Origin of the sequence: Desulfovibrio piger, assembly GCF_012843875.1 — a bacterium.
Taxonomy (GTDB): domain Bacteria; phylum Desulfobacterota; class Desulfovibrionia; order Desulfovibrionales; family Desulfovibrionaceae; genus Desulfovibrio.
Genome location: NZ_JABAFY010000019.1, coordinates 1 through 46197, shown reverse-complemented (window position 1 = coordinate 46197; position 46197 = coordinate 1). Strand labels below are relative to the sequence as shown.

Here is a 46197-nt window from a genome sequence, read left to right as displayed (position 1 = left end):
TTGTTACCTCGTCAATTTTATGGGACTACTTTACCTTGCTTTGGCCTGTATCCTTTGGAGAAAACTGGTATAGCAAGGTGTATGCCGGACATTCTCTTAAAACAGCGACAGGTGCTCCCGCACGGCCTTGGTGTGGCGGGCCAGGGTGCTCTGGCGGCAGAAGTTGCGCACCAGCGGCAGGAAGCTGGAGGGTTCCAGCTCTAGTTCCCGGCCGAAGAGGCGGCGCCCGGCGCTGTGGCTCACATACAGGGCGCGGGCGGCACGGGTCAGGCCCACATAGAACAGGCGGCGCTCTTCTTCCAGGCGGGCGGCCTGCGCGGCGGGGGACATGTCGTCGTCCGGGTTCTCCAGCAGCAGGTCCCGGCGCATGGGCAGCAGGCCCTCTTCCAGTCCGGGCAGGAACACGGCCTGGAATTCCAGACCCTTGGAGGCGTGCAGGGTCAGGATCTGCACCTGTTCCGAGCGGGCGCGGATGAGTTCCGCCTCATGTTGCAGGCCCAGCTGCTGCACAAGGGCCTCCCACTGGCCGCAGTCCTGCCATGCACGGCAAAGCTGCTTCCATGCCGTGCCCTGCCAGAGCGGGGCGGGCAGGCGGCTGTGCCCGGAAAGGCGGGCCTGCAGGGCCTGGGGATCGGGCAGGGGCGCGTCCGGGGCCAGATCCAGCGCCTGTTCCAGCAGGGGCAGCAGGTCGTCGCTCTCGGCGTCGTCGCTGACAGGGACAGGGGCCTCGCCCTGGCCGCGGGCGATGACCAGACGCAGCACGGCGGCGCAGAGGGGATCTTGCCAGCAGTCCTCCTGCGCGGGCGCGGCGCAGGGGATGCCCTCCTGCTCCAGCGCGCGGCGGATGACCGGTATCTGGGCCTTGAGGCGCACCAGCACGGCCACGTCGCCCGGAGAAAGGGTCCCGGCCAGCTCGTCTTCCTGCGCGATCTGGTCCATGAGCGTATGGGCCGTGGCCCCCAGCAGCTGGCGGATGCGGCCCGCGATCCAGCGGGCCTCGGCCTGCTGGTCGGGGGCGGAGAAAAGATGCAGGCGGGCCTGTTCCCGGCGCATGGCCTGCAGGGCGCCGCAGTGCCCGCGGCCCTGCAGCAGGCTCTGGGCCATGTCCAGCACGCCCTGGCTGGCGCGGTAGCTCTGGCCCAGACGGCAGACGCGCAGGGAGGGCCAGAGGGCGCGCAGGCTGTCCTCGCTCTGGCCGCTGGCGCCACGGAAGCCGTAGATGGCCTGGTCAGGGTCGCCGATGCCGAAAAAGCCGTTGCCGTCCTCGGGCAACAGGGCGCGGATCAGGCGCAGCTGCACCGGGGAAAGGTCCTGCACCTCGTCCACCAGCACATGCCGCCAGGGCAGGGCCGAAGCCCGGCGGGAGGGCGCAGGAACCGGGGCGGGGGCTGCCGTGGCGGCCACCATGCCCAGCAGGGACATCTGGCGCGGCACGGCGTGGCCTTTGTGCGGGGCTTCATGATGTTCGGGCGTCGTGTCCGGCCCGGCGGAAGTCGTGGGAGAGGGGGCAGGCGTCTGGGCCGGATGGTGCCGTTCCGTCACGGCGGCAGCCAGCAGGGCCCGGCAGGCGGGCGGCAGCAGGCTGTGCTCCAGGTCGGGCCGGATGTCCTCGCCCTGACGGGCACGTAGATGGAAAAGGAAGAATTCCAGCAGGTCGGCGTAATCCAGCAGCGGGCTCTGGCTGCGCACGGTACGGGCGGCCTGCCAGTCGGCCACGGCGGCGCGCAGGTCGTCGGGGAGCTCGTCGGCGGACAGCCCCTGTTCACGAGACCACTGCAAACGCTCCCAAAGGCGACGCAGGGTCTTGCGTTCTTCGCGGCTCTCCGGGTGCCCGGCATCCACGAACAGGGCCTTGGCCGCGTCTTCGGGCAGGAGCAGCGCCGAGGGCAGCTCGCGCTGCACCACGCTCCAGGCCAGGGCATGCAGGGTATCGCAGCGGGGCAGGGCCGCGGGGACAGCGCCGTCTCCGGCCGGGGCCTGCAGGCGTTGCCGCATCTCCTGCGCGGCGCGTCGGGTGAAGGTCACGGCCAGCAGCTGCGAGGCCGGTACGTCATGGGCCAGCAGATATTGCAGACGGCCCACCAGCACGCGCGTCTTGCCCGCACCGGGCCCGGCCAGCACCAGCACGGGCGTGCCCGTCTCCAGTCCGGCGGTCAGGGCCTCGGCCTGTGCCGGGGAAAAGCCGCCCAGCGTGCGCCCGTCGGGCGTGGCGGGCTCGGGTTCGCTTTCGGCAGGCGCGGCGCTGTCCTTCTTGCGGCGCACCCGGATGGCCGCCACCGTGGCGGCGGTCTCCTGCTCCGGGGCCTGCGGGGCGGGGTCCGCCACCTTTTTGGGCCGTCCGCGCTTGCGGGGCGCGGCACCGTCCAGCAGGCTGCGGCTGCGGGTCGACCCCTGCCATTCCGCGGCTTCTTCGGGGCTGAAGACGCGCACCACGCCGTATTCGCCGTCATAGCCGCCCTTGCGGATGACCTGGCCCCGGCGCATGCGGGCCACGGCCTCGCCCAGCGGCTCCCAGTGGCGGCGCACCTGCTCCTCGTCCATGCGGCAGAGGATGTCCAGATCGGGCCCCAGCTCGCGCAGCAGGGCCGCGTACCTGTCCTGCACCTTGCGCGAGCCGCTGCCCACGCCCAGGATCTCGCCCACCAGTTCGGGCAGGGGGATCAGGGGCCGGGCCTCCGGCTCATGGAGCAGGCTGGCGGGCGTTTCGCGGTCGGCCAGCTCGCAGACGCGGTGCAGCACGCCGATGGTCAGGGGCTTGCCGCAGACCGGGCAGATGTTGTCCAGGGCCAGGGCCTCGCGCGGTTCCAGCACCACGCCGCAGGCCCGGTGGCCGTCCAGATGGTATTTGCCCTCTTCGGGGTAGAATTCCATGGTACCCAGGAAGCGGCAGTCCTGGGGCTGCTGTTCGGGCGGCAGGCGGCGGGCCGCGGCCCGCAGGGCGGCGAAGATGCCGTCATAGGAGGGCGCGCCCGCAAAGAAGTTGGCCTCGCGGCCCAGATTGGCCCCGGAGTGGGCGTCGGAATTGGAGATGAGCGCGTAACCGTCCAGCTGGCTGACCATGCGGTTCATGCCCGGGTCCGAGGAAAGGCCCGTCTCCAGCGCGAAGATGTGGGAGGAAAGGTCGTCGAAGCAGTCCTCCAGCCGGTCGAAACCGGACTTGGAGCCGAACAGGGCGAACCACGGCGTCCAGACATGGGCCGGGATGAGCACGGCCTCGGGGCAGACATCCAGCGTCATCTCCAGCAGGTCGCGGGAGTCCAGGCCCAGGATGGGACGGCCGTCGGAATGCAGGTTGCCCACCAGCTCCAGCCGCTGCGAAAGGCGGTCGGCATCGTCCAGCGTGGGCACGAAGATCAGGTTGTGGACTTTGCGCACCTTGCCCTGACGCTTGTAGATGGAGCTGATCTCGGTCTGGAGCAGGAAGAGCGGCCCGTCGGCATCCGGCGGTGTCTTTCCCTGCAAAAAGTCCAGCTCCTCCGCCGGGCCGGACAGGCGGTACAGGCCGCTGGCCTCGTCGCGCACCAGCTGCTGGCGCAGCTCGTCCCGCCATTGCGGGTGGGTGAAGTCGCCGGTGCCCAGCACGTTGATGCCCTTGCAGCGGGCCCAGGCAGCCAGATGCCGGGGCGAGAGCTGTTTGCTGGTGGCACGGGAAAAGCGGGAATGGATGTGCAGGTCGGCGATGAAATTCATGGACAGGCTCCGCGATGTCAGGATGAGTAAACCGATATTGTTATGGAAAGCCGGTCGCAAGGCAAGGGCGGTGCATTCTCGCGACCGCACCTGTCACCTGCGGTGAGGGGCTCGGACCGTCTTCGGGGATAGAGGCACTTCCGGGTGGCTGCCATTGCGACACCGGGCCGCTGGCCGTCGTGGCTCCCTGTTTTCAGGGATGGGAGGGCGCTATCTTTTTTCCTCATGGCCCGCGCCCAGCCAGGGGCAGAAGGCAAGGGCCCCGCGGCTCCAGGCCTGTCCGTCGTGCAGGGGCAGGGGAGCTTCCAGCCGGCATTGGGCGGCAGCGTCCTTGCGCGCCAGCACCAGCACCCGTTTGGCGGCTTCTCCGGCGCGGGGGCAGAGGGGCAGGATGCGGCGGCAGCCCAGACGCTCCCGCTCCAGTGTGGAGAGCAGGCGGGACAGGTCCTCCGCCGGGAAGATGCAGCAGAACAGACCGTGATGGCGCAGCAGGCGCCGGGCCGCATGGCAGAACACGGCCAGCGGATCAGACACGCCATTGGGGCCGGGCCGCCGCTGGCGGGCATGCGGGCCGTCGTGCAGAGAGGCGGGGCCGCGCAGGGCGGCGTCGCGCCGGGCACTGGCCGAGGGGCGGCCGCTGCTCGTCAGCGCATAGGGCGGGTTGGCCAGGACGAGATGGAAGGCATTTTCGCCGCAGTCCCGCAAAAAATGCGTGTCGGCAAGGTCGCCCTGCCGGAAGCGGCACACATCTTCCAGCCCCAGAAGGCGGGCGTTTGCCGTGGCCGCAGCGCATAAGGCCGTGTCCTGCTCCAGCCCCAGAGCGTGCAGGTGAGGGGCGTTGTGTCCTCCGCGGCCTTCTCCCGTCGGCTGTCCGCCAGCGGCAGCGGATGGTGCTTCTGAAGGCTGCGTGCAGGGGCATTGGCGGGGCAGCGCGTCTGCCTGATGACAGTGCTCCGGCATCTCCGCCGTGCCGGACGAGAGATACAGGCACAGGCCCAGCAGGGCCGCACCGCAGCCGCTGCCAAGCTCCGCCACCTTCCGGGGGGCCGTTCCCGGCAGGGAGGCAAGGCTTTCCGCCGCGAAGGCCGCCAGCAGCAGGGCGTCCGCGCCGAAACGGTAGCTGTCCTGCGGCTGGTGCAGGCCCCGGGGGAAGAGGGCACGGGCGGTCGTGATGGCGGTATCGTTCATGGGCGTACGGTGGTGATGGCGGCTTGCTGGAGGGGAGGAGGGCGCTGTGGGCGATGCCGCGGTTCGTCCTGTTGCAACGGACATGGCGTTCGCGGGCTGCCTTCCGGTGACTTTCCGCGAAACATGGAAAAGCTTCCCCACCTGAAAGGGCGGTTACATGAAAAAACAGGGCCATGCCTGCGGCATGGCCCTGTGATGCTTTACGGTTGCGCGGGAGACAGTACCGGAAAACGTGCCGGAGCCATTTCCTTTGGGCACAGACGGTATCCCCGTGGGCAATACCGTTTGTCTTTCCTGTGTGCGGGTTTTGGGGAAGAAGGGGGGTACGGAGGGAACCCCTTTTTGCCGCCAGCAGCGACCGAAGGCGGCCGCAGGCCGTGCCCGTTGGCGCATAGGCACCTTACGGCATCGATAGCAAGGATTAAGGGGCTCCCTCCCCTGTTTTCCGTTTATTTTGATATGTTACAGCAAGGCACCGTCCCAGTTGAACAGGCCTTGGCGCCGCATCTCGGGCAGACTGGAGGGCGGGTTCTCTTCCAGACGGGCGAAGAAGCTGTAGCCTGCCTGCTGGAGCTCCTGCCGCTTGGCGGTGAGATCCAGGGGCCAGCCGGGATAGAGCCAGACATTGCCGCCGTACTGGCGGGCCCAGAAGACCTCGCCCTTGGGGCTCATGAACGGCTCGTTGGGCTTGATGCCCAGCAGGCCGAAGCGGCTGATGCCCACGGGCCAGAAGCCGCCCAGCACCATGCCCAGCGGCAGCGGGCTCTGGCGAGGCAGGGCCAGGATGTCGTCGGCAGGCAGTTCGGGGCTGATGTACGCGCCCTTGAAGCCCATGTCGGCCAGCACGCCCAGCGCGGCGGCATTGGCCACGTTGCAGAAGGGCCCGGCCAGCAGGTCGAGGGCATCGCTGTGCTTGGGATCCTCGGGCTCGTCGTTCATGCGGGCCAGCAGTTCCGCCGGGAACAGGTCACGCTGCCAGGGGGCGTTGCAGACGAAGTGGCGCGCGCCTTCGCGGGTCAAGTGGGCCAGACGGCGGCGGATGGCCTCTTCCTCTTCGGGCCAGATGACGGGCGGCAGCCACCAGCAGATGCGCGGAGCGATGGTACGCGAGATCTCGGCCGTGCGCGGCGAGAGCCACAGGCCGGTGTTCTGGCTGCGGCAGCCGCGGGTCTCGCGGCCCTGCGGCATGCTGGCGCGCACCACCATCTCGGGCCGGGGCGCGGGCCTGACGGGCCGGGGCAGACGGGGCTCGCTCTCCACGGCCTTGCTGGGCCGGGTGGGCATGCGGTCGAGCCGGGCCTGCCACTCCCTGAGGATCTGCATCAGTTCGGGCTCGCGGCGGTCGATGAGGAAGACCGGCGTGCCTGCCTTGGGCGTCTTGTGCTTGGGCAGGCGCAGCATCAGGGTGCCCGCCTTGGGCGTGCGGCGCGTCACGGGCAGGGTGGCGTGCCAGCGTTCGTCTTCCACGCCCACGCGCAGATAGTCCTGCGGTAGCAGCTCGAAATGGGGCTTGAGCAGCACCTGGCCTTCGGGCGTCACATTGATCTTGCCCGCCAGCAGGCCGGAGCTGGTCTGCCCCGACGGATCGGTGGGGATGAGGTTGTCCTTGTGCGGCAGGAAGCGGGCACGGCTGCCGGGACGGCCCAGCGCCATCTCGAGGATGGCCTCGGCGTCCTTGCGGGCCTGCGGGTCGCCGGGATTGTCGCGCAGCATGCGATAGGCCGTGACCACGTGATAGACGTAGTGCGGGCCCTTCTTGCGGCCTTCGATCTTCCACGAGACCAGATGCGGGATGTGCAGCAGGGTCTTGGCCAGCACGTCCAGCGAAAGGTCCAGACAGGAGAAGAAGCGTCCGTCGCGTCCCTTGCCGGGGTTGCTGCGCTGGGGACGGGGACGGCGCATGTCGCGGCCGCCGTCACGTCCGTTGCGGCCCTGTTCGCGGGCCTGCTGTTCGGCCTGTTTGGCCATGGCCGCGGCAGCGGCGCCGCCCTGACGGTAGACGCGGCGGCAGGGCTGCACGCAGCGGCCGCGCAGGCCGCTCTTGCCGCCCATGTAGCTGGACCAGTAGCAGCGGCCCGACACGCAGTAGCACAGCGCGCCGTGGACGAAGCATTCCAGATCCAGCCCTTCGGGGCAGGCCTCGCCCATGGCGCGGATCTCGTCGATGGAGAGCTCACGCGGCAGGATGACGCGGCTGGCGCCCAGGTCCTTGGCGGTCTGCAGGCCCTGCGGGTGCGTGATGTTGGCCAGGGTGGAGAGGTTGATCTCGCCCTCGAAACCGGCCTGCCGCGCCAGATCCAGCATGGCCAGATCCTGCACGATGATGCCGTCGGGGCGCACCTGCCGGGCCAGACGATGGATGAGACGGTAGGCCGCCGCGGTCTCCTGCGGCTTGACCAGCACGTTCATGGCCACATAGACGCGGGCCTGTTCCTCGTGGGCCAGGTCGGTGAGGCGCGAAAGGTCGGTAAGGCCGAAGTTCTCGGCCTGCATACGGGCCGAGAAGTGCTTCAGGCCCAGGTATACGGCGTCGGCACCGGCGGCCAGGGCCGCGGTGAAGCACTGGGCGTCACCGGCCGGGGCCAGGATCTCCGGGCGTTCCGGGGTAGGGGCGGGCAGGATGATGTCACTCATGCGTAATAATATTCCTTGAACCAGGCCACAAAGCGCTCGATGCCGGTCTTGAGGGGCGTCACGGGCGCAAAGCCCGTGGCCTGCGACAGAGCGTCGATGTTGGCCCAGGTGGCTTCCACATCGCCGGGCTGCATGGGCAGCAGGTCACGGATGGCCTTCTTGCCCAGCACCTCTTCGAGGGCGGCGATGAAATCGTTGAGTTCCACGGTCTGGTTGTTGCCGATATTGTAGATGCGCCACGGCGCGGAACTGGTGGCCGGGTCGGGGGTGGCGGCATCCCACTGCGGGTCGGGCTTGGGCGCCAGGGGCAGCAGGCGCACCACGCCTTCCACGATGTCGTCGATATAGGTGAAGTCGCGGCGCATGCGGCCGCCGTTGAACACCTTGATGGGCTCGTCCTTCATGATGGCGTGGGCAAAGAGCTGCAGGGCCATGTCCGGGCGGCCCCAGGGGCCGTAGACCGTGAAGAAGCGCAGGCCCGTGCAGGGCAGGCCGTACAGGTGGCTGTAGGAGTGGGCCATGAGCTCGTTGCTCTTCTTGGTGGCCGCATACAGGCTCACGGGATGGTCCACGTTGTTGTGTTCCGAGAAGGGCTGGCTGGTGTTGAGCCCGTAGACCGACGAGGAGGACGCGAAGACGAAGTGCTGCACGCCGTTGTGGCGGCAGCCTTCCAGCAGGTTGGCAAAGCCCACCAGGTTGGAATCCACATAGGCCATGGGATTGATGAGGCTGTAACGCACACCGGCCTGGGCCGCCATGTTGATGACATGGGTGAACTTTTCGGCCGCGAACAGGGCGCCCATGGCCTCGCGTTCGGCCATGTCCTGCAGTACGAAGCGGAAACCGGGACGGCCTTCCAGCTGAGCCAGACGGTCTTTCTTGAGCTGGACGTCGTAGTAGTCGTTGAGGTTGTCCAGGCCCACCACGGTGTGGCCCTGGGCCAGCAGACGGTCACAGAGATGATAGCCGATGAAGCCCGCGGCTCCGGTAACGAGAATATGCATGCTGTCCTCCTGTTGGCGCAGACTAAGCCAGAAGCGCTTCCGGGGCAAGGGTTTGCTCTTGCCTCCGCTGCCCCGCCCGGCTATGTTCGGGAACATGAAAAATAACGAATCCACCTTTGCGTCCAGCAACGCTTCCGAAATGCGCAACAGCGCCGCCGGGACCGGCAAGAAAGCCGCCGGTGCCGCCGCTGGCAAGACCGGAGCCGCTGCCGACGCCGGCAGGGACGAGGCCATCCGTCACTGGTACAAGGGCGAGAATCGCGACACCATCATCTATCTGCTCATCGCGATCTTCTTCCTTGAGCTGATCATCGGCGGTATCGCCTTCTTTTATGGTATCATGCACGCCAAGCCGTCGCTGGCCGGGGGCCCGCCCGAAGCCCAGTTCCCCATCCTGGGCTGGGCCATCGGCGCTGTGGCCGCTCCGGTGGCGCTGCTGCTCATCGTGCATCTTTCCGGCCTCTGGGTCTCCAACACCCTGGAGCGGGAGCGCCAGCCCGGCAAGCCCGGCTCGGAACGCATGGTGCCCAAGCGGCTGCGCTATTTCTACGCCTGTGTGCAACACGCGCCCACTGTGGTCATCCTGCTGGGCATATTGCTGCTGGCCGCGGCCCTGGTCTTCGTGGACGGCATGTTCTCGGCCGTGGTGGCCTTTGGTGCCGCACTCAAGCCCTACATCCCGTGGATCGCGGGCAGCATCGCGGCCCTGCTGGCGGCCTGTTATCTGGGGCGCCTGCTGCTCATCTACCGCCACCGCCGCATGGAGCAGGAATACGCCTACCGGCGCGAGGTGCTGGAAAAGACCGGCATCGTGCTGGTGAGCAAGGGCAGCATCCCCCTCAACCGGGGCATCGAACCCTTGCAGGCCGTGGATGGTGGCGGCTATGCCCTGCCGCCCGGCCCCGCCTACACGCCTGAGGAAGCCGCCGCCGATGCCGCGGCCCTCGAAGCCGGGGAAAAGAAGGGCGACGCGCCTGCCGAGGACATCGTGGACGTGGACCCCGAAGACCTGGGCGAAGCGCCCAAGAATACGGCCGCGCCCCGCAAGGACGACGTGACCGACGCCGATGTGGTCGTGGAGGATGGCAAGCCCAGGGCCTAAGCAACACGGGCTGAGGCACCGGCATTTTTGAGCGAAGGAGTTCCTCCTCCCTCAAAGGCGGCTGCTCCCGCTGCCGTGATCGCTTCCATCGCAACGGGGAGCGTGCGGGCGGCATCCGGTCGGCCCCGTCCCTTCCCGGCGCGTTTTATTTCAAAAAGGAGAGGCTCCTTGAGGAGCCTCTCCTTTTTTATTTTTGCTTGTCGTCCGTGTCCCGGTGCGAGGCCCGGGCAAAGACGACGGCCCGCTGCGGCCTAGTAGCGGTAGTGGTCGGGCTTGTAGGGGCCTTCGACCTTCACGCCGATGTAGTCGGCCTGTTCCTGGGTCAGGGTGGTCAGCTTGACGCCCAGACGGGCCAGGTGCAGGCGGGCCACTTCTTCGTCCAGTTCCTTGGGCAGGGTGTAGACCTTCTTTTCCAGGTCGCCCTTGGCCAGCTTGATCTGGGCCAGGGTCTGGTTGGTGAAGCTGTTGGACATGACGAAGCTGGCGTGGCCGGTGGCGCAGCCCAGGTTCACCAGGCGGCCTTCGGCCAGCACGATGATGCTGCGGCCGGACTTGAGGGTCCACTTGTCCACCTGGGGCTTGATGTTCAGCTTGGTGATGCCGGGGGTGGACTCCAGGTAGTGCATGTCGATCTCGTTGTCGAAGTGACCGATGTTGCAGACGATGGCTTCGTCCTTCATGCCTTCCATGTGTTCGCCGGTGATGACGCGCAGGTTGCCGGTGCAGGTGACGTAGATGTCGCCTTCGGCCAGGGCGTCTTCCATGGTGGTGACTTCAAAGCCTTCCATGGCGGCCTGCAGGGCGCAGATGGGGTCGATCTCGGTCACCAGCACGCGGGCGCCGAAGCCGCGCATGGACTGGGCGCAGCCCTTGCCCACGTCGCCGTAGCCCACCACGACCACGACCTTGCCGGCCACCATGACGTCGGTGGCGCGCTTGATGCCGTCGGCCAGGGACTCGCGGCAGCCGTAGAGGTTGTCGAACTTGGACTTGGTCACGGAGTCGTTGACGTTGATGGCCGGGAAGAGCAGCTTGCCTTCGGCTTCCAGCTGGTAGAGGCGGTGCACGCCGGTGGTGGTCTCTTCGGAGACGCCCTTCACCTTGGCGGCCACTTCATGCCAGTGGTTGGGATCTTCCTTGTAGCGCAGGGCCAGACGATCCATGATGATCTGGAATTCCTTGTTGTCGTAGGTCTTTTCCAGCAGGGAGGGATCGTTTTCCACTTCCACGCCCTTGTGGATCATCAGGGTGGCGTCGCCGCCGTCGTCCACGATCAGGTCGGGGCCCTTGCCGTCAGGCCAGGTCAGGGCCATTTCGGTGCACCACCAGTAATCTTCCAGGCTCTCGCCCTTCCAGGCGAAGACCTTGGCCATGCCCTGCTCGGCGATGGCGGCAGCGGCGTGGTCCTGGGTGGAGAAGATGTTGCACGAGGCCCAGCGGATGTCCGCGCCCAGGGCGTGCAGGGTCTTGATGAGCATGGCGGTCTGGATGGTCATGTGCAGGGAGCCGGTCACGCGCAGGCCCTTGAGGGGCTTCTGGTCACCGTACTTGCGGATGCACTCCATGAGGCCGGGCATCTCGCGCTCGGAGAGCTGCATTTCCTTCTTGCCGAAATCGGCCAGGGCCATGTCGGCCACTTTGTAGGCCAGGGAAAGGTCCAGGGCTTTGGTCATCGTTCCATTCTCCTTGAGGAAGTATGTTGGGCCGCTCCACAAAAGGGCGGTCTGCGGCATGGTCGTTGTCCCCTGTGCGGGGATGGTGCACAGCCTTCGGTAAGGCCGCGCGGGAAATCTTGTGTGCCTTTTCCGGGCCATATCCCCCGGGACAGGTGCGCCGCTCCCCATCGGGGGCAGGCTTTCCTGAATGGAGCACGTTTGGGGGAAGATGGGGCACGGGGGGCCTTCCCCCCGAAAATATCCCTAACAGGCGCGTGCCTGCACCAGCAGCAGAAACAGGCCGCGGCCCACGGCCTGCCGCGTACAGGACAGGACTTCGAAACCGGCCTGGCGCAGGCGTTCCTGCAGGCGCTCTTCGTCGAAGCCCAGCCAGCGGTCGCCGTAGCGGCTGCGCATGGTCTCGTCGTGGTGCTGGAGGAAATCGGCCACGAACAGGTGCCCGCCCGTGGTCAGGCTGCGGCGGATCTCGCGCAGGCCCTCGCCGGGGTCGGACAGGTGGTGCAGGACAAGGTTGATGCAGGCGAAGTCCGCTTCCTGGTCACGCAGGGGCAGGTGATCCAGCTCGCCGATGCGCAGGGAGATGCGGTTCTCGTTGGCCAGATCCACGGGGTTGAAGCGGCGGCGGCACATCTCCAGCATGCGGGCCGAGCCGTCCACGCCGATGAGGCTCCGGCTGGCGGGCAGCAGGCGCTCCAGCACCGCGCCGGTGCCGCAGCCCAGGTCCACGGCCACGCGGCAGCCCGCGGGCACGGCGGCCAGCACGGCGGCGGGCAGGTCGAAATCTTCCAGCACTTCGCGGTTGAGCTCGTCCCAGTCCTCGGCGATGGCGTTGAAGAACTGGCGCGTCTTGAGGGCGCGTTCCTCCAGGATCTGGGCCGCCATGGCCAGATCCTCGCGCATGGCCGTGTCCGTATGCAAAAAGGGCCCCATGGCCTGCAAAAAGTCGCTGGCCTCGCCGCAGCGCGTGGCGGCATAGAAGACCCACAGGCCGTCCCGGCGCGAGGTCAGCAGGCCCGCTTCGGTCAGGATCTTGAGGTGGCGCGAGACGCGGGACTGCCCCATGCCGAGGATGCGCACCAGCTCGTTGACCGAGAGTTCGTAATGCAGCAAGATATGCACCAGTCGCAGACGGGTCTCGTCTGAAAGTGCCTTGAAATATACCAGTGCCATGCGTGCCCCTGTACGGCGCGCCGGGCGCGCCTGCGATCTATGTATCAAATTTGCTTGATGCAAATATCAGCCTATCTGGATATAGTCAAGGAGTTCCATGTCCTCGCCTTCCGATGCTGCCCCCGACCGGTCTTCCGCTGCCGGGGAGGAGACAAAAAGACGGTTGTCGCGCAAGCGGGTGACCGTTATCACGGCCACGGCCCTCTCGTTGCTGGAGGCCTGTGGTCTTGAGCCGTCTCCGGCGCGCTCGGAAAAGACGGCCGGGAAGGGGAAAAAGGCGACGCAGGGAGAACCGCCGGCCGAAAAGGCATCGGCGGATGGCCTTGAGGAACGGCAGGCGGCAGGCTCGGCGTCTTCCCGCGAGCGGAACGGCGGGCGGAAAAAGAGATCTGCGCCGGACAGGGCTCCCCGGGAAGCGGCGGACGCCGTCCCACAGGAAGATGCATCGCAGGGCGTTGCCGCCACCAAAGCCGCGCTCCCGGAAATCCCTCCGGTGATCCCGCCCGCCGACACGGCCGCGGCCACGGTACCGCCGGGACCTGCCACTCCTCCGAAAAAGACGACTGCCCGGCGTCGTCGTGCGAGCGGCACGAAGGCCGCGCCGGTGACCGATACCGGGGCAGTTTCCGCTACCGAGCCGGCTCCCGCGTTCGGGTCTGTCGCACAGGAGGCCTCATCACCGGTAGTGAAGCCTTCTGTTGGCCAGTCCGCTGTGGAGGCGGCAGCATCCGTACCGGGAGAGGATCAGCCTCACTCCGGCGCACGGCGGAGAGCCGTCTCCCGTGCCGGGCGTGCCCCCACTTCCGGTGGGCGCGGCCGCAAGAAGGCTGCTGCGACCGCTCCCGCATCCGCGGGGGAAGCCGGTCCGACCACAGCGCCGGTACCGGAACAACAGCCTGCGGAACGTTCCATGGATGCGGCGGCACTGGCTGCCGAAGCGGATCGTCTGGCTGCGGAATACGGCCTGTCGTCATCGGGCGGCGGTCTGGTGGTGCTGCCCGGGGACGATGACTGGGATGATTTTTCTCTTCCTCCGGATAGGGAAGCGTCGTCCGCCCGGACGGGGGCTCACGTTACGGAGACGGTCCCGGCCGTTGCTTTTCCTGAATCCGTACCGGCAGCGGCGCCCTTCGCTGCGGCGTCTTCTGTTGCTCCCGTCCCCGAAGCCACACCTGCGGAGGCAAAAAGCTCACCCAAACGTCGTCGTGCGGGCAGTCCGAAGGCTGCACCTGTGGCCGAGGACGGGCCGGTTCCCGTGGCCGAGGCTGTCGCACAGATGGCCCCACCGTCAGAGGGATCTTTCGCTGTTCGGCATGCAGCTGATGCGGAGGCCGCTGTGTCTGATGCGGGGTTGCCCCAGCCTGCCGCAGGGCGGAGAGCCGTTTCCCGCGCGGGGCATCCAGCCGCATCCGGCGGGCGCGGCCGCAAGAAGGCTGTTGCAACCACTCCCGCATCCGCGGGGGAAGCCGGTCCGACCACAGCGCCGGTACCGGAGCGACAGCCTGCGGAACGTCCTATGGATGCGGCGGCACTGGCTGCCGAAGCGGATCGTCTGGCTGCGGAATACGGCCTGTCGTCATCGGGCGGCGGTCTGGTGGTGCTGCCCGGGGACGATGACTGGGATGATTTTCCCGCTCCTCCGGATAGGGAAGCGTCGTCCGCCCGGACGGCGGCCCGTGGTACGGAGACGGTCCCGGCCGCTTCTTTTCCTGAGCCCGTACCGGCAGCGGCCCCCTTTGCTGCGGCGGCTCCTGTTGCCCCCGTCCCCGAAGCCACACCTGCAGAGGGCAAAAGCTCACCCATGCGTCGCCGTGGGGGCGGCACGACAGCAGCGCCGGTAGCCGGCAGCGGGAACGCTTCCGTACCGCTGGCCGGAGAGAAGGGAGGAGCGTCACCAGCCGTACCCGGCGATGCGCGCATACCGGAGGGAAGCCCTGCTCCCGTACAGGGAGCTGTTTCTTCCGCATCTGCCGGACACCGCGCAGAAGGGGAGGCAAACGGGACTGCCCGGCCCGCAGCGTCCCCTGTGGCCGGGGCCCCTTGTCCTGCACCGTCTTCCGGGACAGGCATGGGGCGGCGCGAGGCCGCGTTCCGGCAGTGGGCCGCGGACATGCAGGCCCGTTTCGATGCCGGGCTGGAAGCGGAGGAAGACCGGGCGGCACGGCGCAAAGACTCGCTGGTCGTGCTGCCGCCGCCGACGGATACGGGCGGGAGGAAACGCAGGACAGCAAAGAAGGCACAGGCCGACGCAGCGGAGGCCCCGCGCCCGCGGACGTGGATCACGCGGCGGCGCAGCACCGAACCCGGGCACGAGGCCCGCTTCGAGGAATGGCACGGCCCGGCACGGACAGGGAGCGTGCTGAAAAAGGTCTTCATCTCTCTGGGCGCGTCCCCGGAGCAGGCGAAGCTGAGCCGCTTGTGGCGCAGCTGGGATGCCGTGCTGGGGCCGGATCTGGCGCCATTGGCCCGTCCGCTGGGCCACCATGACGACAAGCTGCTCATCGGCGCCGAAGACGCCGTGCTGCTGCAGGAGCTCTATTATATGGGGCCGGAGATCGTGCGCCGGGTCAATGAGTTCCTGCAGGAGGATTTCTTCACGGCGGTGAAGGTCTCCCTGATGCTGGACCATCAGGATCTGGATGCGCCCAGCCCGGTGCTGGAGCGCTCCGCCGGGCGTCCGAAGGAAGAGGTCCCCGCGCCTTCCGGGGCCAGTCTGGGGCTCATGGATCCCGAATCGGCCGTGGCCCGCTGCTATGCCCGCTTCCTGGGCATGGAGCTGCCCGATCCCCGCAAATGACGGGCTGGAGCCGCCGGGAGGCGGGATTGACAAAGCTTTTCTTGCGATGCTAGGGTCAGCCGGTGTCGTGCTGGCCTTGCTGCTTTGTCGCTGTGGCTGCCGTCACGCTGCAGCTCAAGGGGAGGGTGCCATGCAGGATACGCTGGAAAATATCAGCCTCAAGCACGATAATGGCGAGGATATGCGCTTTCGTGGAAGCCTTTCCTCCGAGTGTTCCTGGTATGACGAGGAGCATGGCGTGCTGTGTCGCCAGAAGCTGTATGTGACGGAGAACAAGGACCAGATCTACTACATCATGCGCACCGGGGCGGAAGAACACAGCCGCCGGGCTTATCGCCTGAAGGTGCAGGACCAGACCTGCATCATCCATAACGGCAAAGCTGAAGTGCGCATGCCCATTACCCTGCTGATGCTGGCTGTGCGCGGTCTGTGCGGCATGGATGCCCGGAACGCGACCAGCCTTGCCATGGTGGAAGAAATGCTCAAGGCTGCCAACGCCTAGCCGCCGTCCGTTTTTTCCCCGAAAAGAGAGGAAAGGGATGCTTCTTCGGAAGCATCCCTTTTCGTTTTTGCGGCCTCTGTTTCTGTACCGGTCATACAAACCAAAAGAGCCACCCCTGCGGGTGGCTCTTTTGGTTTTCAGCTCTCATGGCGAGCCCCGGCAAGTCCAAGAGGTTCGCCGGGCAGATGCCCATGCCCAGGGGGGAGGCCGGAGCCTGTTCCTCCCGGGCCTTTGAAGGCGCAGCCTTTTCAAGAGCGGCAGTGCCCCTGCCGGAAGCGCATCATCGCGACTGCTCCCGGCGGGGCGACGTCAGGCGCTGTCGATGGCCTCAGCGGCGGGCGCTGAAATGCTTTTCCGCGCTCTCGATGTCCTCAAAGCCGTACTGCTGCACCTGATGGAGCAGGTTCTGTTCGGCTTCGCTTTCGCCCTTGCGCAGACGTTCCATGGTGGCCCGATGATAGAGGGCGATGGTCTTGGGGGAATAGGTGCGCAGTTCCGCGCGCAGGTAGGTCTCCATGGAGACCCAGCCCGGACGGTCGTCACGGCTGCGCAGGGGGCGGCCCCTGTCGGCCAGCGAGGGGAAGCGGCTGTCGAGGTCTTCCTTCCAGGGCACATGGGCGGCCACGATGTCGTCCACCTGGGCCATGGCTTCGGGGTCCAGCGGCGGCAGGCTGTCGGCCAGCTGGGCGTACTCCTCGGGGAAGGTGGATTCCATCATGCGGGCGTATTTTTCCGTGACCAGGTTACGCCCTTCCAGACGGGCGTTCAGCAGGTCTTCCAGATAGCTGCCCAGCAGTTCGTCGTCCCAGTTGTCCATCTGGCTGGAACGCATGATGCGGAAGGTCTTGGGATCCATCTGGCAGGAGGCCTTGCCGCCCACGTTCTGCACGTTGCTGAACATTTCCCATTCGGCTGTGACCACAGCATCTACAAGGGTCTTGTGTTCCATAGCGTCTCCTTGGCCGGGAAGGGTCGCGGGCACCGCGGCCGTCCGGCCATCTTCGGCAAGAAAGTTTTCCCGGCATGGCCGGGAGATATGAAAAAAGGGCGCCCTGCCGGAAGCAGAACGCCCTTGTGTCAGCACGTGGCGGGGGAGGGAGCCAATTGTATCACTCAATATATTGAAATAATTGGATTACACTTCCCCGGAAAAAGCTGCTGTACCACCGCTGGTACCACCGGACTTCCTATCACGATTTTCTTGTCACAGAAGGGCTTTCGCGCTTTTGGGATTCGCCCGACACCGCCAGACGTTCCCTGCGCTTTTGAAGTATCTCTTTGAAGGGGAAAGGCGTCAAGGTCTGTCTCGTGCCTTTCCTCTGCTTTAGGTTGCTTATTGCCGTTCCGACATGGCCCCACGAAGGATCGTCAGGGCGGCAAGAACGATATCTACGATCACGACAGGGTTCATACTCTGCTCCTTTGCATTTACAAGGTTAAGGTGAGCAGGCCGAATAAGGCCTTCGGTAGTTCTTCGACAGTGCGGATGACGGCTGACTTTGAGAACAGGTTCGTCACGGCGCGGGCGTCGATACCAATACCGCAGACCTCAATACCGAGCCGTTCTGCAGTGTCGATAACGTCCATTGCCGTCCTGAAATCGTCAGGGCTGCCGTCGGTGAGAACGATAAGCAATTTACGGCGTTCCCTCTGTCTGAGCAGCTCGCGCAAGGCGTAGAGCATGGCCTCCGCCATGGGTGTACTACCGTGGGCGGTCACAAGACAGGCATCGGAGGTACGCTCTCCGGGACGAAACACAGGGCACACGGACGTATTGTCATCTGTGGCAGGGAAGGCGGTAAGGGCTACCCGGACGCCCTGGATACGCGACAGGGCAGAGGCTACGACATAGCATGACGCACAGGCTGTCTTGAGCTTATGTGCCATGGAACAGGAGCAGTCCAGCAGGATATGGACAGTCGTATCCAGTCCCCTGATTTCAGCCTGCTGCCTGAATACCTGTGCGCTATCTGTCACCAGACGATGCAGCAGGTGGCCGTCGAGCCTTCCGCTACGGCTTGCCCGACTACGACGCAACACTCTGGTTTGCAGCCGGGCTCCCAAGCGTGTCTGGAGAGCATTGCTCACCCGTTTACAGGCTGCCAGCTGTGCAGGATCCAATCTGTGGAGAGGGCAGCGCTGTTCTACGAGCATAGCCGTGTGCGGACGGCAATTCTTCGATTGCTTCAGGCAGGCTTCGAGTTGTTTTGCGATGCGTTCTCCTTCATCAGCGGGCAAGCCTGTGCTTTCTCCGTCCAGAGCTTCCGCCAGCGCCTCCTGTGGCGTGGGAGATGCTTTGCTGTGACCGGAAACTTCGCTTTTTTGATTCTCGCCAGCCGGTTGATCTTTATCTTCTTGCAGTGCCCCCTCTGCTTGTCGCTGTTTTTCCCGCTTGTTCCTTTTGGGGGATGTCGGCTGCCCGGACTGCGCGGGAGCAGTAATAGCGGCCGAGTTCGTCTGCGACGGGAGTGGGGCGTTTGTTTCAGGTGGTTCCTCCTGTTGTGTGGGGGAGTGCAAATAGCCGCGCAAAAGGATTGCCGCCTCCCTGGCAAGGGAAAGACAGTCGCGGGTGCTCCGGCAGTCCGTGACTCTGCTGATGAGCGAGGTGAACCTGCCCAGCAGGTTGGGATAATGGTTTTCGACGATCTGTCCCAACAGACAGACTGATCCCCGCAAGACGGGTAGGGAGAGAGCCCTGACAGAGTACAGGACATAGTCCAGCAAGGCGGCCAGTGGTTGTGCCGCATAGTTCTCCAGCTCCTCCCGAGAGAAGGGAGTCGCGAACAGATTCCGTATCAGCCAGAGAAAGTCCTGGCGACAGCCGGGATAACGTTCTGCCATGCGCTGCTCGACCCGGTAATCTTCAAAATAGTTGAAGAGACGCTGTTCCAGTGCTGTGAGTGCTTCTGCCCGCAGGTCGACAAAATCCGTGTACCGGATATGCCCGGCCTCATGGCTGATGTACCCCCGCACAAGCCCCAGCTCTGTTTCATCGCCTTCAACACTGAGTTTGGGCAGGAATATGGAAGTTCCATCCGTCCAGGCTGTGCTGTGTTCACCGATGCTGACTTTCACGCCCAGTGAATCCCCCAGTATGGAGGCCACAACCGGCAGGGCCGACATGATATGTTTGGTTTCTGCTTGCATGGTGTCACCACAGGCCGCCGGAATTGAGGCACGCGGGTGTGACCGGTACCACTGTTTGCTTGTTCGGGGAGAAGGCGGAAACAATAGAGTTCAAGGTTCGCTGTGCATTGGACGTATTTTGCATGGCCTCTGCCTGCTTGAGCAGCGCTTGCTTGTCCTTGAGCAGGCAGACAAGGCCTTGCAGGTTCAGCAGCGATTGGCCTGCAATGTACTTGCCCTTGTCCGGCACGCCTTCCATTACCGTATCCATGATTCTGATCACGGGCATGGCGTGGGGAGAAACGAAACTCAGCCCCTTGAGTTTGTCCCGCAGCGTCAACAGCGGAGACAGGGCTTTGTGCGTAACCTCCATCTTTCCTTCGTAGACCCGACTCCAGATGTCGGCCGCATCTTTGGCGATTTCGGAGAAGAGCTTGTTTCCCAGGTCGGAGAGACTTTCGTCCAGCGTCGAATCCACCTCAGACGATTTGACACGGAAGAGCTGCCAGGAAAACGTGAGCCTTTGAGCGACATAGTCTGCGGAGACCGTGCTGCTGGCGAGAAATTCCCGCCATACCTCATACTTGCTTATCCACTCCGCGATGAGGCGGTCATAGTTTTGCAGGAACAGGGGCTTTTCGGTATAAAATTCATCTTTGATGGCCTTCAAACCGTCGAGGATGCCGTCAACCTTGGTTGAAGGCACGGCCCAGCCACCGAGAAAGCGGACAGCATGCCTGTCAAGAAGAGAAACGGCTCTGGCCTTGAGCCTGCTGAACACAGCCATATGGGCAGGATCACAGATTTTCTTGAAGCCCAGACTGGCAAGGGCGGAAGGCGGCAGCTGGTTTTCACTGTCAAAATCGGAGGCCGTGAGTTTGCGGCAAGCAGACCAGATGGTCGTGTCGAGGTTGAGGACATACAGCTTGTCGAGGGCGTCAGGGGGTGTGAGGGTTATGATGTCGTTGGGCATGGAATATGACCTTATGGTTGCTGGTTAGTGAGATGCAGGGAAATATTTTCGTGCGAGTTCGTGCAGTACGGCTTTGTCAGATGCGGAGGCGCGGGAGGCCAGGGCCCTGTCCAATGCATGTATGATAGGGCTGATGCCCTGCGCCGAAAGCGGGTGGTACGCCAGAGTCAGCCCTGCCCAGCGCAGCAGTGTGCGTGTGGACAGGGTGACAGCAAGAGCGTCGGGTCCGCTGTCCGCCCCCATGAATTGCTTGCGGATGTCATTGGCGTAGCTGACCATACCGGTGACAAGCTCCTGGGGCAGTTGCGGGAAACGTTGCCGGAGCAGCGATACTTCGGTATCGGCTTCGGGATAGCCCATTTCGATCAGCATAAATCTGTCCATGAAAGCCAGATTCAGTCGCAGCACGCCCTGGTACAAACCGGTGTCATCACTCCCGCCATTGCTGTTTGCCGTAGCGATGAAGCGACACATGGGGTGGGGCTTGACGAGTTCGCCGTTGTTTTCGGCGATACATAGTGGCGCGCCGTCCAGGATCGTATTCAGTCCGGCCAGTGTGGCGGGAGAGCAAAGATCGATTTCATTGAACAGCAGCAGTCCCCCCTGCCGCAGTGCCAGAGTGAGCGGTCCGTCAACAAAGCGCATTGAGCCATTCTGTACGGACAGATGACCTATGAGGTCAGAGCTTTCCAGACGCTCGTGGCCGTTGACTTCGAAAACAGGATAGTTGAGACGCGCCGCTATCTGGCGTACGGCACTGGACTTGCCACAGCCAGTGGGACCGCTGATCCAGAGCGGGTCGGGGTGTTCCATCAGAAACCAGAGAACAAGGTCCCTTCCTGACGTAGGATTGAACGAATACTGCGAATCCAGGGCCGGAGTATAAGCTGTAGGGGCGTCATACCCTCTGATTTTCGTCCCCGATGCTTTGCCGGAAAAAACAAGGCCGGCGTCAAAGTCCGTGATTTTTGCCATGAGCGTGCTCCCATAAGAAAAAGGCTCGCCGTGCGGGACACGACGAGCCTTCGGTAAAGATGAAAAAAGCCGGTCTTATTTACCGGCGTGGTGTCTTGGCTTTCTGAATGACAGGCTGCGTTTTACATCGAGCCGGAACGGGTTATCCCGGTAGTCGCCGCTTGCCTCTATGTCATCGGTTTCTTCGCCGATGCGCAGGAATCGGAAGGCCTCCATTTCCAGCGAATCCAGAAAATATTCCACATATTCGATCTCAGGTTTGTCCAGAGACCAGGAGATGTCGTTCCAGAGGAAAACCTCGGCGCCATCTTTGGTCTTGTAGCACTCCGCGCTGTTAAACAGGGCAAGGATCTGGACATTTTCTTCCTTTTCCTTGCTCAGGTGAGACAGCTTTCTCGTCAAACTGCCGGCAGCGGCCCTGTTCAGGCACAAGGCCACATTCGAGGAGTAATCCATATCAGTTCCCGTATTAGGCGTCAGTTATTGTGTTGGAGAAGGGCAGCAGCATAAGGCGCTTGCCGGGGGCCCCCTGCTTCTCATGCTTTGCAAAGAGCGCCGGTACATCCAGAGCGATTCCCTGATCCCGCATCAGACTGGAGAGTTCGTTGGCCAGCCCGTGTTTATCCAGAGTACGTCGGCCAGTCAGAGGAACGACTTTGAAGCGGTGTTTTCCGGCTATGACCCAATCCCCCTGAGCGTCCGTCCGGGCATACCATTCTTTCATATCGGCCTCTGCCTCCTTGATACGTTCATCCAGCGCAGTGCGGTCTGTTTTCCAGTCAACCAGCTTTTGCAGGCGTTGCGCCAGTTCAGGATGCTCAGGACCGGCGAATTTGGGGCAGGTTACAGCATGATCGCAGCAGGAGCAGAGGGGATGAAAGCCCTCAGCCACAGGCAATCTGTCAACAGGATGTGGGAGAAGGCCGTACATCTGCACCGCCATATCAAGGATCGCAGTCTTCATAGTCTTGTTGTAGTGATAGGGGCCGAAGCCTTTGCCGTCGGTCATGGTCAGGGCCAGAAGCCAGGCCTCGACATTTACCTTGCGGATGTTGTCCGGGAAAGATTCCCCCCAGAGTCTGGCGACCACTTCAGGGAAAGACAGCCCCGTGAAAACCGGTGTGCCCTGTTCGTCCCGCAGACTGAACACATGCCTGTTGTAGTAGGCATGGAACAGCGCGATCTGTCCGTAGGCCTGAAGTTCATGGTTGGCGTAAACATGTTCGGGCAGGGCTGTCATGCTTTTCACTTCAAGGATACGGATGGTTGGCGTCGGGGAAGAAGACACCAGCACAAGATCAAGATGCGCCTTGATGGGGACGCCCTTGTAGGTCACAGCTATTTCAAGCTGGCGCAGAGGGGACAGGCCTGTGGCTTCCAGAGCGGAAGCTATGCCGTCTTCATACCAGTGTCCCCGCTGAAGCGTCAGTGTCTTGGCAAAATTCGCTGTTCCGGGCTGCTGTTTTTGCAGGACAGCTTTACGAGGGCAGACGCTGAAGGCGGCGATGTCGGACAACCCCACATAGCGCTTCCTGTCTCCCAGCTGGGCCTGTGTCGTCTTTGCAGCATGGAGCCGCAGGCCATTGTGCAGAAGGGACATCAACGCCAGGGGGCGTTGCAAGTTAGTTTCTTTCATACAGACTCCTCACAGCGAACAGCTCTGGGCGCTGTCCTGATTTTCAATGTCCGCGTATCTCCACCAGCACCGCTGCTTGTTGTCCCATCGGAAGCCCGCTTTCTGGAGAAGGACTTTCTTTTCCATTGTTCCGCCGACAGCGACAACATATGTTCGGCCCTCGGAGCTGGTGGCCGTGCTGTAGCTGACCCCATCGAGCTTCGGCAAAGATGCCAGGAGAGAACGTGCTTTTTTGGGGCCGGCCGTTACGTTTGGCGCTTGTCGATTCTCCAGACAGGATGCGGCATTGCCGTCATCATCTTCTGTAATGATGCCCAATATGGCGCACAGGGCATAACGCCTTGCGTAGGTAATGGCACTGCCCAGTCCCTGGGGATCCGCTTTGGGCAGAGGGACAATGGCAGTGCTGGCAAGATATTCACCGGTATCCACATGAGTGAGTCGCGTTTCGAGAGCAAGGACGTTCTGACCAAGTTCTACAGGCTGGACGACAGGCATCTGGGTAAGCAGGATGCCATGGCTGATAAGCAACTCACGGCAGCTTGCCATGACACTGTTGAGAGTGGCGTAGCGGGTGGCATGATACGGATTTTTACCATCCTTTGTGGCGGGTTGCAGCGCCTGCTGGACGCAGAGAAGAGCCGATGCAAGGCTGGAAGACTGATTTGTGGTAGTATGCATAAGAAGCCTCCTAACATGCTTTTTCTATACCCTTATAACAAGTGCCAAGGCTTTTTTTGACTGCTGGCTGCTTTTATCCATGCAATCTTTTTGCGAGGCTTACGTTCTGTATGCAGAAGAAAAAGGAATTCCTTTCTGAAATTTTGGAAAAGAGGAGGCCAATATTTCTGCATCAAGAAAAAAACACGAGGTGACTTATGCAAAATAGTGATAAGATTAGAGTTATTGGTGCAGGTCTTCCGATCGAGACTCATGCGGCGCTGCGTGATGTGTTGGACAGAAAGCTCTACGGCATGGGGCCGTCGGCTTTTTACAGAAGAGTGACGGAGATGCTGCTCAAGCTTGATGACAAGGCTTTGCATGCCATTTTTAATGATCCTGATTACCTGGCAAATACGCTGAACGAGTCGGTGCGATGACTCAGGCAACCTGCACGAGCGAGTCTGTTTTCGTCCAGAAAACAGAGAATGGCATTGCGCCGGTGTTGCTCGCTGGCGAGTGCCCGGCGCAATGGAAAGAGCGACTTATGGCCGCATTCGGGGCGGAAGACGAGCCTGCGGCGACGTATTTGCTTCATTGCTTGTCACGAACAGCCAGAGGAAAACGTTCGGATTTGCTGTTCAATGCCTGCATTGCCGCCATCCGGGAGATTAGGCCAGGCAACAGCCTTGAGCGCATGCTTGTGGTGCAGATGTGTCTTGCCAATGAGTACGCAGTGAATGCCTTGAGCAGCAGTGACACGGCTGTGTTTGCGGAAGACAAGGAACGGCTTTCGGCTATAGCAGCCAAGATGATGCGTCTGTACCTGCAACAGTTTGAGGTACTTCGACGCTACCGCAACGCCGGAAGGCAGAACATCCAGGTCACACACGTCTACGCCGATCAGGCCATTGTTGGAGATGTCGTCCAGGGGGGGAAATAAAAATGGCTGAATCAACGCCCAAAGGCGGTGCGCCGTACGGGAATCGGAATAATTTCAAGCACGGGATGTATAGGCGGCAGGAAATGGCAGCCGCAAAGGAGCGGGGACGATTTTATCGCGACTGCGGCAGGCTGTTGAAGGAGATTCGTAAGGTTATAGTGGAAAGAATTGCTTACCCTGAGAAATAATCACATAGAAAATCTTCGATATTGTCTCCATGAACATCTAAATCGTACGAGTAGCGAACGCATTTCCGGCTTTCTCCAGAATCAGGGACCGGAAATACTCCCATTCTTTGTTCGTAAGATTAGTAGAATATTGTTTGACCATCTTCGCGAGTTTTTGCTCTGCCGCGCGCAGTCATTTTTTGTCCACATACCTTCTTGTAAATATAAAAGTTGAAGTTTACAAACATGCACTAATAAGGCTGCAATATGTATTGTGTGATAAGATTCTCGAATTGCCTAATCAGCGCAGTGGCTTTTTCTTTATCCCGATGGAGTATTCCAAGTTCGATGTTATGATCGATGGCATCTTGGGTAAGATTGGCACTGGTGATGAGGAAGGCGGATTCACTGACAGCGCATTTTGCGTGCATCTTTGCCGGATTCCCCAATCTATTTTTGGGGCGCTTCTCCAGGGGCCAATGGTAGAATGCAGCGCCTTTGAGTGTTTCAAAGGCCTTGTCTGCACTGTGGCTGAGTTGTCCGGCAGAATCATTTTTGTTTTCCAGGATAAAACGGATCTGGACGCCGCGAGCCAAAGCTTGCTCAAGGGCATGCAGCAGGGTCGGGATCTTGTAGGCGGCAAAGCTGACCAGAAAAATCTGTTGTTGTGCCGTCTGAATCAGATCGAGAAGGACTTGTTCTGTCTTTCTGGCATCAGGCAGGACATGGGCAGGGCCAGACCAGACAAAACGGCTGTTCTGTTCCTGGTTTTTACGGATAAAAAAACTTCCTGTTTCCAGAGCCGTGGCCAATTCTTTTGCAGACGAGCTTTGACGGACGAGCTTCTGGAAAAGTGCAGCCAGCTCATTGTTCAGACCGCACCGTTGTTTGCAGGAGGCGGGGTCATGCCAGAGGCTGCTGTCCCGGCGTAGAAGATCAATGAGGTTTTTTGCCAGATTCAGCGGGATGCGGGAACAAAAGGTGTGGATATTCTGCAACAGCGTGTCCGGCATGCTCATTTCCAGAAGGCCAGTCCTGATGGACGCTGGGCAAAGGTTTCGACAAGCACGTTCCTGTCCAGATAGCGGTTACCGCATTCACACGAGGTCTCGGGAGCAAAAAGACAGGCATGGCAGGCAGCCCCCTGGATGACACGGCCGTCGGCCTCTGGCTTGCGCTCGGCGCATAGGGGATCGGAAGTACAGATACGCATGTTTTCCAGAGCCTGCTCGAGATAACGGCCCAAGGTCTCGGGATTGCCCAGTGAGACGAGCCCCCCTAGGGTACCTTCACTGTCTGTGGCCGCGGTATAAAGCAAGATACCGGCCATGGGGCCGCCAGGCATATCCGGGGTACGGCAATAGAGGCGCTCGCGGACGCTGGCCGCTGTATAGCCGCAATCCAGAGTGATCTGCTGCATCAGGGCATGGGCGAGAGAATGGAGCAGGACGAAGCGCAATCCAGGATACCCGGCATCCGTATCCTGGAAGCGGCGGCTTTTACGCCAGGCTTTGTGGGCCAGGAAAAAAGCCCTGTCATGTTTTTGTACGGCCGGCAGCTGTTCCCAGGACTGGAGGCGATCCTCACGCAGGCGCAGGAAGATGCCTTCACCGTAGCTTTCATACGCCGGCAGCCAGGTAGGCGCTTCCCGGGTCAGCGGAGCCACATGCTGCTCACTGATGATGCCGAGATCCAGCTCCTGCTGGGTCGAGATACGGGTGAACCCGTACATGGCGCGGACCTCACTCAGGCGCGGGACCTGCATGCTGTTTTCGAAGCTATCTTCGAAACCGGCCGGTGCGGGGATGGAGACGATCTCTAGTTTGCGCGAGACATTGATCTGGCGCTGTCCACTGAAGATCTCCCATTCCGGCAGCTTGATATCATCGGGCGTTTGCAGGACAGGCTGGCCCTGCAGGCTGCGTTCAGCCTCAATGGTACGGAGTACGTCATCCGTACTGAAATCAGCCAAGGCTTCGATGCGCCCCGGTCTGGCCAGATAGCGGACCATGGCTTCATCGTCCACATCAGCCAGATCGGCCCAGTGGGCACGTATGATACTGAGCAGGGAGCTTTCTTCATCAGGGATGGAAAGCACGCTGGTCGTTTGGGGGAACCAGAGGTTGGAAGCACCCAGGTTGATAAGTTGTGGCCGTGCGGTGCACGGGGAAAGATCGCACTGGCGCAGATGGGGATGCAGACCGCTGCAGGGGAAAAGAGGTTCCTTGGCGCGCAGTCCGGCTACCAGTGCCGAGAGCGGCTTTTTTTTGCCACAGGCTTTGCAGCTGACTATGATATCAGAGACATCCCCTGTGATGCCGAATTCGTTCATATGCAGTTCGGGGTGTGGGCAGGGGAGGCCGTCATGGATGAACTCGTTCCAGGGGACGTCCGACAGGTGGCCGTCAGGGCAGGCCAGCAGGAAGCGTACAGGGATGGCGCGCGGAGGGGTCTGGGGATTCTTCATCCGTGTACAGTGCGCATGGACAAAATGTACAGGCTTGTACAAAGGTTCACGCTTTTCGAAGATTCCCCGTTCCAGCGGCGCCATAGCCCCGCATACGCTGCAGCGCATCCAGCGGGGAAAGGGGACGGCAGGCACCCCCCTGCTGTCGTTCTCTTCCTCCTGTACAGGGGGAAGACGCAATTCCTGGACCTGGGACCCGACGATGCGTTGCACGGCGGCCAGCAGGCGGTGCTCGATGATGGGCCTGCACAGATCCCTGTTCCAGTAGTCGAGCCCCATGACGAGGGCCGAGACTTCCGGCAGGTCGAGGGTGGCACCGATACCAAAGGTGAACATCAGCTGACTGGGGCGAACTTCTCCTGCGACTGCCATCATCATTCTCCCCGGGGGGATAGCCCCGTCGGATCCGTATCCAGTAAGAGGGTGACCGTCTTTTCCACGTCCCGCAGGCTGTTGGGGCAGGAAAAAGGCTCCTGTGTCTTGTCAGGTGGGGCCATCAGACCCGAGGCGGCAGCGTTGGCCACATAGCCCAGACTGACGTCGCGTCGTTTTCGTATCAGATCCAGCCATTCATCGCGCAATTTTTCCAGCGCGATCTTCAGCCTGTCTTCGGCATCGTTATCCTGCATGATGGTGGAGGCACGGCCCAGCAGGTGGCGGCAGGCTTCGGCAAACAGGTCTTCGTGTTTCGGCAGTTCTTTGGCGGACTTGTTGCCGTTCATGGGGACATCGATTTGTCGGACTAGGGAGAGCAGGACTCCGGCCAGCCCGCGGTCCAGGGCCCGGCTGGCAAAGGGCGTGACAGACAGGGCCTCCACGTGTCGCTGGAAGGCGGCGTGGTAGGCATGGAAGTCCTCGAAGTGCGAAAGGTCGCGGGGGCGCGCCCAATTGTAGAGGGTCAGCACCAGCCCCGGTGCACGGGAAGAGCGACCCACACGGCTGCTAGCCTGGATGTATTCCGATGTCGTCCGGGGTTGCCCCAGCATGACCATTAGGCCCAGGCGTTCGATGTCGACGCCCACCGAGATCATATTGGTCGCCAGCACCACGTCATAGGGTCTTTTTTTCCAGTCAGGATCCCGCTGGCCGGTAGCGGAGAAGGTATTGGTAAGCCGTTCGAGGATGAGGGGGATGTTGCGGCTGCTCTGGCGTGAGGTGAGTTCCTCGGCGGGCCCCAGGGTACGGCGGGCAAGGCCGCGGGGCCGCTTGTCCGCCAGACGGCTGCGGACTTCGTCTTCCACCAGGCGGCGGGTCCCGGCCAGTTCACGGACGGAATTGAAGTAGCCGATGGTGGTCATCCAAGGATCAGCGGTATCGCCCCAGGTGTCGAAGACCTTCTGGGCAGCGGCCATGACCGTGGCGTAGACACGGACAGTGGAGGGCGGCATGCGCCGGCCCGTGGCACAGATGCCTACATAGACACGCCCGGGACAATCAGCGTCTACAGGCCGTTCGCAGGAAAAAAAGTTGTCGCGGCTGTCCACGCCGGGCGGCGGGAACACGTCGACCTGCCGGTTGAACAGCCGGCGGACTTGCTCCGCGGCGCGACGTATGGTGGCTGTGGAGGCGATGACCTTGGGGCGCACGGTACGTCCGCCGAGCGGCCACTGGCACAGGGTATCCACGGCATTCTCATAGAGGGCCGTCATGGAGCCCAGGGGACCGCTTATCAGGTGCAGTTCGTCCTGGATGACCAAATCAGGCGGTCGCAGCCAGACATGTTCCTCCACGCGGGCTTCAGGGATCTGGCCATAGCGGCGATGCACACTGCCCAGACTTTCGTCCACATCGGGCGAGACGAAACCATGACGGGAACAATGCCCCGTGACACGGCCAAAGAGCATCCCGACCTCACCTTTCCAGGGCATCTGGGCGAACTTGTCCACAGTCGAGATGAGCAGGGCGGGCGGCCGCCGGTAGATCTCCTCATCCACCACCATGACGGGCAGACCTTCCTGGGGAGACTTGGCCTGAGAAAAACTGCACTGGCCGTCAGGATCGCCGCAGAAGGTCAGACAGCGCTGGCTACCTGTGGTGCCTTTGGAGATATGGATGTTGTTGGTCGAGATAGGGGCCCCGCACCAGGGGCACGTGCTGAACTGCATGACGGAGCTGTCCCCGCCAAAGCTGTGGCCGTGTTTTTTGTCTTTTTCTTTGGCAGCGCTTTCCAGCGTATTGGGGGTAGAGTGTGACCCCACCCAGAGGCCCAGGCGGAAGGGTTCCTGCCCCCAGATTTGCGGAGCCTGACGGCGCAACACTTCACAGGCACAGATAAGGGCCGCCGCCCGCTGGAACTGCTGCAAGGTCAGTAGACGCAGGGTATAGCGCATGAAGACGCCCACGCCATGTTCCGCATCCAGACCACCCAAATCGGGATGCAGTCGGCGTATGGCAAGAGTGAAGGCCGTGAGCCCTAGGTAGGCTTCCGTCTTGCCGCCGCCGGTGGTGAACCAGAGCAGACTGGCCACGGCATCGTATCCCTGGGCGCTGCGCTCAGGATGCAGTGGATCGGCCAGCGTGGGGATATTGCAGAGCAGGAAGGCCAGCTGGAACAGGCGCCAGCTGCGATTGCGGGGCTGGTCCGTTTCCTTGAGCAGGCGCTTCCGTTCTTCCACGCTGGGGGTCGTCCCCTGTACACGGGCAGCGTAGATGCTGTGGATGCGCTGGTAATACATGGCCTTGTTGGCGAAACGGAAGGCCTGCAGGGCCGCGTCGTCATGCAGCAGCACGTCCCTGCCTTCCTGCATGCGTCGCTGGCTGCGCCGGGCATCGGCCTGTGCCTGTGCGGCACTGGCGGCAAAATCCGTTGCTTCCAGACCTGCGGGCAAGGTATCCACCCAGGCGGCATATGCCTGGATGATGCGCTCCAGTGTTTCGGCCAGGTCTTCCCGCGGCAGGGATGCCAGTTCCTTCATATCCAGCACGATGCCTTCAAGACGGGGATCGTCCTTGGGAGAGCGGGGCGTCTGGCCCGGGACATGGGCCACAGGCAAAAAGTCTGCGGCCAGCAGGCGGGCCCGCTCCGGCGCATCGTCTTCCTGTCGCTGTACTTTGACGGCACAGCCGTGGCCTTTGCCGAAGATGCGGCAGTGGCGGTAACGCAGGGCCAGGGCATCCATCTCCCGGCATTCATCCGGATCGAGGCGGCTGTGATCCCCCATACCGGCGGCCTGTCGCTGGAGGAAGACGGGCCGCTGCTGCCCGTCTTCGCTCTCCGCGCTCATCTCCACCTGAAAGATCCAGCAACTCCCTTCCTTGAGGTTCTTTTTGGGCCACGCATTGATCAGGAAGAGCGTCACAAACCACAGGTCATCACGGCGCCGGATACGCCAGCAGAGGTGGACCGGCTGACCGGACGCGGGCATCAGCGAGCCCTCCCCCTCCTGCAGGGGCAGCCGCACGGGCTCAGGCGTGAGGGGGATGCGCTTCCAGACCTCAGCGGAAGCATCGCCCCCGGGCTCCTGTTCGCGGTTGGAGGCACAGCGTTCGTAACGTCCCCAGGCGGTCCGCACCAGCAGGGCCTGTTCATCGCCGTCCACCAGACAGGAAAAACCGGCACTGGAGGGCAGCAGGCTGTCCACCAGCACGGGCTCCCGTTCGGCTGGAGCATCAGGGTCGTCCGTACCGGCCAGGGACAGGATGTCGGCTTCCGTATTCGGCTCGGCAATATACATTTGGGGGACAGCAGGGATGAAGGCAGCGTCTGGAGGGCAGCCCCCCGGCGCCAGGCTGCCGACTAGATAGCGCTGCGTCAGGCGGCTATCGGTGGGGATTTCTTCCTCCGGGCCGTCAGCCGGGCCCAGCAGGTCACGGCGCAGCAGGTCGATGAGCTCTTCACGCAAGGCGAAAGGGCTGGGGGCGGTGATGTCGTCCTGTGTAGGAGTGGAGGGGAAGGCAGCGTCAGCGGCCTTTTCTCCGGCAGTATCCGTTCGCAGCATATGACATCCTCCTGTCAGGATATATCCGTGTCCCGCGGAAGGCCGGGAAAAGCGGCAGCGCAGCCGGCTCCGCATGATCGCCCTGTCGGCAGCAGTCCATCCCAGCCCTGCGATCTACTGGGGAAGCTCGTTCCGCTTCACATAGGCTGTGGCGATGATCCTGTCATTCTTCTCGCCATTTTTGATCCATTTGTCGATGGCCTGCATGACCAGACTGTGGCATTTGACGGTCCGCTGCTGTGGAGTCATTTTTTGCATGGCCGCATACAGGCTGGCAACCAGTAAAGAAATACCGCCCACAACACCGACAGGCGCAAGGATACTGCCTGCGACGCCACCGGCAAAGAAGGCGGCCACAGAAGCCAGGAGGCCGGGATTAAGGATTTGGGCCAGGCAGATCCAGATCAGGCCGGCGCCGGACGCCCCCCCGGCCAGACTGAGGGCTTTTTTGAGATTGTCCTTCATGCGCCCCTTGCTGGGGTCAAGGAGGGTGATGGCCAGCTGTAGGCCGGCGTCGATGGTGGCAGGCAGATGTCCACCGTCGAAGTACCGGGGAGCATCCGTACGCAGGATGTCCGCGATGTGGTTCATATCTGTGTAGGTGATCAGGCCCTCCTGGCCTTCCCGGGCATTCCTGGCCTGGGCTTCGGTCCAGAGGGCGTGGAAGGCCATACGCAGAGCCTCGCCCTGTTGCCGTCGTTCCTGCTCACTGCATGTCATGAGCTGTTCCTTTGTGTTTATATGATGACAGAAGCATCACGGATAGATGGATGCCTGCAGTATGGTATTTCGAGACGAGAGCCCCTCTTTGCTCTGATGCCATCAATTTTGCATGGCTGGTGGAAGGTTCGTACGATAAAAGACGATCCTGCTGTCTGACAAGGGACAGATCACTACCGGAGCATGAGTTTCTGCTTTTCTTCAAGGGTGAGGTCAGTCTTGTCTCCATACTTGATCCATTTGTCGATGGCCCTCATCACCATGGCATGACATTTGACCGTCCGTTCTTGGGGCGTCATTTTCTGCATGGTACTGTACAGACTGGCAACGATCAGGGACACGCCGCCGATGATGCCGACAGGGGCCAGGATGCCGCCGGCGATGCCGCCGGTAAAAATGGCGGCCGCGGAGGCCAGAATGCCGGGGTTGAGGATCTGTCCCAGACAGATCCAGACTAGGCTGGCGCCTCCGGCGCCTCCAGCTAGGCTGACGCTTTTTTTGACATTGGCCTTCATGCGTTCCTTGTTGGGGTCAAGGATAGCGGTGGCCATCTGCAGGCCTGCATCGATGGTGGGCGGCAGTGCGGCATATCCCATGATATCGGGACCATCCGTGCGCAGGATATTGACGATGGCATTCATGTCATTATAGGAGATCCCGCTGATGCCGGATTTTTCATTTATCTCCAGAGCCTTATCCCAGAGCTGGTTGAAGCAGGTACGCAGGATATTCCCGCTTTTCAGCCGATCCAAATCAGCGCAAGCCATAAAATCTCTCCAATTTTTTTTCCATGCTTTTATATTTGTCTCTACCTATATAGGCATCAATGACATAGTCATTAACATGACGCGCAAAGGCTCCTGTCAGGGGCATGGCCCTGATGGAAGTTTCCAGATCATTGACCTGCTGCACAGCCAGCTTGGCGCCCGAGATGCCGATGGCCGTGGTAATGGCGACCGGAGCAGAAATCACGGACAGGGCTGACATGAGCCCGCCCTGGGTGATCCGTTTGGCCAGTGTCTTGACGGATTCCCAGCTGGAGATCTTTCCCCGCTGGGTATACAGCTCGATGCCTGTCAGCAGCGCGGCCACGCAAGCCCCCAGGGTGCTGCTCTGCAGAATGTCTACGACAGGAACACCGCACAGGAAGGGCTGGGAATAGTAGTCATAGGCAGTGACCGTACCACAGACGATATCCACGGCCCCTGCTCCGATCAAAATAGGATTTTGGGTGGCGACACCGGTCGCGATATCGCAGGCCCCTACACCGAAGGTATTGATGGCATAGCCCGCCCCCCATTCGGCGGATCCGGTGATGATATCGATGACGGAACTGCCCGCATGGCCGACAGCCAGGATACTGGCACCGGCATCCAGGATGTTCAGGTTCACCCAGGGGCTCAGCTTCGTGAGAGTCATATTCAGGGCGGGATCGTACAGGTTCAGGAGGGTGACGATCTTTTCCGAGATGCAAGACGGCAAGATGGGAAGACCGTTTTTGGTCACGATATCCGTGCCCAGATGCCGGAAAAAGTCGACACAGCTCAGGCGAGGGTCTTTCATGACCGTCAGGGCATCACCGATAAAGTGCCCGTGCATCGTCCTGTGGCACCCCTTGGCGATCCCCTGGGGATAGAGATGCTTGAACGGGCCGACGGCGTCCATCCACTGCCCGGTCAGGGTCGGGCCATTGGGCTCAAGGATGCTTTTGGCGAATCGTTCCACTTTCTTGAAGTCGAACAGATTGTCCTTGATCATGTTTTCCCCGCCCAGGCGAGGAATCTCATGAATGGGCACACCAACGCCCACAGACATGGTGATGTTCTGTGCACTGTCAGCCATCTGGACCAGAGGGATGGTGGCCATCCCCGAATGGATTCGTGTCAAACATCCTTCAAACATGGACTTCCTTCCTGGAATCGGACTGATCCGGACGCATTCGGCATGATATTCCGCACAGAGGATTGGGAGAAATATCTGCTTTTCTGGAATTGAAAATGCGGTGAACAGTCTACATGATACCAATGAGAAGTCAAAGAAAATATGAAATGTCTTTAACTAGTGTTTAATAATCTTTTTTTTTATTACAGAGTTACAAGCCATGTATGTCGTTTGCCATTTGTCGGATATCCCTGTGGGAGCATGAGCCCCCGAAGGGCGAAAGACATGACGCAGCCCGGCTTATCCCGGCTGCGGGCAGGGCCGCTTCCCGCAAGTTTTTTGCGGAGCAGGTCTTCCTCACAGGGCAGGTAGCCCCGGCAGCAAGCGGCCAACAAGACAGCACAGATCTCAGCGGCTGTCGGCAGCCCCCTTTTTAGGGCTTGCCGCGGTACAGCAGGACGGCGAGTTTCATGCAGGGCAAAAAAGGGTCGAGGCACCTTTCCCGGGAGGGAAGGGGGCCTCAGGGGTGCGTCACATGGCGTGTAGTCGCTGGTTGTAGCCTTCAGGCTTTTTCGGGTTATTTTCCGGCACGGCCGGACCTGTGGCATGTGGGAGGGATGCACCGTGATCACGGCCATGTCTGCTCCCTTGAGATGCCGCTTTTCCACAACGAGCGTCGGCAGGGGCAGGATGTTGCCGTCCGTCTTCATGTCCGCCAGCGAGAGCAGCAGCTCGTCTGTCACGCTCAGGCCGGAAGGGCTGCCGTCATCTTTTGCACCGATAAAAAGGACGCCGGGTTCGTCATGCCCCGGCAGGTCATTGGCAAAAGCACAGATGGCCTGCCGGGCCTTTTGGGGCACATCGCCCTTGAAGGTCTCCTTGCGCTCCAGGCGGTCCGATTCCAGATCATCAAGAAAGCCTTCCAGCTCGGTGTCAGTATATCGTTTCAGCATGGGTCCCCTCATATCAAGCATAGTGACCTTCGTGTATACTGGCAACAGCGGATCAGAGCAGCTTTTTCTTCAGGTCGGAAAGATCATTTTGCCAGCCGCGATAATCGCTGCCGGAAGTCGGAAGGGTGCTGGCCAGCTCCGGGTAGTTCGTAAAGAATATCTTGTGATGCTTGCTGTCGTCTACTTGAAATCCTAGGCGGCGCAAGGAAGATTTGATACTGTTGTTCATGGAGGTATAACCGGCAAATATCCGCTTCAGTTCCCGGGCAAGATTTTCTTTGTTGTCTGTACGGGGATTGGCTTCCAGCAGTTCGTTTATGATATTCTTCCGCCGGGTACCATCTTCCGCAGAACGTCTGGCATCTTCAAGGATGTCGAGGAGGGTCTCGTAGGTCTGGTTACGGTAAGAATCAACAGAATCTCCTCTGAGCAATACTCTTTCCCTGTTGTCATTAAGGCGAGATTCAAGACTGGCGATATATTCTTTGAGAGCGTATATCTCGCCTTCTTTCCTTTCAAGATTTTCGTTGAGACTCTTGTTTTCTTTATCAACAGAATAGATAAGGGACTGAAGGTCATTTTGTTCCTGAGCTTCAACGACTTTTTTACGCAGGGCATCTGTTCTTATATCGACATAAGAGAGGTCACCCGGGATGTAGCCCAGATTGAGCCCATTTTTTACCGCATCGAAAATGTTCCGTATCTTAAGGGGATTGCCGTCTTCCCATTGCGGCAACAGGAGCTTCTTGTTCCTGCTGCCGGGAAAGTAGATGCCCACAGCTCCATAATAGGGATTCAGCCCTTCGGTGCGTATCCGCAGATCCCTCATAAAATAGATATTGGGTTCGATAAAAACGTGGGCCATACCTGACAGGACATGGCAAAGCTTCGTGATGTCAACAGGATAATTGCCATCACGCCCTTTACTGACATAGACGCAGGGCAAATGGGCAACGAACTCGCCTTTGATGATGCTTGCTGCAATGTCCAGGTCGTCAGCGGTCAACGGGTGCGGTGTGCTGCGCGTCTCGAACTCGATATCGTGACCGAAGCCGATCCTTTGTCCTATCAGCTTGAAAATATACGGTTTTTTGACATTATTCAGCTTATTTTGAAATGAGGCCGTCTCACAGTAGACCGAAAACGAGGCGATGACCTCCTCGGCTGTTTTTTTATAGACACACTCCGTACGCCACTTTTCGTCTCCCTTGGTCTTTTGAAAACAGATACAGGCAAACTCGCTGTCTTCCTTGGTATGGCGAAATGAGCGGAACTGCTCCCCTTCCTTTTCGACAGAAAATTCTTCCTGACCATAGTAGGCAGCCAGTGAACCACGAAGATGATATTCTGGTGATTTGTCTATCCATTCTATGGAAATATCGATGAGCTGTTGCAGCGTTGCCGAAGGCGCGAGTGGAGAGATGGTACGAAAGACAAGCATGGTGTGCTCCTTAACTGTTGTTGGTTTCTTTCATGGAGTCCACACAGGCTGTACCCTTAGAATTGGCAGAAGCCCCCTTACCACAGCAAAGACCCCTGGGCTGGGCTGCGGCGGGAGCCACGGCGGCCGCGGGTGGGCTGGGCCGGGGCTGTCTGTTCCTCCTGCCAGCGTTGCCGGTTCAGGGCGGAGAGGCGGCGCAGCACTTCCAGGCGCACGTTTTCGGCGATGGTGTGGCGCGTATTGTCATTGGCGGGCAGGTAGTCCACCTGGCGGAAGTCGTGGCGCATGTCCAGATCGTCCCAGCCGTAGGCCGCGGCCACTTCCCGGTCCAGTTCCTCGTGGCGGGCGCGCAGGGCCGCCACACCGGGCAGGCTGCTGTGCGGGTCGTGCAGGGCATTGTAGAGGCTGGTCAGGCCCAGCCCTTCCCGCTGCATGAGGGCGGCGCGTTCCGCGTGCAGTTTTTCGGCCGTGGCCCGCAGCAGGCCCAGCCGGTCCGCTGCCGGGCGCGGAAAGGTTGCAAAGGCACTGGAAGGTGTATAGCGCAGACCGAGTCCCAGTGTGGAACTCATCTTGCGTGCCCAGGTCTGGTGTACGCTGGATTGCAGCAGGCCGAACAAAGCCGCATCAGCCGAAGCGAAGACGATGAGCATGTGCGAGAGTACAAAGGTATTGGGAACAAAAGCAAAAATACCATGTTTTGAGGCTTCGCCAATGACCAGTACCCGTGACAGGGGCGGGAAGGGTTGCCAGCCACGGGGATGCTTAATGAAGGCATCGCCCCGGCCCAGGGCGTGGTAGAGGGCAGGGCGTTTTTCTGCGTAGTGCCACCAGTAGTCTCTGTATTGTGCACGATTATTGCCAGAGCGAACAGGTTGCACCAGCTCCTGAACCTGTGCAAAGGGCAGACTGTAGGTCTGGGCTCTATCCTGAGGCCAGTCCCAGAAGTTGATGATCCAGCGTGACGGCGTCTGGGTGGGGCTGGAGGTCAGATCAGCCCAGTTTAGGTATGGGAAAAGTACGTCCCGGTTGCGCTGGTCAGCTGCCAGCCACTGCCGGGCCCGGGCTTCGTCGGTCAAAAAGCCCTCTCCCGATACGGTTGTCCCCTGAAAAGCCAGCCCGGCATTGGCAGTCAATGCCCTGGCTTCCCAGCTTTCTGCCCCAGCCTTGAGGAAGGAGGAGATGCGGTCCACAGCCTGGCCGTGCAGGAGTACAGGCCCGGCATAGGTTTGCCCCGGCGTACGGATGACCACCTGACTGGTGCAGACCGTGGCATTGCCTTCCCAGGGCATGTCCGGCCAGGCCGCGCGGATGGTATGGCCCGTGCGTTCCAGGGGCAGCAAGCCCACCTCGCGGGTGTCGCCCTGGGCCAGGGTATTGGTGGCGATAAGGCCAAAGTCCCCGCCCTGCCGGGTCAGCTGGGCCGCACGGCGGAAAAAGTAGGCCACCAGATCCGCCTGCCCGCGTTTGCCCCGGGTCAGGACCTGCACCAGATATTCTCGGTAAAAATTGCCCAGGGCCTCGCGCATGCGCTGGCTGCCCAAAAAGGGCGGGTTGCCCACCAGCGCGTCAAAGCCCGGATCGTCACGGTCAAAGACTTCGGGAAATTCCAGCGCCCAGTGCAGGGGCCGGGTGAAGCCGGGATTGTCGTCCTCGTCCTGCTGGGCCAGTTCCCGGCCGCTGCCGTGCACAAGGCGCGCGCGTTGCCCGGCCAGCCAGCGGGCCATATCGTCGGGATCGCGGCAGAATTGCGGGGCCAGCACCTTGTCCAGCCACTGGTAGCGGGCATCCTCGCTCAGGCGGCCGCGCGCGCCCAGTACGGCCATGATCAGGGCATCGGCCCGCAGGCGAAGCAGGCGGGTGGCTTCCCGTGCCTGCTCCAGCAGGGCGCTCTTGCGCTCCACATTGAGGGGCGTGTCCGACGGGATGTGCTCCAGCCGGTCACGGGCCTGCCGGGCTTGTTGCACGGCAGCGCGCATGTCGGTGGAGCCGAAGACCAGCTCGCGCCCGTCTTCGGGAAAAAGGTGGAATTCCTCCAGCTGTTTCATGTCCGTGATGCCCATGAGGGCATCGCCGCAGCGCAGGGCGTGGTCCAGAAAGCTGAAGGGCCTGTCCTTTTGCAAGGTCACCAGCCAGAGGGAGAGCTTGGCCATCTCCACGGCCATGGGGTTGTTGTCCACCCCGTACAGGCAGCGATCGGCCACCAGTCGCCGGGCCAGAGCCAGACGTTCCTCGGCATCTTCTGGCAGCGGCTCGTCGGGGGAAGAGCTGGCGGGCGTGGCCCAGGCTTCCAGCAGACGGTCGGCCAGATAGCGGCAGGCCTGCACCAGAAAGGCTCCAGAGCCCATGGCCATGTCACAGACCTTGAGGGAGAGCAGGCGCCCGGCATCGTGCAGGCGCCACTGCTCCCGCGGCAGGCCTTCGGCCGGGCCGTAGTAGACGTGGGGCTCCAGCGTGGCCGCCACCAGCATCTCGGTGAGGGAGCGGGGGGTGTAGTGGGTGCCCGTATTCCGGCGCTGGCTGCCCGCCGTCACATACAGGCCCTTGTGGGGCACGATGACCGGCAAACCGAAACTGTCCTGCCGCAACAGGCCGGCAAAGGGGCGTACACGCTCCAGCAGGGCGGTATCACCATTGCAGGCCATGTGCAGCCCCACTTCCCGGCGGGCTGCCTCATCCTGGGCGTCGCTCCCGGTAGGCAGGGCAGCCTGTCCCCGGCCGCGTCCCCGGCCACGGGGCCGCTCGCCGTGCAGCTGTTTTTTCAGGGACGCCTGCGTGGCGCCGGTAAGATCGCGCAGGCAGGCCAGCAGATGCGTCTCGCCCTGTGCCAGCCAGGCTTCCGCCTCGCCCAGAGACAGGAATATCTCGGCGCCGCTCTTGCCCGTCAGGCCCAGCAGCACGCCTTCGGCCCGGGCCGCGGTGCGGTCCAGCAGGCCTTCGTAGACATGGCCGATCTGCTCCACATCCAGGCCCCGGAAGGACAGGCGCACCGCTTCGTCACGGCCGGTGGTCTGGCGGTCGCGCAGGAATTGCAGGGACTCCAGCATGTGCAGGATCACGCGGTTGTCCACGGGCAAGGGCCGGGCAGGCGTATCGCGCCAGCAGCTGCCCTGCGGACGGCCTTCCAGAAAGGGATAGGTATCGGGATCGAAAAGCGAGCCGCCGTAGGCGGGCAGGCGCAGGTCCTCGTGGCGGATGCCGCCGTAGACGGCGCGGAACAGCGACAGTAGGCGCACCCAGGCGTCATGGCGGTAGCCCAGTACTTCCTCGCCCTGCTTGTCGGCCTGTTCGCGCAGGCTGCCGCACAGGGTCGAGGCCGCGTAAGCCTGGTCATAGGCCGGTTCCCCCAGACGCAGCAGGCCGCGTTCCTCGGCGGAGAGCAAAAAGACCAGACGCATCATGACCGTCAGGGCCGCCTCGTAGAGTTGAGGGGCCGGGATGCCCGACAACAGCGAGCCGGCTCCGGCGTTACGGTCCAGGCGATCCAGCGCACGCAAGAACTCCGTGATGGCCCCGCGCACCTGCAGGCCCAGCTTGTCCGTGACGGACTGCTGGGCATCAGCACTTTTTTCCAGCAGGCAGGGCAGGGTCTGGGCCTCGGCCAGCGAAAAGAAGCGCCGCCGGTGCAGCAGGGTCACGAAGGAACGCAGGGTGATGCGCTCTTCCAGCCAGATGTCCGCCTCCCAGGTCACGAAGGTGGTGGTCTTGTTCTGACAGGCATGCACCAGCATGAACTGGCGGCCATCGCTCACCAGCCCCAGCGTCACGCCCGAGGCCCGGCAGAGTTCGGCCATGCGGCGCGCCGGGCTCCAGGCACAACGGCGTCCCGGCAAGGGGGCATCCAGACGGGCCGTGGTGATGCTCACCAGCAACACAGGGCGGCGCTCCGCAGCCGGGGGCGTGGGGGCATCCAGAGCGTCCGGATCATCCAGATCAACGGCCGCGGGCGGCAGCAGCAGCCAGTCAGGCCGCAATTCTTCGCCCATCTCCGGCAGGGAGAGGCCGGGACAGGCCGCCCCCATATCGGCCGCGGGGACGAGGACAGAGGCATCGTAGCCCAGCAGGTCGGTCAGCACGGCCAGTACGCAGTCCCGGCAGCCCTGCTCCGGCTCCCGGGCATCGTCTCGCAGGGCCAGTGCCGCCCGCAACAGGGGCATGGCCTCCGGCGGCAGACGGTCCAGTCCGTCGGGCATTTCCTGCAGGAGCACAGGCAGGGTCAGGAAGGGGCCGGAAACATCCAGCAGGGAAAGCCATTCGTTATGTTCGTCAGCAACGGCGACAGACATCAGCGGGAGCCTCCACGGGCAAGGGATTGGGGAATGAACCAGAGCACGGCCAGCGGGAAGAGGGTCTGGCGGGGCTGGGCATAGCGGGCCCGCAGATGGCGGCATTCCTCTTCCTTCTCGGCAGGGATGCGCCGCAGACGCGCCTGCAGGACATTGACGTCGGCCTGGAAGGCCTCGCGTTCTTCGGCATCGAAAAGGGAGAGCTGCTGCGGCGTGCGCATCTCGTCCAGATGTTTACGGATCATGACGGTCAGCTCGTCCATGACAGCCGAGAAACGGGCCACCTCCTCCTGGGCCCGGCGTTCCATGCGGCTTTGCAGGGTCTTCAGCCGTTCTTCACAGCGCACTTCCAGCGCCTGCCGTACCGCAGGGCCGATGCGGGTCCACAGCTCGCTGAGGCTGGTCTCCAGCCCTTCCGCCCGCACAGGCGCCAGGCTCATGGCGCTGCTCCAGAAATTCTCCAGTTCCTGCACGCCCATGCGGGCAAAGCGTCCGGCCCGCACACGGCCCCCGGCCATGATCATCTCCTCATAGATGCGCTGGCTGGTGCTGCCCACCACGATGATGCGCCCCAGCACCACGACCACAGGCTCGGAGATCAGGGTCGAAGGCACCAGACGGCAGGCGCTCCGGTGCAGGCGGCGGTCCAGATCCGAGGCCCAGAGCTGGGCCCGCAGCAGGCGCAGGCTCATGCTCACCAGGCGGTGGTTGAGATGGGCCAGCACCACGTCGTCCCGACCGGCGGCATCGTCACCGCTGAAGACCACCGGGCGCGGCTCAAGGGTATAGGGATGGGCATTGCCTTCCAGACAGGCGGCCCAGGCCCCGGTGAAGGCAGGCAGGCGGAAGGCCCGGCCCGCCGGGAGTCCCGGTACGTCCGCGGGCGTCAGCGGTGGCTGGTTGGCCAGACGCAGGGCCACTTCCACGGTATGGCGCACATGCTCCGGCGTCAGCAGCAGCTCGTTGCGCGTGGCGTCCATACGGCTGTGGATGTCCTGCAATATGCGCTTCAGATCGCGGTCCAGCTTAAGCAGGGTCCGGGCGGCCTCGGCGTCCCGTTCCGCCCGGGAGGTGACCAGCTCCCGGCGGCGATTGCCGCCCGCCAGCATGGCCTGCTCCACCTGTTCGGCGATGACGGGCCCCACCTTACCCAGGTCCTGGCGGATGGTCTCCACCTTGTTCACGACCCGGTACAGGAATTCCAGATCCGCAGCCATCACGTCATGCTGCCCCTGCGCGAGATCCGCGGCCACGAAATGATAGATGTCCACCACGGGCGCGTGCTGCCCGTGACGGTCCACGCGGCCGTTGCGCTGTTCCAGACGGCTGGGGTTCCAGGGGATCTCGTAATGGATGAGCCGTGAACAGTGGTTTTGCAGGTTGATACCTTCGGATGCGGCGTCCGTGCCCAGCAGGATGCGCACGGGCGAGGTGTCGGGGGCCGCCTGGAAGGCCGCCTTGAAACGCTCCCGTTCCTGGGCGCTGGTGGCGCCGTTCAGGCAGATGAGGCGCTCGCCGCCCATGCCACTTTTGTTCAGCAGCTCGGCCAGATAGTGCTGGGTATCCATGTATTCGGTAAAGATGACCACGCGCGTCCGGTTCCAGACGCCGCCGGGGCAGAGGGTCTGCTGCAGCCAGTCCAGCAGATGTTCCGCCTTGGCATCCCGGCGCTGCATGGAACGCTGTGCCCAGCCGCGCAGCTCCGTCAGGGCCTGTTCCTCCTCCGCATCAGGACAGGGGAGGGTAGCCGCGGCGTTATCTAGGACTTCGTCCAGAGCTTCGGCGGCCTCGTTGTCCGTCATTTCCTCAAAGTCAGGCAACTGCCATTGGGCCTGACGGTGGCGGCGCGGGGCCGTGCGGGCCCGGGAGCGGCTGGCCGCATGTTTCTCCAGCGTGGAGGCAAAGGCACGCGGCGAGGAGAACAGCCGCTTTTTCAGCAGGATGAGCACGAAGCGCATGGCCAGCCAGGGAACGCCGCCCGCATCACGCAGCCGTGCCGTGCACAAGGCCGCGTAGCGCTGGAACAGACGATGGACCGTGCGTTCCTCTTCGCTGTAGGCGACTTCCAGAGGATGGATCTCGCGCCGGGGAAAACGCGGTGTGCCGTCGAAAGCCACGATGTCGCTCTTCATGCGTCGTACCATGACCTGACGCAGCATGTCGGCCGTAGGTGTCACGCCACGGATGAAGCGTTGCGGATCAAGGATCTCCAGCAGGGCCGAGAAACTTTCGCTATAGCCATTGTGAGGCGTGGCCGTCAGAAAAAGTCGGTGCTCGAAGTGGGGCACGATGCGTCGGATGATGCGCGTCCGCAGGGACGGCTTGGCATAATGCAGGGAACCGGCGGGCGCGATGTTGTGTGCTTCGTCCACGATGAGCAGATCGTAGCGCCGGGGCCAGCTGCCGGCGCCTTCGGCGGGCAGGGTCTCGCAAAAACGCTGGAACACGCGATCCTGCTTGAAGTAGTCGATGGACGTAATGAGGCGGGGAAAGTGTGTCCAGGGATTGACGTGGATGCCGCGCTGACGACGCAGGCGCGAGACGCTCTCGCTGTTGATGATGCGGAACTCCAAACCGAACTTGTCGCGCATCTCGTCCCGCCACTGGTATTGCAGGGAGGCCGGACAGACGATGAGCACCGTGGTAGCACGATTGCGCAGCATGAGCTCCTGCATGGTCAGGCCCGCTTCGATGGTCTTGCCCAGGCCCACGTCATCCGCCAGCAGCAGGTTGACACGCGGCATGGTCAGGGCTCTGGCCACCGGCTCCAGCTGGTAGTCCTCGGGTTCGATGCCGCTGCGGAAGGGCGACTGCATATTACTGTGGTCCATCTGCGAAATGATGCCCCAGCGGACAGCATGCAGGAAGGCGTCCAGATCGCCGGGATCGTCGAAAGCCCGTACATCCGGCAGGGAGGACGCCTCGCGGATCTCGGCCCCTGGCTCCAGCTCCCAGATGACCTGCAATTTTTCATCAAGGGAGTTCTCGTCAAGGCAGGAGAGCGTCACCAGATGTTGATTCTGCTGCGTGGTCTCTGGCAGGGCCTGTTCGGTGCATTCTTCCGCGATATACGGCCTTCCCCGTACCAGGACGGTCTGGCCCACTTCCGGCGCTGTCATCATGTGCGAGTTCTCTCCTTTTTCCTGGGCGGAAACAGACAGTAACAAAAATACTATAACGGCCTCCAAGCCCTGCGGCAAGGCAGGGACACCCTGTTGCCTACCGTGGAAGAAGGGCAGTGGGGCTGCGCCAAGAGGCGGTACTGTGCCAGGTGGTGTCGTCAAACGCCGAGGATGTCCGGCATAAGATTTGCTGCTTATGCGAACTTTATCCAAAGGATGTAGGCCAGAGCCAGATAGAGCAGCTTCATAAAATTGACGAGTGTGTTGTGGAATTCCATATTTTGGAAAAAGATGTGCTATATTTCTCGTGAGTTTCGTTGCCATAAAGCGTACTATATGAGTAGGGTTATTGCATAAAAGAGTATCGTATCATCTCCTGTCACACAGCGAGGAGTTCTATGTCTGATATGTGGGGCCTGCTCGGGCCCGAAACGCTTCCTTCCCTGCGCCGGACGCGCGGTCTCGGGGTTGCCGCGTCCGTGCGGCGATTCAATGATTTGGCCGTGCCCGGGCTGGGCGGTGTCTGGTTCGGCAAGCAGATCTTCCTGGCTCTGCTGGGCGTGGCCGTGGCGGAATATGTCCGCGCCTGGGGGAACAGCCCGAACATCAGGAAGATATCGAATATCGAAGTCACCAATGCCGTGGAGGCCCTCGCCTGCTGGATGGCCTACCGGGAGCACGGCTGGACACCTGATCCGCGTCTGCGCGGCATCACCAAACTGAAAGGGTGGGACAGGATCACCTTTCAGCAGGCTCGGCAGCCCGGTTTCTACGTTACCCAGCCTATGCGCATAGCCACGGTCCAGCCCCTGCCCGCCCTCGGGCTCGTGGAGGCGGACAACACGCGCTTCAACTCGTTCCGCTGCTCGGATACGGGCCGTAGACTGATCGATGCGGTGACGCAGGGGAAAGCATCACGTACGGCCACCGAGGGAGATCATGCCCTGTGGGCGGAAAGCAACGCTACCATACAGTCCCTGGCCAAATGGGTACTGGACGTAGGGCAGCGAAAGCGACTGCCGTCCGCCGACATCCTTTCGCCCCTTTTTCCCCTGCCCAATACGGCCAGGGGCGTCCTGCGCCGTGGTCTCCTCAAGGTTGGCCCCGATGCGAAGCGACGCCAGGATGCCTGGAACTGGATCGCCAGCCTCGAAGCAGGGGGCGCAGCCTCCTGGGAGCGCAAACCGGTGCAGCTTTCGGAGACACATTGGCACGACCTGCAGGCCGGTGCTTGCTTCTTCGCTCTACGTGAGGCGGCCATCACGGTCCTGGATGAGCTGGAGAGCCATATGGGGACCATGGCGTCTCCGTCTCTGGATCTGTCGGACCTGTCGAAGGACCGGCCTTGTGATCTCGAGCCGTTGATGCTGGCGGCGCAACAGTATCTGACCGTGATGCGAGAGGGTAGGGATGAGGATAAGGATGCCCTTGTCTTTGCAGAGGAATGCTGTGGGGATGACATCGTACGCGCCCTCGTCCGTCGGGACGGGCAGGTCCTCCAGCTGCGGGGCGAGCACATTGTGCCCGGTCCAGCCTTTCGCGGCTCGCCGCAACGGCTCGGGGATGACACGGATGAGGAAGACGGACCGCAGCCCGCTGGTGTCCCGCTGCCGCCGCATATTTCATCTCGTGTCCGCAATCTGTGGCTGCTGCAGCAGGATATGGCAGGGAAGCTCGAAGCGCTGCTGCATCCAGAACAGAAGGAGGACGACGCATGAGCTGCAAGAAGAACGTGTTGCCCATGCCTTCGCTGGCCGGACATTTCGACGCCCCGGATGACCATGTCGGGCACTTCGGCTGGCTCTGCGGCTATTCCGCAGATGCGCCCTTCCTGGATGATGCCCTCACGCGCTTTACCCGGATGACGGCGGCGCAGCGGGCCGCCCAGGGGCGGATCTTCCTGGCCGTGATGCTCGATGCCGGCAATCCCCCCATCCTGTCCACCGATGTTCCCGGTGTGGCCCATCTGCTCCTTAAAAAAGGTCAGCCATTCCGCCTTCTCCACGCCAAGGTGGCCCTGCTCGGCTTCCGGCATCGAACGGAGCCCGGTCGCTGGTGGCTGCGCCTGCTGGTCTCCACCGGCAACTGGACGCGCCAGACCGTGGAGGAGAGCCTGGACCTTGCCTGGCGGCTGGATGTCACGCAGGAAGGCTGTGAGGAGGCCGCTGATGGTATCGGGCAGGACCGCGCCGACATCAGGGCGGCCTGGGATCTGCTGCAGTGGCTGCAAGGATATGTCGATACACGTCTGCTCGACGCCACGACTGACGGGCGTCCCAGTGAGAGCTCCCTTGCCCGGCAGTGTGTGGCGCGATGGCTGGATGCCTGCGGCGCCCGGGCTGAAGCTCCCCGCTTCTTTGACAGCCGGAAGGCATCCTTGCTGAAGGGGCTGCTGAAAAAACTTAATAATCATGGCGTGAAACGGTGTTCCCGTCTTGTTCTGGGGTCCGGCTTTTTCGAGTCAGGCACGGACGCAAGAAAGGAACTGGTGCCGTTGCGTATCGTTCGGGAGTTCAAGGAAAATAGTTTCCTGACCAGCAGGCCCAGAGTGGATATCTTCGTCGATCCAGATTCCTGTCAGGTCATGGCCAAAGCCGGTACTCTGGATTCCTTGAAAAATGCCGGGTTCCATCTTCGTCCAGCGGCGCCGCCGGAAGCCGTTTTCGGGGAAAGGGCGGCGACGCGGAACTTGCACGCCAAGTTTATCTTCAGTGCCGCATCCGGCAGGAAGGACGAGGACGCCTGCTGTGGCGCCTGGCTGTATCTGGGCTCCGGCAATCTGACGCGGCCGGGCTTTATCGACAAGATGTCTTCCACAGGAGGCAATCTGGAGGCCGGTGTCCTCCTGTTTCCACCCGAAGGCCTGCGCTGGAAGCAGAAAAATGGTGTAAATGGTGTGGATGCCGGAAAGGTCATCACCAATCTTCTGCCCGTGCAATGGGACACAGAGATCACGACCGCTGATGCCCTGAAATCTGGACCGGGCAAGGAAGAACAGCGGGAAGCGTTTTTCGCGCCGCCCGTGGCCCACCTGTTCTGGGACGACGGAGATGGCCAGCAGACCCTGGGTACTAGATAGTGTCGTCAAATTATGTTTGCCCACAAAGATATGCATCTGATTTGAACGGCGGCAAGAAAAGATGCACATC

The 46197-nt window shown here is 62.1% G+C and carries 30 protein-coding genes; 7 read left to right on the top strand and 23 right to left on the bottom strand.

Annotated features, from left to right (window positions below; all coding sequences use genetic code 11):
* Nucleotides 1-96: 96 nt before the first annotated feature.
* The 4 genes from HF854_RS06610 to HF854_RS06595 all read right to left on the bottom strand — a co-directional run bounded on the left by HF854_RS06610 (nucleotide 97) and on the right by HF854_RS06595 (nucleotide 8516).
* A complete protein-coding gene (locus HF854_RS06610) occupies nucleotides 97-3690 on the bottom strand; it encodes a UvrD-helicase domain-containing protein (RefSeq protein ID WP_168935585.1) in 3594 nt (1197 codons plus the stop codon).
* Between the two features lie 210 nt (nucleotides 3691-3900).
* A complete protein-coding gene (locus HF854_RS06605) occupies nucleotides 3901-4878 on the bottom strand; it encodes an N-6 DNA methylase (protein WP_168935584.1) in 978 nt (325 codons plus the stop codon).
* 462 nt (nucleotides 4879-5340) lie between these two features.
* On the bottom strand, nucleotides 5341-7512 hold the full coding sequence (locus HF854_RS06600; protein WP_168935583.1) for a peptidase U32 family protein: 2172 nt from the start codon (nucleotides 7510-7512) through the stop codon (nucleotides 5341-5343).
* Nucleotides 7509-8516, bottom strand: coding sequence for an NAD-dependent epimerase (locus HF854_RS06595; protein ID WP_168935582.1), 1008 nt, complete (start codon nucleotides 8514-8516; stop codon nucleotides 7509-7511). The genes HF854_RS06600 and HF854_RS06595 overlap by 4 nt, the downstream gene beginning before the upstream one ends.
* Before the next feature lie 94 nt (nucleotides 8517-8610).
* On the opposite strand from HF854_RS06595, the gene HF854_RS06590 reads away from it, so the two are divergent.
* The gene (locus tag HF854_RS06590) at nucleotides 8611-9618 is read left to right on the top strand and encodes a hypothetical protein (RefSeq protein ID WP_168935581.1); all 1008 of its coding nucleotides are present in this window, start codon (nucleotides 8611-8613) and stop codon (nucleotides 9616-9618) included.
* 251 nt (nucleotides 9619-9869) lie between these two features.
* Here HF854_RS06590 and ahcY read toward each other — a convergent pair whose 3' ends face one another.
* Nucleotides 9870-11291 (bottom strand): adenosylhomocysteinase, encoded by a 1422-nt coding sequence (ahcY, locus tag HF854_RS06585; RefSeq protein WP_168935580.1) that lies wholly within the window; start codon nucleotides 11289-11291, stop codon nucleotides 9870-9872.
* 246 nt (nucleotides 11292-11537) lie between these two features.
* Complete coding sequence (locus HF854_RS06580; RefSeq protein ID WP_168935579.1) at nucleotides 11538-12464, bottom strand: ArsR/SmtB family transcription factor; 927 nt, start codon at nucleotides 12462-12464, stop codon at nucleotides 11538-11540.
* 2068 nt (nucleotides 12465-14532) lie between these two features.
* Here HF854_RS06580 and HF854_RS06575 point away from each other — a divergent pair.
* Both HF854_RS06575 and HF854_RS06570 read left to right on the top strand, forming a co-directional pair.
* On the top strand, nucleotides 14533-15261 hold the full coding sequence (locus HF854_RS06575; RefSeq protein WP_168935578.1) for a DciA family protein: 729 nt from the start codon (nucleotides 14533-14535) through the stop codon (nucleotides 15259-15261).
* Between the two features lie 130 nt (nucleotides 15262-15391).
* Nucleotides 15392-15763 (top strand): hypothetical protein, encoded by a 372-nt coding sequence (locus HF854_RS06570; protein ID WP_168935577.1) that lies wholly within the window; start codon nucleotides 15392-15394, stop codon nucleotides 15761-15763.
* Nucleotides 15764-16091: 328 nt separating this feature from the next.
* Here the strand turns inward: HF854_RS06570 and HF854_RS06565 are convergent, their stop codons facing one another.
* From HF854_RS06565 to HF854_RS06535, 7 genes are all read right to left on the bottom strand, one after another.
* On the bottom strand, nucleotides 16092-16712 hold the full coding sequence (locus tag HF854_RS06565) for a DUF4125 family protein (RefSeq protein ID WP_168935576.1): 621 nt from the start codon (nucleotides 16710-16712) through the stop codon (nucleotides 16092-16094).
* Between the two features lie 479 nt (nucleotides 16713-17191).
* The gene (locus HF854_RS06560) at nucleotides 17192-18910 is read right to left on the bottom strand and encodes a cobaltochelatase CobT-related protein (protein ID WP_168935575.1); all 1719 of its coding nucleotides are present in this window, start codon (nucleotides 18908-18910) and stop codon (nucleotides 17192-17194) included.
* 4 nt (nucleotides 18911-18914) lie between these two features.
* Nucleotides 18915-19862 (bottom strand): DUF3150 domain-containing protein, encoded by a 948-nt coding sequence (locus tag HF854_RS06555; RefSeq protein ID WP_168935574.1) that lies wholly within the window; start codon nucleotides 19860-19862, stop codon nucleotides 18915-18917.
* A 24-nt stretch (nucleotides 19863-19886) separates the two neighbouring features.
* The gene (locus HF854_RS06550; RefSeq protein ID WP_168935573.1) at nucleotides 19887-20837 is read right to left on the bottom strand and encodes an AAA family ATPase; all 951 of its coding nucleotides are present in this window, start codon (nucleotides 20835-20837) and stop codon (nucleotides 19887-19889) included.
* 75 nt (nucleotides 20838-20912) lie between these two features.
* Nucleotides 20913-21293, bottom strand: a complete 381-nt coding sequence (locus HF854_RS06545) for a hypothetical protein (protein WP_168935572.1) — start codon at nucleotides 21291-21293, stop codon at nucleotides 20913-20915.
* A gap of 13 nt (nucleotides 21294-21306) precedes the next feature.
* Entirely contained in the window at nucleotides 21307-22473 is a 1167-nt protein-coding gene (locus HF854_RS06540; protein ID WP_168935571.1) for a hypothetical protein, read from the bottom strand.
* A 9-nt stretch (nucleotides 22474-22482) separates the two neighbouring features.
* Complete coding sequence (locus HF854_RS06535; protein WP_168935570.1) at nucleotides 22483-23154, bottom strand: ERF family protein; 672 nt, start codon at nucleotides 23152-23154, stop codon at nucleotides 22483-22485.
* Nucleotides 23155-23351: 197 nt separating this feature from the next.
* On the opposite strand from HF854_RS06535, the gene HF854_RS06530 reads away from it, so the two are divergent.
* Entirely contained in the window at nucleotides 23352-23573 is a 222-nt protein-coding gene (locus tag HF854_RS06530) for a hypothetical protein (protein ID WP_168935569.1), read from the top strand.
* Entirely contained in the window at nucleotides 23570-24076 is a 507-nt protein-coding gene (locus tag HF854_RS06525) for a hypothetical protein (RefSeq protein WP_168935568.1), read from the top strand. The genes HF854_RS06530 and HF854_RS06525 overlap by 4 nt, the downstream gene beginning before the upstream one ends.
* Nucleotides 24077-24494: 418 nt before the next feature.
* On the opposite strand, the gene drmC is transcribed toward HF854_RS06525, so the two are convergent.
* The 10 genes from drmC to drmD all read right to left on the bottom strand — a co-directional run bounded on the left by drmC (nucleotide 24495) and on the right by drmD (nucleotide 43048).
* A complete protein-coding gene (gene drmC, locus HF854_RS06520) occupies nucleotides 24495-25256 on the bottom strand; it encodes a DISARM system phospholipase D-like protein DrmC (RefSeq protein ID WP_168935567.1) in 762 nt (253 codons plus the stop codon).
* A gap of 2 nt (nucleotides 25257-25258) precedes the next feature.
* Nucleotides 25259-27082 carry a DUF1998 domain-containing protein gene (gene drmB, locus HF854_RS06515; RefSeq protein ID WP_168935566.1) on the bottom strand — a complete coding sequence of 608 codons (1824 nt, stop codon included), beginning with the start codon at nucleotides 27080-27082 and terminating at the stop codon, nucleotides 25259-25261.
* 2 nt (nucleotides 27083-27084) lie between these two features.
* The gene (gene drmA, locus HF854_RS06510) at nucleotides 27085-30648 is read right to left on the bottom strand and encodes a DISARM system helicase DrmA (RefSeq protein ID WP_205906059.1); all 3564 of its coding nucleotides are present in this window, start codon (nucleotides 30646-30648) and stop codon (nucleotides 27085-27087) included.
* Nucleotides 30649-30762: 114 nt separating this feature from the next.
* Nucleotides 30763-31368, bottom strand: coding sequence for a hypothetical protein (locus HF854_RS06505; RefSeq protein WP_168935565.1), 606 nt, complete (start codon nucleotides 31366-31368; stop codon nucleotides 30763-30765).
* A gap of 173 nt (nucleotides 31369-31541) precedes the next feature.
* The gene (locus HF854_RS06500) at nucleotides 31542-32135 is read right to left on the bottom strand and encodes a hypothetical protein (RefSeq protein ID WP_168935564.1); all 594 of its coding nucleotides are present in this window, start codon (nucleotides 32133-32135) and stop codon (nucleotides 31542-31544) included.
* The gene (locus HF854_RS06495; protein WP_168935563.1) at nucleotides 32122-33270 is read right to left on the bottom strand and encodes a hypothetical protein; all 1149 of its coding nucleotides are present in this window, start codon (nucleotides 33268-33270) and stop codon (nucleotides 32122-32124) included. Before HF854_RS06495 ends, HF854_RS06500 begins: the two co-directional genes overlap by 14 nt.
* 182 nt (nucleotides 33271-33452) lie before the next feature.
* Nucleotides 33453-34202 carry an AlbA family DNA-binding domain-containing protein gene (locus HF854_RS06490; RefSeq protein WP_168935562.1) on the bottom strand — a complete coding sequence of 250 codons (750 nt, stop codon included), beginning with the start codon at nucleotides 34200-34202 and terminating at the stop codon, nucleotides 33453-33455.
* A 52-nt stretch (nucleotides 34203-34254) separates the two neighbouring features.
* Entirely contained in the window at nucleotides 34255-35643 is a 1389-nt protein-coding gene (locus HF854_RS06485; RefSeq protein WP_168935561.1) for a coiled-coil domain-containing protein, read from the bottom strand.
* A gap of 77 nt (nucleotides 35644-35720) precedes the next feature.
* A complete protein-coding gene (locus HF854_RS06480; protein ID WP_168935560.1) occupies nucleotides 35721-39926 on the bottom strand; it encodes an Eco57I restriction-modification methylase domain-containing protein in 4206 nt (1401 codons plus the stop codon).
* Nucleotides 39926-43048 carry a DISARM system SNF2-like helicase DrmD gene (gene drmD, locus HF854_RS06475; protein ID WP_168935559.1) on the bottom strand — a complete coding sequence of 1041 codons (3123 nt, stop codon included), beginning with the start codon at nucleotides 43046-43048 and terminating at the stop codon, nucleotides 39926-39928. The genes HF854_RS06480 and drmD overlap by 1 nt, the downstream gene beginning before the upstream one ends.
* Nucleotides 43049-43446: 398 nt before the next feature.
* Between drmD and HF854_RS06470 the strand changes: the two genes are divergently transcribed.
* Nucleotides 43447-44766: a hypothetical protein gene (locus HF854_RS06470; protein ID WP_168935558.1), complete on the top strand. Its 1320-nt coding sequence runs from the start codon at nucleotides 43447-43449 to the stop codon at nucleotides 44764-44766.
* A complete protein-coding gene (locus HF854_RS06465) occupies nucleotides 44763-46127 on the top strand; it encodes a phospholipase D-like domain-containing protein (protein WP_168935557.1) in 1365 nt (454 codons plus the stop codon). Before HF854_RS06470 ends, HF854_RS06465 begins: the two co-directional genes overlap by 4 nt.
* Nucleotides 46128-46197 lie beyond the last annotated feature (70 nt).

Bases quoted from the DNA above. Each gene is read 5' to 3' on its own strand.
- HF854_RS06590 (WP_168935581.1), top strand. From the start codon at position 8,611: ATGAAAAATAACGAATCCACCTTTGCGTCCAGCAACGCTTCCGAAATG.
- HF854_RS06610 (WP_168935585.1), bottom strand. From the start codon at position 3,690: ATGAATTTCATCGCCGACCTGCACATCCATTCCCGCTTTTCCCGTGCC.
- HF854_RS06580 (WP_168935579.1), bottom strand. From the start codon at position 12,464: ATGGCACTGGTATATTTCAAGGCACTTTCAGACGAGACCCGTCTGCGA.
- HF854_RS06500 (WP_168935564.1), bottom strand. From the start codon at position 32,135: ATGGCTTGCGCTGATTTGGATCGGCTGAAAAGCGGGAATATCCTGCGT.
- HF854_RS06560 (WP_168935575.1), bottom strand. From the start codon at position 18,910: ATGCAAGCAGAAACCAAACATATCATGTCGGCCCTGCCGGTTGTGGCC.
- HF854_RS06470 (WP_168935558.1), top strand. From the start codon at position 43,447: ATGTCTGATATGTGGGGCCTGCTCGGGCCCGAAACGCTTCCTTCCCTG.
- HF854_RS06565 (WP_168935576.1), bottom strand. From the start codon at position 16,712: ATGGAACACAAGACCCTTGTAGATGCTGTGGTCACAGCCGAATGGGAA.
- ahcY (WP_168935580.1), bottom strand. From the start codon at position 11,291: ATGACCAAAGCCCTGGACCTTTCCCTGGCCTACAAAGTGGCCGACATG.
- HF854_RS06575 (WP_168935578.1), top strand. From the start codon at position 14,533: ATGGGGCGGCGCGAGGCCGCGTTCCGGCAGTGGGCCGCGGACATGCAG.
- HF854_RS06505 (WP_168935565.1), bottom strand. From the start codon at position 31,368: ATGACATGCAGTGAGCAGGAACGACGGCAACAGGGCGAGGCTCTGCGT.
- HF854_RS06600 (WP_168935583.1), bottom strand. From the start codon at position 7,512: ATGAGTGACATCATCCTGCCCGCCCCTACCCCGGAACGCCCGGAGATC.
- HF854_RS06485 (WP_168935561.1), bottom strand. From the start codon at position 35,643: ATGCTTGTCTTTCGTACCATCTCTCCACTCGCGCCTTCGGCAACGCTG.
- drmD (WP_168935559.1), bottom strand. From the start codon at position 43,048: ATGATGACAGCGCCGGAAGTGGGCCAGACCGTCCTGGTACGGGGAAGG.
- HF854_RS06605 (WP_168935584.1), bottom strand. From the start codon at position 4,878: ATGAACGATACCGCCATCACGACCGCCCGTGCCCTCTTCCCCCGGGGC.
- HF854_RS06495 (WP_168935563.1), bottom strand. From the start codon at position 33,270: ATGTTTGAAGGATGTTTGACACGAATCCATTCGGGGATGGCCACCATC.
- HF854_RS06490 (WP_168935562.1), bottom strand. From the start codon at position 34,202: ATGCTGAAACGATATACTGACACCGAGCTGGAAGGCTTTCTTGATGAT.
- HF854_RS06570 (WP_168935577.1), top strand. From the start codon at position 15,392: ATGCAGGATACGCTGGAAAATATCAGCCTCAAGCACGATAATGGCGAG.
- HF854_RS06545 (WP_168935572.1), bottom strand. From the start codon at position 21,293: ATGGATTACTCCTCGAATGTGGCCTTGTGCCTGAACAGGGCCGCTGCC.
- HF854_RS06465 (WP_168935557.1), top strand. From the start codon at position 44,763: ATGAGCTGCAAGAAGAACGTGTTGCCCATGCCTTCGCTGGCCGGACAT.
- HF854_RS06480 (WP_168935560.1), bottom strand. From the start codon at position 39,926: ATGTCTGTCGCCGTTGCTGACGAACATAACGAATGGCTTTCCCTGCTG.
- HF854_RS06595 (WP_168935582.1), bottom strand. From the start codon at position 8,516: ATGCATATTCTCGTTACCGGAGCCGCGGGCTTCATCGGCTATCATCTC.
- HF854_RS06535 (WP_168935570.1), bottom strand. From the start codon at position 23,154: ATGCATACTACCACAAATCAGTCTTCCAGCCTTGCATCGGCTCTTCTC.
- HF854_RS06540 (WP_168935571.1), bottom strand. From the start codon at position 22,473: ATGAAAGAAACTAACTTGCAACGCCCCCTGGCGTTGATGTCCCTTCTG.
- HF854_RS06530 (WP_168935569.1), top strand. From the start codon at position 23,352: ATGCAAAATAGTGATAAGATTAGAGTTATTGGTGCAGGTCTTCCGATC.
- drmB (WP_168935566.1), bottom strand. From the start codon at position 27,082: ATGGCAGTCGCAGGAGAAGTTCGCCCCAGTCAGCTGATGTTCACCTTT.
- drmA (WP_205906059.1), bottom strand. From the start codon at position 30,648: ATGCTGCGAACGGATACTGCCGGAGAAAAGGCCGCTGACGCTGCCTTC.
- HF854_RS06555 (WP_168935574.1), bottom strand. From the start codon at position 19,862: ATGCCCAACGACATCATAACCCTCACACCCCCTGACGCCCTCGACAAG.
- HF854_RS06525 (WP_168935568.1), top strand. From the start codon at position 23,570: ATGACTCAGGCAACCTGCACGAGCGAGTCTGTTTTCGTCCAGAAAACA.
- drmC (WP_168935567.1), bottom strand. From the start codon at position 25,256: ATGCCGGACACGCTGTTGCAGAATATCCACACCTTTTGTTCCCGCATC.
- HF854_RS06550 (WP_168935573.1), bottom strand. From the start codon at position 20,837: ATGGCAAAAATCACGGACTTTGACGCCGGCCTTGTTTTTTCCGGCAAA.